The following is a 55,563-nucleotide window of genomic DNA, read 5'->3' as shown; positions in this document are numbered from 1 at the left end:
TAATCAGGCAAATGTGCCGATCTATATTTATGACATGTCGGGCGGCCGGGTTTATTCCTGTAAATCTGCCGGTCAGAGAACGGACATTGTAGCAGCTGTTCCATCCGGAAATTATATTATACATATACGTCTGCATTCGGGTAAGGTATATACGCAAAAACTTATTGTAAAATAACATTTAAATCAGGAAATCATGAATAAAATATATTATCTGTTAGTTGCCATATCGGTAATGGCATTTACTGCTACCGCACAAGAAGGTGGTTCTTATATTTCGGTGACCGGCAATGTCGGTAGTTCTTCTTTAAATTATAAATTGAAAGGCATTGACGGGAACCGCGATTCGAAAGTGGGTTATGGAATGAATCTGGAATACAGTTATTTCTTTGATGAACACTGGGGAGTCGCGTCCGGTCTGGGCTTTACCCATTTTAAAACGATGGTTTATACAAATGGAACCATATCGAAAGATGACTATTTCAGTCTGGGAATGCAGATAGACAATGATGATATATCCGGCAATCCGAAGGATTATGACTTGAGAGCCCGCTTGGCAAACTGGGACGAGAAACAATATGGTTATTTTCTGGATATTCCGGTTCAGGGAAAGTATCAGACGCGGTTTGGGGAAACTCAACGATGGGGAATGTACGCCGGACTTGGTGTTAAACTGCAATTCCCGGTCCGGGCTAAATATTCATTTCTGGATAACAAAGAAACCAGGCTGAATGTATCAGGATATTATGCTCATATTCCTGAAGATGTAGGTGCACCGGGATTACAGCCGGTTCCGCAACATGGCTTCGGTACAACCGAAACTCCGGAAAATGTATTGAATGGGAAAGGGAATGCAAAATTACAGATGAGCGTGACTGGTTCATTGGAATTAGGCTTTATGGTTGACTTGGGCCAAAATATGGATTTGCTGTTAGGTGGTTATTTTGATTATGGATTTAATGATTTGAAGAAAAAGAAAAGTAAATCTTTATTGACGGCTCCTGAAAACTATCATCCGGATGCAGATAACAATGTAGGGAAAGGTATTTCTTATGATGGTTTGCTAAATACTCATTTTACGAATAAAGTAAACCTTGTTTCTTTTGGGGCCAAGATTGGTTTGCGCTTTAAACTATAACTCAATAATTGACGCAATTTAGTAAGCCTTTCTCAATTAGCGGTCGTTTCCTTTTGGAGGCGGCCGCTTCCCTTTAATACGGTGGATAAACTTTGCCGTTTGTTTATTTGTTTTTATAATAAAAAGAAATATTATCATGAGTAATATAAAAGAACAATACTGGCAATACTCACTTATTACGATTATTCTTGTTCTGGGCATTATCTTGTTTTTGAAAATAACGCCTTTTCTTGGCGGATTACTTGGTGCGGTTACAATTTATATTCTGGTTCGGAAGCAGATGTTGTATTTGACGGAAAAAAGGCGTTTTCGCCATAGTTTGGTAGCTCTGCTGATGTTGGGAGAAGCCGTGCTTTGCTTTCTTATTCCAATCTCACTGGCTGTGTGGCTGTTGATAAATAAAATACAATATATCAACTTGGATACGAGTGCATTGATAAGTAATGCACAACATGTAATTGATCTGATTCAGCAGAAAACCGGGTTTAATGTATTGGATAAAGAGAACCTGATGTCGGTAGCCGGAATACTTCCTAAGATAGGACAAGCGCTGATGGGAAGTATCAGCAGTTTTGTGGTAAATATTGTTGTATTGCTTTTTGTCCTGTATTTCATGTTGATAGGAGGACGTAAAATGGAAAGCTATATATATGATATATTGCCTTTTAACCCGAAGAATAAATCAAGCATACTGAGTGAAATCAATATGATAGTAACTTCCAATGCCATAGGCATTCCTTTGTTGGCAATTATTCAGGGATTAGTGGCATTGATTGGCTATTTTATATTCAAGACATCTGATCCTGTCCTGTTTGGTTTTCTCACGTGCATAGCAACTATCATCCCTATTGTGGGAACAGCATTGGTTTGGTTCCCTTTGGTTGTTTATATGGCTTTGACAGGCGATTGGATTAATGCAATCGGGCTGACAATCTATGCACTTGTAGTAATTACGAATGTAGATAATCTGATCCGCTTTATTCTACAGAAGAAAATGGCGGACACACATCCGTTGATTACTATATTTGGTGTAGTTATCGGGCTATCTTTATTCGGATTTATGGGTATTATTTTTGGTCCGTTACTATTGTCGATATTCTTTTTATGTGTCGATCTCTTTAAAAAAGAATATCTCGATAATAAGCAAAGTTCATAATCCGGACTCTAAAAAACTTTGTAATATACGTGCATGATTATGCACAGGTTCTTCATATACCCATTTGATCTTAACCTGTGTCATTGTTTTGCCTTTTTTTGTATGTTATAAAACCAGGAGAGTATTGCTAAAAGGGCTAATCACGTATACCCATAAATTTGAAAGGTTGGGCCGGTTTGAACTCCTTGGCGGCATTACCGTGGTAAGTTTCGCCGTTGGCAATAGACAATTTGAGCACCGGAGCACCTGCTGATAAGTCTAAATCCCGTAGCTTTACCCAGAAAGTATTGGGGGTTAAGCTTGATTCAAAAAAGTAAATAAGATTCTTACTTTCAGAGACTGTTCTCCATTGTGTAGTGGATATCTCTGGACTTTGGGGGGTGGATATGCCGTAAGGCACAGAGGCGTTGCGTATAACACTGAATATGCTGGCGATAACTATTTTCTCATCGTCCGTTTTAGGTAGTGCATCTATATAAAAGCTGGCTCTTGCAAAGCGGTCGGATGCACGATTCGTACCCGGTAAAAAGCTAAGTCCTCCGATTGATTTCCAATATTCGTTAAGAGCCAGCTGCTTATTATATGTTGGCGAGTTGGTCATCACTTTATATTCTTTACTGTGGTAAACGGTTAGTTTTCCATCTATATACTCGAATATGGCACAGTCGCTTGTTGCATCCGAAACAGACAGATGTAGTGTGGCCAAGCGGGAACCATCCGGCATCATATCCGATACTACCTGAAATGTGTCTTCCTTGATAAAAGAAACCGCTTCTTCCACAGTTGCAAAATTATCCAGCATATATTGTACCCATGCCGTTATGGTAAGCCCCGGTTTGTTTTTATCTCTGACCGGATATTTGGTTTCGGGCAACCAGAGTAAGTTGGCAACCAGCCCTTTCTCGTTCATTCCATCCGTGCTTGCTATTTCGAAAGCTGAAGTTACCACACTGCCATATCTGGAAGTCCACTTCAGGGAATTAGCTCCAGCCTCTCCGTTACGCTCCATTCCTTTGGGGAATACCCAGAGATTGCTATGCATTTCTGTCTTCCAATCCATTGTCCGGCCGGTTGCTACCATCCCGTTTGTTCCTGAATAAACTACTCTTGTACACATAATTTTGAACTATTACTATTTTCCGTGAATCTTTTATTAGTGTATTAACAATGGAAAATCAGTAAAGTTTAATCTGGGTACATGGAGTAGGGAAGTGCTGTTTCCGGTAACTCGCCCGGAGCCCTCCTGTTGCAGTTATACCTGTTATTGTTTCTTGTTTAAGAAACGTTTTGTCAGATATTTCCGAACAGGCTCATCATAGAGTTTCAGGCATAAATATGCTATCAGTATATTCCATGCGTAAACGCACAAAGCGACTTGCCAGGTCTGACCGAAAGTGAAAAGCTGATTTTTGATCAACCACGCATAGAATAAATACATAAAAGGATAATGTATCACATAGAGCGGATAAGATATATCACCCAGGAACTTACATATCTTTGCAGATTTCTTGTCTGTCGTACTTCCGGATGCTCCTAGCCAGACGAGGATGGGAAAAGCTATAATTATACAAAATGCTTCATAAATACCGTTTGTACAAACCGTTCCTTTTCCTCCCAGATAAGGCACCGAGAACAAGGTTATCAATATAATTGTGCAAATCCAGAACGCTCCTCTCAACTTAAAAGGCTTGAAATTGCGCGACAGGAGCATACCCATAGAGAACGGGAAAAGCATCCTTAATAATCCGCCCACAAAGTTTACGCCGTCCAATGTCCAACCCACTCCTATGTTTCCATAACCGGAGACATCAAAAATGGCGAATGATGCCAATGCCACTCCCGACAATACAACAAGTACGGTCAGCACCTTGTTTGACAAGCGACGGATAAATAAGGCATAAAGGATATTGCCTATATATTCAAAAAACAACGACCAGCAAGGTCCGTTCAACGGGAACATTTCGCCATTTCCACGGACTTCGTAACCTACCCCCGGCATTGCAGGAATAAAAAATATCGTACAAAGTAGAGATAACATTATCATCGATATGGCGACATGCGTTCCGTCCCATTGCACACTGCCTTGAAGGCAGAATGTAATAACGCCCAGGACAGCTCCCATAATTACCATAGGATGAAGACGTATCAAACGACGTTTAAAGAAATTTTTCATTGTAAGATTCTTGCCCCAGCGATCATCATAAGCGTAACCGATAACAAAACCTGAAAGGATAAAGAAAAAATCTACGGCTAAATATCCGTGGTTGAAGCTCTCGATCATAGTACCTCCGGCAAAAGCGTAGCCTTCAAAGATATGATACCATATGACCATAAGAGCCGCCACGCCACGAAATCCGTCAAGAAGGTCATAATGCGCTTTGGTGTCTGCAAAAGCTGCAGAAGAAATGTTCGACATTTGTTTTTTGTTATTTAATTAATATTTCCAGACGGCAAAGATACGGCTTGCAAAACGAAATTTTTTTGCTCAAAAGCAAAAAAAGGCCGGCAAATATCTATTTTTTAGCCCGTATGTACCCTTTACCGGGGATCATGGCATTATAAAATAAATGCCAAGTGTTGATTGGCGGCAAGCCGAAGCCTTCCAGTCGTCATCGGCAAGCAACTCGGTCTTCCATTGTTCGCATTGCGTGGCAAAATTTTCAGGCTCATTTGCCATTGCGACATTTTCAATTTCTCGCGCGCGTTTACTCTCTCTCATTATTTCCTTTCCTTTGTGTACTTAAAACATTATTTTGTGGGGTTTTGTCAGTAATAATCGGGGTTATTGCAGGATTAATTATTTTCATTTTTTGCGATTGACTGATTTATAGTACGTTCCTATTTTGTCAAAACAAAGCGTTTTTGAATGGTTTTAGAGGTGAGAATGTGCTTGGATGAGAATATCCCTTGATGAAAAAGGTCTATTTCAAGCATAAAAAGAAGGTATTCCGGCGTTTATTTTTGTCTATATCCAATTCTCGGATAAATCGAACAGATAATCGTCCATAACTTCTATGTAATAATTGTTGGCATAAATGTCGCAGAGTAACGTGATATAAAGCATAACCCCATCCGCACCGTATTTCCTTCCCACGATTTATCCACCGATAATATGCTTGAAACGGCTATTTTCTGCTATCTGCCAGAAAAAAGCAAATCCCTGATAATTTCTGATTATCAGGGATTTGCTTGATTCTTCTTATTGTTTCAGTGATCCGCCTGGGTAACCATCTGCAAATCATTAACTTCTAATTATCAAAGAGATAACTCAAAGATAAATAGTGAGGTTACACACGGGTTATGACTTAGTGTCGCAAGGGTATCCAAGAGGGTAAAAAAGGCTCAAAATTTCGTTCACACTATTTCAAAGAGCAATCAGTCAAGTGTTTCTATCTGTAACTATGACACTGCAAAGATAAACATAAAACTCCACGTTTCGGCAGAAAATCTGCTCTTTCTGAGGCTGTTATCTTCATTTGTGATGCTTGTAGGAACACACTTAAGAACACCCAATTGTGCATCTAAAACAGTGAACCTTAAAGTTATAATTCGATGCAGGAACACCAAGGTTATTTTCGTGGTTACGGGGATGGTTACGAGTGGTAAATTTTTCGTCCCACATTGCCGTAACCATACAAAAAACGACCATTTTTTCGAGAGGTTTGTATGGCGAAAGGGGATGCCCTAAGTTTGCATTCAAATTAAAAAACGCCAGTATGAAAATAACTATGAGTTCCCTGGAGGCAAAGCGAATTGCCGATGCCTACTTACAACGTAACACCCCTTATGAGGAGGTTAAGTTTGTGGATGTCCGAAATAGCGATTGCACCTATAAATTCCTCTACAAAGCAGCGGACACTTTCGACCGAGTAGTTGACATCTATATCGAGATTGATTTTATCTTCAATGACATCACGGCTCAGATTGTGGTAGCCAAGTCTCCGTTGATGCGATTTGTGGCTACTTTACCACAAGATACTTAAGGGAAGTGATGCTGTAGTCATTCTCAATTATACCGAATTCGATACAATTAAATTCGGCGCAGTGGTTGATATTTGTCAATATAGAGAGCATAATCACCGAATATTTGCTCTCTATATTGACAAAATCGCTAAAATATCAGAGGATGATTTTGCCGCAAAACACTCGTAAAGCAAAAACGCTAAGATAATTCAGCGATTTTTGATAATAACGCTACTTTTATTCAGCGTTTTTGAGATTTGATTCTTCATAAAAGGATATTCTGTCTTGATTGGTTTGATAATTGAGAAACTTTGATTAACTTTGTAAGTGCTCACATATTAGCATTAAGCATATAAAATGAATATAACTGACAATATATTATCACTTATAGGCAAAACGCCCGACTCATTGATGTCTGGTATTGCAGACCGTGTTAAGCAGAGACGGTTGGAAAAAGGATGGACGCAAAAGATGCTGGCTGCAAAGGCCGGACTCTCGTTACCGTCTTATAGGCGTTTTGAGTCGTTGGGAGAGATACCATTGCGTTCATTGGTGATGCTTGCATTTGCATTGGATATGACGGATGAGTTTGAAACTCTTTTCAACAGCAGGACTTATCACAGCATTGACGATATATTAAAAGCAGAGCAACCAAAACAAAGAAAGAGAGGGCATAAAAATGAATAGTATTTCAATCGTAGAGGTTTTTATATCGGATAGACGTGTAGGACGAATTGCTCTTACGCCCGAAGGGTTGTGCGGTTTTGAATACGATGTGGATTGGATACAACGCGGATTTTCGATATCTCCATTTTATCTGCCGTTGAAGCCAGGTCTGATAATGGCCAAGCGAGATACTTTCGCAGGAAACTTTGGCGTGTTCGACGATAGTTTGCCGGATGGTTGGGGTAATCTTTTGCTCGATCGTTATTTGCAGGAGAAAGGAATTGATCCGTACAAATTGAATATCTTAGAGCGGTTGTCGCTGATTGGTTCTACGGGGCGTGGTGCATTGGAGTATCGACCGGACAAAAGCATTGCTACGGATGATGAGTTTTTTGACTTTGACCGTTTGGCAAAAGAGGCAGAGAAGATACTTGAAAGTAAAGAAAGTACGGGTTCTGTCGATTTACTCTATAAATATGGTGGCTCGTCAGGTGGAGCCCGCCCGAAGGTATTCGCCAAGATTGACGGTCGAGAGTGGTTAGTGAAATTTAAGGCAATGAGCGACCCTGCAAATGTTGGGGAGATAGAATACAACTATTCGCTGCTTGCCAAAGAGTGCGGAATCCGAATGGCGGAAACCCGTCTGTTCAATGGTAGCTATTTCGGTGTGGAACGATTTGACAGAACTCCTCAGGGTAAAATTCATACTGTCAGTGCCGCAGGACTGCTCCATGCCAATTATCGGATTCCAAGCCTCGACTACTCTTTGCTATTGAAACTGACGCTGAGTCTTACCAAAGATATGGAGCAGGTGGCTGAAATGTTCCGTCTGATGGTGTTTAATATATTAATTTCAAACAGGGACGACCATGCTAAAAACTTCTCGTTTCAGTGGTTTGATGGTGAATGGAAACTTTCGCCTGCTTATGATCTTTTGCCAAGTAGTGGGTTTAACGGCTACCATACTACAACCATAAACGGTAAAGGAGAGCCAACGCTTGCCGATGTGATTGCATTAGCAACTGAAATAGGACTATCTAAACAGTCAGCGACTCAAATAATCCAAGAACTGACAGATAAATGTGCCACCAGAAAGATGGCTAAATTCAAACTAAGATAACTGCTGATATTGAGATGAATATAAATAATCCAGTGCTAACGAACAGTGGATTTCCCATGAACTTCCCATGAGCAAATGGGGCAATATTGAATGGTGAAAATTTATATAACAAAATGTATCTTATGGCGGAACCTTTTAAAAATATGTACAACGAGCAGTTTTTGGAACGATTTTCCAAAGACCTGATGGTTGTCATTCCCGATTTTGACGCTCTCGAGTTTGCCAGCCAAGTAATGGACAATGAATGGGAGAACAGAGAATTAAAAGAACGCTGTAAACATATTACAACCGTTCTGAAAAAATTTCTGCCTGCCGATTACAAAGAGGCAATCGCTAAGATACTCTGCCTGTTGGATTATGTAGAGAGCTCTCGGCCTGATTTTTCGCAAATAGACGATACGAAATTTGGTTTGACATTGGAGTACGGGTGGATTTTGGATAACTATGTAGAGCAATATGGACTCGATGACTACGAAACCTCTGTTAGAGCAATAGAGAAAATCACTCAGTTTACAAGTTGTGAATTTGTTACCCATCCTTTTATTGTAAAATATCCCGAAAAAATGATGGCGCAAATGTTGGTTTGGTCAAAGCATGAGCATTGGGGAGTGAGAAGGCTTGCATCGGAAGGTTGCCGTCCGCGGCTTCCTTGGGCTATGGCTTTACCGAGTTTGAAAGAGAATCCCGAACCAATCATTCCGATTCTGGAAAATCTCAAGAATGATCCTGCGAGATTTGTTCGATTAAGTGTTGCCAATAATTTGAACGATATTGCAAAAGATAATCCCCAAACGGTGATTAACCTGGTGAAAAAATGGCAGGGAGAGTCCCAAGAGGTGGATTGGATTATCAAGCACGGTTGTCGAACACTCCTAAAACAAGGGAATTCTGAGGTGATGGAGTTATTTGGCTTTGGCTCTACGGGAAAAAATATCCACATTGAGGACTTTCAAATTTCAACACCTGAGGTCAAAGTCGGTAATTCATTGGCGTTTAGCTTTAAACTATTGAATAATAATGATAATAGAACCAAAATACGGCTTGAATACGGAGTTTACTATCAAAAAGCAAATGGCACGTTGGCCAAGAAGGTTCACAAGATCAGCGAAAAGGAATACGCCGGAAATTCTGTGACGAACATTACAAGAAAACACTCTTTTCGTGTGGTAACAACAAGGAAATTGCACCTCGGACTTCACCAAGTTGCTGTAATAATAAACGGGAATGAGTTTGAAAAATATGATTTTGAACTGATTGAATAAATTTTCGAGAATGAAATATAGACTTCGATACCGGAATTATAATTTCTCTAAATCTTCAATCCTATTCCTTAACGCTTGTCGCTCAATGTGTAGTTTGGCAATGTCATACGGGGATTCTTGTCCGGTCAGTGCATATTCGTAAGACTTGATAACTTGATAGTCTGTGGAGGTTAGTTCGGACTTGAGGCGATCTATCTCTGCAGCTATGCGTTCAGGGCTGTTGTCGATTATTTCGTAGTATCCGACAATCTGAAAGCCCTCGTCTCGGTAGCGTAGTTCTTGGGATTGGAATTCGGATAGTCGCACTGCTTGTGGTTGCTCCTCTACATAAATCTTAAATCCATCGGCAACCATCTGATTGATTATCTCTCGGTCTTCGTTGTCGGCATAGGTGGTGATGAGGTGTCCGTTTTCTATTTTGGCAAGTTGCATACTTAGAAGAATTTGGAGATTAGAAAGACGATAAAAGTAAACCCACAGTCGTTCGGCGAAGCATCATCAGCCACATAAACATCGAAATAAGACGATGTTCGTGCCATCGTACAGGCATAGGCTCCCACGTTGGAGTTGGCTGTATTGGGCCCGTCGGGGAAGAACATCACGGCATAGTCGGAAGCTCCGTAGAGGTAGCTTGTGTTTGAAAAAGATATTCGGTATCGTCCCTGTGATTGTCTGTAAGATGAGAGATAGCCGCCCATATATGAAATTACCCAGCTACTGAGCAATGATCCGGAGGAAGATACTCGTCCGGCACAAGTGAGTCCGCAAAACACGTTGTTGGATCTAAATGCCGGGGCATCTCCCTGTAGAAACATTCCGGCTGTTGCGAATATCGAATTAAACTTATCCGTACCACTGCTGGTGCTTTGCGAGGCAGAGATGTCAATGTATAGTCCTGTTTTGTATTTGCCCGTATAGCTATTGGAGTACGATTGATAGATGTAGTTCTGTGCGATGGTTTCGGGCTGACTCCAGGGCAGTATGGGTACGAATATGCCTGCTCCCTCTGAACCTTGCTGAACAATACCGTTGTAAATAGAAATGTTGGAAGTCGGATGCTTGACCATCACACCCGAACCCTGTCCCATATAGATACCATCTGATGTCGTTTTGATTTCTACAACGGGGTAAGATTGTTTGCCATCATAAAACGCCAACGCATTGTTGTACTGCGTAATCTCTACCCGCTGTCCCGAAGTGGCGGTTCGCAGATTCTTAACGCCTAAGTTCTCTATATAGGCAAGTTCGGCCAACAGAATGCCTGTGGCCACACTATGAAACTCTCCTCCGAACGACTCCCAATTGGCAGCATTCCACGCTCCGGCAACACCGTTTGTCCCCTTGTAGATATAGTAACTCGAACCGTACTTGACCACATTGCGTTGGTTGGCAGTGTTGAAATAGGTGGTGGTTGGCGAGAACACTCCCCGATAGGTCAGCGTCTTTGCGGCATTGGAGATGGCAGCATCGTACTTTTCGGTGTCATTCATATCATAAACCGTTGACGATGCCACATACCACGTTACTGGAGCAACACCTCCCGAAAGGTAGTAATGGTTGATACTCGAAAATGTTCCCGTAGCACCACAGACCACCCGCCAGAGATAGATTTCATATTTACCTGTGCCTGCCATCGGAGTCAGCGCAACCGTTGTTCCTCCGTTGCCATAAGCGTTGTGTGCGTTGCTCATTGTATAGCCGACAGGAATTTTGGCTATGATTCGGGAAACAAATACTCCGTTGGCACGAGTTTGAACCGACTGAACGTATCCTCCGTGATTAGGCGATGCTACGCCGTTTGTGGTAATCTGTAGACAGTATCCCGATGTACTTGGGCAATCGGAAGGGCTGGCAATACGTGTAACGGTAACATTTCCATTGCCTGTATTATTGTAGATACCGCAGTTATTAGGCCCGACCAAGAATTCAGGATCACGAAAAATCATCCGTCCGGTAATGGAATCGCCAATATCGCCCTTATTTCCTGTATTGCCTTTCTCTCCGCTGATCCGTACAGCTCCGCTCCACGAAGCAGGTGCGGTGGCAGGTGGAACGACCGTTCCGGTTCGCATCCACAGGTATTCTCCCGTTGCGAGTGCCGGAGGCGTTGCCGACCAACCCGATGTCGGAGCAGTTGTGGCTGAACTGTTTTTGGCAAAGTTATAGACGGTGTATTGTCCGTCCTTGCCGTTTGAGCCATTCGATCCGTTATTGCCATTTGTCCCGTCAATTCCCGTGATTCGCACGGGAACACTCCATGCACCTGCCACTCCGGTTGCACCGTTTATGGTGGCTTTCGACATCCACCACACGCCAGTAGCTGTCGGAGCATCTACCCAACCCGATGGCAAAGGAGCCGTACCCGTTGGCTTGGCAGGTTGAGTAGTCGAGGATTTGAATACATACGATGTCCAATTCCCCGTTGCTCCCGGATCGCCCTTTTCGGCTATATGAACCGTTATTTGTCCTCGTGCGATTACTGCCATGATTATTTCTCTATTTCTACGGTGAAAGTTGCCGCTACACTTATTTCATCACGGGTTACGGTAATGCTACGCCCTGTTTTGATGCCAGATGTTCCCCATGCGATATCCTGAACCCCAAGTTTGTTGAATTTTCGCCATTTGCAGGTGGCTCCGGTAAAGAAAGAATCCGGCAGTAATGCTCCGTTCTGCCAACAGTTGACCGTAAGGGCCGTTGACGTTAATCCGCTGGTAAGCGTCGTGCCGGAGGGGGCAACAATCTCCACCTGGTACGGGTCGCTCATATCTGCAAAGGAGATAATATCCGAAACAGAGGTGTTGTACGTTCCACTGGCGGCATCGGTGTCCTTGATTTCGCATTTGAACGACTCGAAGTTTAGCACCGCCGCTTCGGGAATGGTGATTTCATTGGTGGTGTATCCCGTGATACCTCCTGCATTTGCCGAGGTGATCTCAGCCCACGTTCCACTGCCGAGCTTGAACCATTTATAGGTCACATTGGTGTTGTCGATGGTCGAGCCTCGCCACATATCGCAGTGAGCTTTCAAACTTGCTGCCGATCCGTTTTTGAATACCGTGCCAAGCGGTGCATAGGCAATAGCGCATATGAGTTGCCCTGCATTGGTGGTTTTCGTGTAGGTAATGAAGGTTTTAGCCTTGGTCTCAGCGGTTGTGTCGGGATCAACATAGATTACCTCGCACTCTACCTGCAACTGATTGACCGTAGTCATATTGTTTTTGATGGTCAAAGCATAGGGGGAAGCGGTCGCTGCCGTTGCCCCGTAAGTTGAAAGCGTGGTCGATCCGTTGATTTTCCATACGGGCACGCCCTTCAAACGGCTTACCTGGTTGGTCGCTACTCCGGTTACATAGACTTCGGGAGTAATTACCAAAAAAGGCGATGTCGTCCAATTCGGGACATAACTCGAATTTTCCTTGTTGAAAATCTGCGTGGTAGCTACATTGCTACCCAAATAGAGATTGATGGATTTTCCGTCCGATAAGTCCACAATCGTAATCTGACCTCTTGAAATGACCGCCATAATTAATCCAGATTAAAAGTTTGTTTGATTCTCTCCACCATATCCAATCGTTCCCAACCGAAAAACTCAATGCCGTCAACTGTGTAGGGTTTTCTGCCGAAGTGTCCATACGATGCGGTCGGCAGATAGATCGGGCTCTTGAGTCCGAATCGCTCGACAATAGCTGCAGGACGCAGATCGAATAGCTCCGAAACCACCTCAGCAATCTCGGTATCGGTCAACTCCACTCTGGCAGTCCCGAATGTGTTCACCGAGATGCTCACAGGCTCTGCCACCCCAATGGCATACGCCAACTGCACCTGCACTTCATCGGCTACACCTGCCGCCACAAGGTTCTTGGCTATGTGTCGGGCCGTATAAGCCGCCGAGCGATCCACTTTTGAGGAATCCTTGCCCGAAAACGCCCCTCCACCGTGAGCTGCACGACCGCCGCAGGTATCCACAATAATCTTGCGACCCGTAAGTCCCGTATCACCTGCCGGGCCACCGATCACGAATCGTCCAGTTGGGTTGACCAATAGGCGGTAGTCGTCTTGGAATAGTTCGGCCAGTTGCGGATCTTTTGCCTGAACCCTCGGAATCAGATGTTCGGTGATATCATTTAGAATATCGTATGCCGAAACGGTATCATCGTGCTGTGTGGAAATCACAATCGTATCGACTCGAAGCGGTTTGCCAAGCTCGTTGTACTCAATGGTTACCTGGCTTTTGGCATCGGGGCGCAGATAAGTCATCACTTTACCCTCTTTGCGAATGGCATCCAACTCCTGCAACAGTAGATGCGACAGAGCAAGTGTAGCAGGCATAAACTCGGTTGTCTCGTTTACGGCATAGCCGAACATGATTCCTTGGTCGCCTGCACCCTGCTCATCTTGATCTACACCCTGTCGAATATCGGGCGATTGCTCGTGAATCGCCGAAAGGACTCCGCAAGAATTTGCCTCAAAACCATACTCGGCATTGATATAGCCAATATCGGCAATAATACTTCGGACTGTCTGCTGAATATCCACATAGGCGTTGGACTTAACCTCTCCGGCAACAACTACCAAACCTGTGGTGCACAATGCTTCGCAAGCCACTTTCGAGTTAGGGTCTTGACGCAGGAACTCATCAAGTATAGCATCGGAGATTTGATCGGCTATTTTATCGGGGTGTCCTGCCGATACGGACTCAGAGGTAAAAAGGTAATTTCTCATTCTGTGTTATTATTATCGTTTATATTGACTTCGCACTCAAAAGTGGCTCTGCGGTAAACATCCTCATTACTAATCACAACCGATTTGCCTGCGCCTTCGTGTCGCTGACTCCACACGGCATCGCCTTCTGGATTATCCGACACCCGAAACCAGTTGAAGGCGTTATCAGGGAACGTGTCGGTAATATCTTTTGCCCCTTTGAATACCTTTGCCCGAAGCATCGTGGCAATGTCGCCATTGATAAAGTTCGAGCCGTTGCTCGAATAGATCTGCACCGAATAGGCATCTTCGCCATCGTAGAGTTTGGTGATGGTGATAATGTCGTAATAAACTCCGCAGGCGAGGTAGCGCAAAGTGAGCGTGCGTTTTTCTCCCCATAGTTCCGAATCAGGAGATAGCTCAAAGGTGAGTGAACCGCTATCGGGAATGGTAATCCACTCCGAACCGTTTTTGTATTGCCACTCCCGTGCATCCTCCGGCGATGTGATGCCGAGTTCGGTGGCGGCCAGTGTTATGGTGGCAGGTTCGGGGATGTTGTCTTTGTAACGGAACACCTGCTCGCCCTGCACCGAAACTGCTCCCACAATCCAATCCTCACCCGTGTCGGGGTTGCGTTGCACCAAGCGTCCGCAGATGTAGGCATTTTCGAGCAAAGCTCCGTAGCCCTCAAGTTGCCCGAACACGGGATGGTTGATTTCCGAAAGGTCGCCAAGCTGCACTTTGATATTGCGTTGTTCGATCTTATCATCCGTCACCTTGTCGATGATACGGATAAACTTATGCAGCCCATCGAGGTAGATTGAACCTTGTCGGTTGGGATTGGTTTTGTTGCCCTGACGAGCCAAGGTCATAAACCGTTCGGGAAGAACGCCATTGAGTGAAATACAGTCAAAATGAACATCGTCAATGATTCCCGTTACTTCAAAGTAGGCGGTTTTGAATCCGGTAGGTTTGCCGTTCTCGTCCTGCGTGTAGAAAATACCTCGCAGAATATCCTTGTACTGAAAGTTGATCGTTACCTCGCCGGGCTTCTCTTTGAGGGTAATGAGAAAAATACCATCGTCATCATCCAATACATCGTCAATTACTCCGGCATCAGTTACCCAAAACTCGTTTCCGGTGGCGGTGATGCGGTTGTATTTGAGTTCGGGAACTTCGAGATACTCCTCAATGCTAAGGTTCTTCATTCGGGTATTGCCCGTCACACGCATATCGCCCGTGATTGCGCCGCCTGCCTTGTCGAATTTCTTTTCCAACTCCCCCGGCAGACCATCCACCTCCTCCAACGGATGAATGTGCTTCTCCGTTCCGATCGCCTTTTTCAGTTCCGCACCCGATACCTTGAGTGTAGCATCGGGATCGGGCGAATCCACCACAAACTCAAACAGATCGAACCCTTGCTCAATCACCGACTTGGCACTTTGTAGGTCTTTTATGCGTACTCCACTCATTCTTTATCAATTAGATGCGTGAAAGTACAGGCAGATTCATTAACTTTGTGGAAACTTTGTCACACTTGTATATAGGATTGCAGAGATAGTCGAACGGCAAAGGAGTTTGATAACATTATCTCTAAATAAAAATCCAATACATAGATCATATCAGTATGGCGTTAATTAATAAAATACTTCATCCGACGTTGAAACTCATTGACTCATTCAAAAGGATGAGGACAGGGCATGTAACAGGACTCTCTTTTGGATCAGATGCTGTAACGCTGATTTCAAAATCAGAGAATAGCATTAAATTGAAATTTGTAATTCCTATTACAGATTACTCTGCTGTAGACAATGCAAAACAGTCTAATCTACCAGAATTTCATTTCACGCATAACCACAAAAAATGGATAATACCTGCAAATGTGTCCAGGATTGAAAACATTCGTGATAATGTGCTTTGTGGTGGCTCTAATGATTTCTCATTAGCTTTAGATTCGCAGGCAATTTATGACGCAAAAATAGATATCAATCGCAAATACTTTTTTCGATATATAGTCCCGATCCCTAACCGTGCGTGGCATGATGACTATGATAGATACCATTATGAGAGTCATGGGAAGAATATTGATGGTTTGATTAAGATCACATGCCCTACAGATCAAATCCATTTATTTCAATTCGAATATAAAAAGCAATACTACCTCGTAATCGAATCAGGTGAAAAATATGAACTTGATCAGTTTGAAAAGGTGGCTTTTAATACACTTCTTACTCTTGGTTTTTTAAGTGGAACTTTGCATTTGAACGAAGTATTTATCGTTGCTGCCAATAGAAAAAGTTTCAATGTACCTGTTGGAATATATTTCAAAACATTGCGAAAATCCATTAAAGGTCAATACTCTATATTCACAACTAATGCTTATTCTGTTCTTATGCCATTGTCAGCAAAAATGACGGCTAAGGATGCCAAAGAAAGAATGTTGACGCTTATAGAAAGGCATTGGAAGTTCAGAATAGATAGGATTTCTATGGAAGTATTCTCAAATATGGTAACTCTTTTCAATGACCATGATTCAATAGCAAGAGCGGCATTAATGACTTTGTCTGCATCATGGTTGGAGCACGAAGTGCAGTCTGGGGTATATTGTATAGCATTCGAAACGCTTTGTAGTAAAATATATAAAACACATAGTCTCATTGCTCCTCGTGCTATCAGCGAGTGTAGCTGGAATTCATTAAAACCTGTATTTTCGGATGTAGTTACAAATACTACTTGTCTATCTGAAGACGAAATAAAGTTTATCAAGAATAAGCTGGAAAATTTAAATCAACCGACTAATGCAAGTAAGTTAAGACTGCCTTTTGAAGTTTTAGGATATAATTTGTCTCAAGCAGAAATTAAGGCTATTAACGATCGCAACAAATTTTTGCACGGTCATTTGAATATTGATAAGGGAGACAAAGAAATTGACAAGCTATTTTATACAAGTTTAATGTTTCATAAATTATGCTGTGTATTAATCCTTAAATTGAGTGGCTTTGAGGGGTATATCATAAATAATATTCCACTTCATGCACCATTCGTTAATTACGCCATACGCGAGTGGGGATTCAAAAGAATATAAGAACAAAAAATGTATAATTACTTATTTTCGGCTTATTCCATCATTTCCATATGCCGAACGATTAGCTTGAAAATAATTTGGCTCCATATAATATATATGACTACCCTCCCAACACATCAATCTTAAAATTCTCTTTACCGAGCACATATACCAAATCCCTGCCCTTGGCTGTCAGTTGACCGCTGAGGGCAATTTGTATATTCTGGGAGCCTCTGCCGCCGGACATCATTCCCTGTAGTTTGGATAGCGGAGCGATTACCTCCGGGTCAATTCGTGCATTGGGGTTATCACCCACCATTGCATAGGTTGGCCCGTAGGCAAGTCCACCCTTGGCAAGTTTCGGAGCGTTCTTCTGGGCATTTTTGTTGATGAGTGCCGTCATCACGGCTGCCGCCGCAACCATTGCCGCACCAATGGCAATCGCCGCCCAAGGGTTGGCAAGCACCGATTTGAGAGCCATCTTGAACGCAATAATCATCACGCCGAACTCGATCAACTGCGCCCCGATCTGCTTGAGAAAACTCGCCAACTGCAATAGAATCGCCTTCATCAATCCGTCAAAACCAAAATCCCCGGAGATAATCTGCCCGATGGCTTCTGCAGCGGCCTCGATACTTCCGGCGATAAAATTACTCAGCGATTCATCAAACCCCTTCATTACCTCGCTCACCTTATCCGACACAAAGGTCAGAGCCTCCGAGAACTTCCACCCTTTGGCAACCAGAGCCTCGGTGTATTTGCCGACAATGGCTTCGGTCTCCATAATGGAAGATTGTAGCCCCGAACTTGTCACCTCCGCCCAACCATAGATCCCCTCGGTTACGGTCTTGCGGATCTCCATCATCTGTTGTTGCGCCTTGGTGATAATGGGTTTCAGATCAGGTAATTTCACCTCAAGGGCAGGCATAATGGGTTTTACGGTTGCTGGCAGTATCGGTTCGAGTGGTTTTCGGTTGAGTTGTTCGGGCGTGATGTTTTGCAGGCGGTTTAACTCCTCTTTGAGTTTGGCAATCTCGGCATTGGCGGCGGCAATATCCTCTACGGTGGCATTGGGCAGTAACTTTTTCTTCTCCAACACCTCAATCTTGGTGGTCAAGTCATTGATCAACCCACTGCCACGAGTGGTTTCGGTATTGACACCCTTGAGAGCATTTGCCATATCATCGGCGATCTTTTTTGATTCTGCCTCGACACGTTGCCGCTCCTCGTAGGCTTGGGTGTTTCTGCGGATCGCCTCAGTCAGGGCTTCCTCCTCCATTTTGAGGTTGTCCCGCCGTTTGCCTTTGTTCAGGGCGTAGGTCAGTTTGGAGTAAGGAGAGTTTCCCTGCCAAGGAGACTCCCGTTCGTTGACCTCCTGCAGACGCTTGTTCTCTTTGAGTCGCTTTTCGAGTGTGCCGAGCGACAGTCCCTCGAACTGTGTAGTCATATCCTCCTGCAACTCCTTCTTGCGTTGGTAAGCATAGAAGAATGCAGCACCCAACGCCAATACAGCGGCAACGATCAACCCGACCGGAGAGAGCAGAGCCGTAAATCCGGCAGAGAGCATCGGCAGCATTCGGATAATACCACCCACGCCCATTGCCAATGGCCCGATAGCGGCAGCAATACCCGCTACGATAACGATCACCTCACGCATCTGAGGATTTATATTTTGAAGCACCGCCACTACTTGCGACAACGCTCCGACAATCTTGTTCACCACAGGCATCAGAGTTGCCCCTATCTGTTCCAAGAAATCACCCCATGAGTTTTTGAGTTGTTGCAATGCGCCGAGTCCCACTTTGGCTGCCGCTTCTGCCTGACCGCCGTATTGTCGTTCCAATTCCTCCAAGATCAATCCTTGAGCTTCGGCCAGACGATTAGTCTCGGCAAGGTGCTTGATAGTGGCAGTCTGCTCCTTGGAGAACTGAATCCCTGCACGGGAGAGGGCCGTCAGATTCTTGACCGGATCATTGAGTGCCTTACCCAGCTGTATGGATGCGGACTTCAGATCACCGTCTAAGACGGTCGCCAGGTCGAGAGCCACCGCCTGCGTCCGTTTGAAATTCTCGCCTGCGATATTAGTAAAAGTGAGTAGTTGAGCGGTGGAGTCATTGAGTATCTTCTCATCCCCGAAGATGGTTTTGCCTTGTAGTTCGGAGGCAAAGCGTTTGAGTTGGTCGAAGTTGAGTTTAGCTGCACCGCCTGTCGATTTGATTGCCTGCTGTACCTTGGCTTCGGCTTTCGCCTGTGTATCGGCCAACGAAAGAGATACCGCACCCAAAGCGACAAGGGGAGCTGTCACTTTGAGCGACATCTCCTTACCGACTTTGTCCAACCGTTTGGTCAGCGCGTCCAATCCTTTCTCTACCTGCTTGGCTTTTTGCTGAAACTCATACGAGTCCGCACCAATTTTTATCAGCAGGTCGGCTATTCTTCGACTCATAGACGACTACTTCTATGGTTTGTGTTTCATAAACAGCTTCCACCCTTGCCGAACCTGCTCCGGTACGGCAGATACACCATTCTCCATCTGACTCATGGCCGAAACCACCGGAATCATCTCGGCGGGATCGTTGGTATCCAACTCCACATCGGCAAAGATGCCGGAACGTTCGGAAACAAACTTGATATAGTTCTCTGTATGGTTTTCAATGGGCGGAGCATACCTCGAAATCATCTGCCGGATGGTCTTGTAGCCGTTTTTGCTGTAAGTATGCAGCAATACGAACATCGCCCGATAGCCGTAAGCCATCGACTCGAATTGTTTGAACGCTTTGTCTTTGGACGGAGTAATCTCTCCGAGATACTTCACTTTGGAAATTCGAATATTTCCGGGGTTACAATTAGAAATACCTCTACTCATAACTGGCCTCCCTCCTGCGTTTTTCCACCTCGGCATACTTGATTAATACAGGGCATTTGTCGTTTGCCACCTCACATTTGTAGGCCTGGCGGATGATGGTCTGCTTGCGGTCAATCTCAAAATCTTTCTTTTCGATAATGATTTCGAGTTTATCGACCTTCTCTTCCAACTTCTCGACTCGTCCGTCCAAACGGATGATGTGTTCCGCCTGAATCTTGACCACCTGCTCGGTGTTGCTGATTTCGGCAGAGTCTGCCTGAGCCACCTCCTGGCGGCGTTTGGCTCGAAAAAAGAGCAGCGTTCCCAAAAGTCCGCTTGCCAATAGAAAATTTAGAATAATGCTTACTGTCTCCATATTAGGGTATGTATTTAATGAGTGATTTTTCTCGGAGGATGTATAGCTCACCGTTGATGTAGTAGAGTCCTTTGATGGCCGAACTGCCGCCCGCCAAGTTCTTGACCGAACGGGTGGTGTTGGTGCGATATACCCATACTTTGATTGCGCCGTTTTGTGAAAAAGCCACCTCGCCCAAGGTGTGGTCGGCAAAGTCGGCACGCCCCGAATAGCTCTTGATCATTGTGCTATCCAAAAGAGAGTTGCGGCGGTAGATCTTAAACTGCGTGGTGGAGTTCTGGCAGATAAAGTAGTCGGAGATGCTTTTCACCTCCGCGCCATCTTCCAATCCTGTCATCAGCAAATCCATATTGACCCGGCAATCGTGCAGATAGGCTTTGGTGGTGGTGTTGATGGCAATGGTGGAGAATGACTTTTCGATGCCTGTAATATCTCCGGCAATGGTGGTGTAATCAAATCCGTATCCTCGGCGGTAGGTCGTGTAGGTATATTTATACTCCGGTCGGGATAACCCTTTGGTGGTTACCCGACCACCGTATGAGGCTATAATATAGATATACTTATTCATAAAGGTGGCCATATCCGAATAGTCTCGATTGAGTTGTCTGATGACTACACCTCGATAATCCACCACCCGAATCGAACTGCCGTCCACAATGGTAAAGGCATTATCTGCCGGATAGATCTTGACAGGCTTGGAAAAAGCAAAGAGCCGAGTGATGTATCCCGATACTGTATCATAGGTATAGATAGCGTTATCGGTGGAGAGCATCACAATCTGATTGATGCAACGGATACTTTTGGCTATGGTAAACGGCAGGTCGCACAGTTTGATACAATCGTCCCCAACGGGTGGAGACTCTTTGCGGAGCAGTCCCGGCATCTCGACCAATTCGGAGTTATAGCTATCCTGTAGGCAATTTAACTCAATAGAGTTTACATAGAATCCCGACCGCAGGTACTTATCGTCCTGCATAACCGTATTCATATCAATGTGCTTTCCGGTAAACATCTCGCCTCCGATCCGTTTGCCGGGCAACTGTTTGTAGCGCAGGGCACACGCCACGATATGGTTTACAAGTGAGTTGTAGTCATTACCGCCTTTGCTACGCCACATTCGGGTGGGTTTTCCGTAGTAGTCGGTAAAGTAGAGTGAGTAGATTAACTGGTCGTTGGGGATATTCGGGATATCGGCAATCGGTAGCGATACGCTCATATCGACATTATTAGCAGGATTGGAAAAGACCTCGTACTTGAGCGAGTTCTCGTAATCATCGCCCGTATCAATCTCCATTTTGATATCGGAGATGTAGAACGACTCGAAGTAGGCGTTGCGTCCGGAACTATACCCTTTGAGGTTCTGTTTGATGACCATCACAAACTGTCCGCTCATCGGAAATCCTTTGACTTCGATCTTTTTGTTGACATCCACCGAGAGTTTGATTTTGTCCTCCAACAGCTCCTCCCTTGAAGTCCAGGTTCCATCATCCATCAGCCAATAGGTAACAGTTGCACCCACCAACTTAAAGCCATACTCCACGATCAGCTCCATATCGGCAGGGCGACTACTGCTGAATCTCTCGTAACGACTAATGCCGATTTTAAGGTTGTATTCCAGTGTAAGCGTGTAGGAGCATTGCTGAACGGGATAGCCTTTAAAGTTGATGATCCACCCTTGCCTGTCGGAGTCGCCAGTAAAGCGGAGAGTATTTTCATTCTGAAGTACCAAGAACTCTTCAGGATCGTACCAATTATCCATATTGTAGAGTCCCATCTGCGAGATGATGTTGGTCATCATCTTGTTTTTCACTCCCACCGAGACTTTGCGGATAGCCGGAACGATATCCATCACCGACTCGCCCTGCACGTTGATATCGTTCTCCCACATACTCTCGATTCGTTCACGGGTGGACTCCGTAATAATCGGCTCTCCGGTATGTGTTTCGAGATGCTGTCCGTTTGCCGTAATAATCCAACCCACCGGAAACTCCTTACCGACCGAGTAGAAACTCATCGGACGGGTGTCGTTGTAGAGGCTGACGGTTCTGCGGATATGTAGCGCACCATTGCTCTGAAAGATTTGTCCGGCAAAAGGACGCAGGCAGAGTTCCAATACATCCCGATAGGTGGGATCGGAATAGACGGCATAGAACCGCTCCATATCAATATAGACCTGCCGCAGCGGAGAGATGCTCTCGTTCATCCCCTCGGCATAGAGATCCATCCAGTCGGCGACATTGACTTCCAATTCCAGCAGGTCGATGCAGCTTGCAATTAATTCCCAAGCCGACTTGCGACCCGTAATGGGTGTGTTGTCTAAGTTCTTAAATGGAATGCTCGACAGCAAATTGAATCCGTCCACCGCCTTGATGGATACCTGATAAGGCGGTGCGGTAAAGTTCTCGGAGTAGAGATCGGCCACGACATATCCTCGCCAATAGAGTTTGGTGTTGCGATAGACCGACACCCTAAACTTGCGAGGGTCGGAAGTAAAGAGGTTGATGTAGTGAAAATTGCGTTGGCATAGAATATTGACGGTCGCCTCGGATGCCTTAACAGGAATAAAGAACTCATCGCCACGTTTCTCCCAGGTGATGGATAGCGGACTGCCGCCATCGAAAGCCATCTCCTCCGACTTGCCCACGAATCCTCTCTCGGTGATCTCCACTCGCCAAAAGACCTCCTTGTATTTGCTGCGAAGTTCTGCGTAATATCTGAGTCCGAATGCCATACCTTTACTTTGTTAATCGGGGTAAAGGTAGAGGCGGCGGAAAACGCTTTCTGGAAACTTTGTCTCAGGTTACTATTAATTGAGGAATTTTGAATATCACTGTTTTTCTTTGATCCAACTTCAGATAATGTCTCTTTTTTCCAAGCGTGTTGCCACTTAATGGATTAACTTTGCACTCGATGGAACGTTTCAATATCATACAGCCCTCCGCCGTGCTTGCACCTTATATCAAGCACTATTGGTTATTGGAGAGTGATGATGTGATAAACTCGCAACGGGTTATTCCTACTGGAAATATCGAATTGCTGTTTCATCGAAGTTGTCAGATGAAGTGTAAGGATCAAATAATTCCGAGGACTTCGCTGTCGGGGCAATCTATTTCGTTTTCTGATTTGACACCGACCGGAGTTGTTAATATGATTGCGGTTGTGTTTCATCCTTTCGGAGCAAAGGCCTTTTTTGAGTTGCCTATTTATGAACTCTCTAACTTAATTGTTTCGGCAGATGATTTGAGTTTAAACTCTCTCAAAGAGTTGGAAGATAAGATTCTCTATACGACGAGCGATGATGAATGTATCCGATTAATTGAGTCCTTTTTAATTAATCGTTTGAATCCGTTCAAGGAGTACAACTACAAACGAATGGCGGCGGCGGTGGGGACTATCAATTTGTGTAGCGATGAACTTTCGGTGTCGAAACTTGCAGAAACGGTTTGCCTAAGTAAAAAGCAGTTTCAACGAATTTTCAGTGAATACATAGGCATAACTCCCAAGGAATTTATGCGGATTGTAAGATTTCATAAAACACTCTACACTTTGCAGAACAACCCTGAAATGAATTTTACGACTCTGGCCTACGAGTGTGGATTTTACGACCAAGCACATTTGACTCGTGAGTTCAAGCTCTTTTCGGGCTACACACCTGGGCAATATGTTGCGATTTGTAGGCCTTATTCCGACTACTTTTCTACATAAGTCTCTTTTTTACAAGCTCATGGATTCTTAACTACTTACCTTTGCACTGTCAATAAGACGCAAAATATCAAAAGGTAAAGACAATGAAAAATTTGATTGAATTTATTGAGATTCCGGCAATAGACTTTAATCGTGCTGTAAAATTCTACGAAACGGCATTGGATCTCAAACTAACGGTTTGCGACAGTTGTGAGAGTGAAAAGATGGCTTTCTTTCCAGAAACTCCCACGAAACCGAACGTGGCGATCTCGTGGGCTTCCGATTTTCAACCATCGAAAGATGGTGTATTGATTCATTTCTCGGTTGAGAGCATCGAAACAGCTTTGGCTCTGGCTAATGCCAACGGAGGTAAAACTGTTCGCCCGAAAACCAAAATTGAAGTGGCCGGCATGGGCTACTTCGCCCAGTTCTCTGACAGCGAGGGTAACACACTCGGATTATACGCTGAGAAGTAATCGTAATCTAAACCAGATGCTCCCTGCTTTTTTGAAAGTGGGGAGTGTTTTTCGTTACTAATTGCTAATAAACCTTTTATATCTGATTTTCGCTTTTTCTATCAGTTCTTTGGGGAATCTGTGTTTTGGGTCGAAAAGGGAAAATTCCATCACGACCTCGCCCTTCTTAACTGTTTTGCTCCAGTTGCCTACAATTTTCCCATTATGCAGGATTACCGGATAGAACGTACCGAATCGGTTGAAAGCCTTGGGGTGATGTTCCAAATCAAGCACGGCTGTTCGATCTTTGTAGCTGATAAGATATTCGTCGAAGGATGGTAACAGATGTAAAATATCGCTCTGCAAAGGCATAATCTCCTTGTATGATTCATGGACAAAGAGATTGTCAGAGTCCTCGATAAGTTCCGACTTAATAAGCCCGACGGCTTGCCGAGCCTCGGTAATCGAAAGCCCCGACCACCAAGCGAAATCGGCAAGAGTGGCTGGTGAATGACTTTGAAAATATCGGCTCGCCAATCGTGCCAACGCCTCTTCTTTGTGCATTTCGGCTATCTGCGGTGCTCGCTCGTCAAGTAGTGCGTAGGTCGGTTTATTACCTTTATCTACACCGCTACAAATCACACCCTCAATTTCGGAGTTTCCGATAAGTCGTTCAATGAGCCGCTCTTCTGTTTTTAGACCTCTTTGATTTACTTCCGCCTCAATCTCTTGTTTGGTCAGACTTTTATTGCCTTCCAGTATTTTTACGATTAAATCATTGAACTGACCGTATTCTTTTTCGGTGATATCCGACTTCAACATTTTAGCATACGAGGCGTAAGCCGACTTAATGCGCTGTTCAGAAAGCTTTAGCATCCAGCGAATATCTTCCGCAGCGACAAAATGCCACGTAGGACGTAATACGTGAGTACGCAGTATCTCACCTCGTTTTAAGGCTTCATCTACCGTTTGCAAACTGCCTGATGGCAATCTGGAGCCCACAGCCCATTTCGACATCGGATAATCCTGTGCCTGAATCGCTCCCATCCACGAGACAAGAGCTTTCGGATCTTCAAACTTGGGTGATGCCAATTGCTGGCTATGCATTCGAATGTTTTTTATCATAATGAGTTGCCTTTATCTGCTTGATTACAAATATACTACTCTTTTATTGAAATCTGCTTGAAGCACGAGACATTTGGATTAACTTTGTACTATGATGCACATATAGCTATAAATGGCTATTTCAGGTTAGCGATATTGCCACTAATTTTGCGTGCTAAAAAAGTTGAAGATGAAACAAATAGAGGAAACGGCTGTGAAAAATCAGCAGAAGGCATGGGAGATTATTCGGGATACGAATGTCATAGGTATTTGGCAAGAGGCAGGGGCAACCATTAATCTGGTTGGCTCGCTCAAAACAGGCTTGTTGGTTAAGCATCGGGATATTGATTTTCATATCTATTCCGAGCGTGTGTCGATTCCCTATAGCTTTGCGGTCATCTCTAAATTGGCCGAACATCCACGAATTAAACAGGTTCAATATGTTAATTTGCTCGATACGGAGGAAAAATGTCTTGAGTGGCACGCTTGGTATGAGGATGACTGCGGAAAACTGTGGCAATTGGATATGATTCATATTATCAAGGGCTCTACTTACGACGGCTATTTCGAGCGAGTTGCCGAGCGCATTTCGCAGGTGCTGACCGATGAAACCCGGCAGGCGATTCTCCGCCTGAAATACGAAACCCCCGAAACTGAAAAAATCATGGGGATACTCTACTATCGAGCGGTGCTCGAAGGAGGAGTTCGTACATACGCAGAATTTACCCAATGGATGGCGAACAATCCGACCGATGGGGTCATTGAGTGGATGCCCTAACGATGGATACATCCTATAAAAACATCTGCCGAATAACATTTCCGGTACTTATGAGCCTGTTGGTCGAGCAGGTTATCGGCATTACAGATACTGCCTTTCTCGGTCATGTCGGCGAAACAGAATTAGCAGCTTCGGCAATAGCCGGAGTTTGCTATCTTATTCTGTTTGTGATTGGTTCGGGCTTTGGCGTGGGGTTGCAGGTGCTTATCGCACGGCTCAATGGGGAGAAAAAGCATCAAGAGCTAACGGCGACCTTCTCGACAGGGCTCTACTTTCTTTCGATATTGGCAGTATTCATTATTGCCGTGTCGAAATTCCTGTTACCGTTGATGCTCAAAGAGGCGATTGCCTCTGAAGCGATCTACGAGGCGACTATCCACTATCTGGACTGGCGCATTTATGGGCTACTCTTTGCATTTGTGATCACTGCCTTTCGATCCTACTATGTGGGTATTACCCAGACCCGTTTTCTGACCATCAACTCCATCGCAATGGTGGCGGTAAATGTTGTCTGCAATTATGCCTTGGTGTTTGGCAATTGGGGACTTCCTACATTGGGCATTGCAGGGGCGGCCATTGGTTCTTGTATTGCCGAGGCTGTGGCAGCTATCTTATTTTTTGTACATTATGGAAAAATGCTCCCTAAAATCGGGGAGCTGAAAAGTCAATGGCACAATCTCAAACGGATACTCAACCTTTCGGTGTGGACGATGATTCAGTCGTTTGTTTCACTCAGCACGTGGCTGCTCTTTTTTATTGTCATTGAGCGTATCGGCGAAGAGCCATTAGCCATATCGAATATCGTGAGGAGTATATGCACCATACCGTTTATCTTTACGCAAGCATTTGCATTAACGGGAAGTGCACTCGTAAGCAATCTCATCGGCGAGGGCAAATCGTCATTGGTTATGGGGCTGTGCCGAAAGATTATTGTTATTAGCTACGCATTTTGCCTGCCGCTACTATTGGTGGCTGTGATGATGCCCGAACAGCTACTGCAACTATACACAAGCAACACAGCAATGGCAGCAAAGGCTGTTGCTCCGTTTATGGTGATGCTCTCCTCCTATTTTCTGACCGTTCCGGCATCTGTTTATTACTGTGCCATAGCAGGAACAGGAAATACCCGAATGACGTTGCTCATTGGGATGTCGGCTCTCATGCTTTACGGAGCGTATATTCTCTTCGTCGGAACAACACAGCCAAGCGTAGCCCTGATGTGGAGTTCGGAGCATATCTATGCCACAGCCATACTGACCCTGTCGACCATCTATATGGTGCGTGGAAAATGGAAACAAAAGAGGATTTAGATAATTAAACCCGTTTTTCGACCGATATTAATCGCCTCGATGGAGTTTTGAACACCCAATTTGCGGAGCAGATTCTTTCGGTGAATATTTACCGTGTGGATGCTAATACCCAACCGATAGGCGATCTCTTTGCTCAATAGACCTTGTTTTATCAGATGTAGAATTTCAACCTCTCTTGCGGTAATTACAGCCGTCGGGGGCGTTAAACTATGGGATGAGAATAATTCGCCAGTTTTCAGATTCAACACCGTGCACTCCACCCCGTTCAAAGGTCTTTGGTCGGGGGCAATATCTATTTCGCCCACGATTAACCACGCTTTGCCGTCGGCCGAAGTCTTCAAGACCTGCTGCTTGCTCGTAACATTAACATATTGTTTTCGGGCGTTGAGTATGCGGTAACTGAAAATGTTTTTGTAGTTGTTTCTCTCCTCAAATGGTTGGCTATATATGAACTTGGAGAGGTCAATCTGCATCGTTTTGATTTGCTTCAAATCGTCGGGGTGAATCCGTGATTCGGGATAGTCGTCATCATATTGCTCAATCGTTGCGAGTTTGCGAGAGTCATACCCCAGCAGGTCGGCAAAATTCGACGATGCAAAGGTGTATCGACATTTAAATACATCCACAACAAAAGTGCAGCTATGATTTATTTTTGCCATTTGTTGCAACATGATTTTATCTCTCTCCCACAGGGCATAATCAATCTGGGAAGGCAAAAGTGACTGCTTGGCCCACATCTTTTCTCTGGTTATATTTAATGTTCCCATAATCTATATAGCTATATATGGCTATTTCGGATTTTACATCCAGTAACTACCTTTGTACAAAGGTAATACTTCACAGCCAAATAATTATGTGATTTGTGTTGTTTATCCAAACAAAGTGATTACTTTTGCATACCGTACTATATGGTATGGTTTTAGATTATGAAGAAAGTAGATAAAGAACAATGGTTTATAGTGGGTCTTGATGTTTTGGCGAACGATGGTTTTGCAAGAATCACGATAGATAACCTATGCGGATTACTGCAAATTACCAAAGGTGCATTTTACCACCATTTCAAAAACATTGATGGTTACATTGATGCTTTGATGAAATATTGGTTGGAGGTAAATACGATTCAAGTCATTGAAGATGCGGATAAATTACCATCAGCAAACGAACGAATAGAATTTATTGGTAATACAGTAATTCAGGGGTCACATAAAAGTGAGCAGGTGATACGTGCTTGGGGTTTTTCTAATCCTATTGTCCAAAAGTATGTTCAGCAGGCAGATGATTTCCGGATTGAGTATTCAACCAAGCAGAGAGTGCTGTTAGGTATGCTGGAAGATGAAGCTAAAAACACCACTCTTTTGGAATATGCAATCTTTGTCGGAGGGAAACAGTTATTTCCTGATATGGATAAAAAAGAGTTGGAGCGGATTTATCTGTTCTATTATCAAAAACTTAAATCAAACGAATTGAAATGATAATATGAATAAGGTTAAAATAGACAAAGGCAGTTTGATTGATAATTACCTTCCTGCCGATTACATAGATTCTTTCTCGAAAGAGGTTGAGACTAAAGAGGGTATCACTCCTGATGCTTTCTTTGATATGGCATTTAACCAATTTCCAACTTGGATAGATTGGTTGTTAAAGCTAAGAAATGCTATTGTCAAACCTTTGGGATTGGACACCACAAGTCGTTTTTCTGATTCTATATGCGAAAGAAGCGGCAATGAAATTATATGGGGAATGCCTGATAAGCATTTGACGTTTCATGTTTCAATGTGGTGCGGAGAATATAGGGATGGCAAACAGGAGCTTCGGATTACCACTGTTGTGAAATATAATAATTGGCTCGGACGAGCGTATTTCTTTGTTATTCGACCATTTCATAGGATTATCATATTGTCTTTACTAAAAAGCATAAAAAAGAGAAAGAATAAATTCAGCAACGGATGATCAAAGTCCTTTTTATACAATAAAAGTAGAGTAAGCAAGAAGTATCTTTGCACGTAAAAACACTGTAATAATGGAATTTAGAATCATATACCCATCTTCGAATCTTGCCCCGTTTGTGAAATACTACTGGGTGTTTGAACGGAACTATCTTGCTCGAACCACCGAGCGAGCTGTTCCGATCGGGTGTATGCAACTGGTATTCCACCGAAAGAACCGTGTATTCTCAACAGTAATCAACGACTTTCAGCCCCAAGCGTTTATTGAGGGGCAAATATCTACCTATTGGGATTTGCACTATGAGGGTGCGAATGAAACAATAGCCGTAACATTTACCCCACAAGGAGTACAGGCGTTTTTTAATGCTCCGATGGCAGAATTTTACAATAAGAACATTCCGATAGAGTGCCTTGGTGACAGGCAGTTTGTTGATTTGCAGCAAGCGGTATTGGATGTCGATGATAAAATGGAGTGTATTGGAATTATCGAGCGATATTTGTTGAAGCGATTGGCACAGTTGAATCCTAAGGTAGCAGATAATGAATATGCAATCAGGCAAATGGAGCTGAAAAGCAATATATCCATACAACTTCTATCAAGCGCATCGAACGTTTGCTACAAGCAGTTCAATCGCAGATTTGTCAATAATATCGGGATTAGCCCAAAAGTATTGACACGAATTATACGTTTTCAGAAAACATTATCAGCCTTGCAGGGTGGTTTTAGTAGTAATCTTACGGAATTGGCTTTTCGGTGCGGATACTATGATGCTTCACATATTAGCAGGGAGTTTAAAGAGTTTTCGGGTTATACTCTGAACGAATATATAAATACTTACAATCCTTTTTCTGACTACTTCTTGCAGAAAGAGTTAATTCAAAATAGAGTTTATGATACGACACGCATTGATTGACGAAAAGCGAAAAACATACGAATGGATGTGTTTATCAGATACTGCCCTTGCCCATATGGGAGGTGCAGAGTTTTCAGAGAATCCAATTCCGACGTGGGATGAGTTTCAAGAAGCATTTGAGGATTTTTATTACACCGAAAGCGGCAGGAAATCAGGTTCGGTCATGATTATTACCAATGAAGATAAAGAGATAGGCTGCACCTGCTACGCCTGTTTTCATTTGCACGACCAAATGGCTGAATTGGATATTTGGCTTAAATCGGAATCAGAATGTGGTAAGGGCATCGGAACACAAGCCCTAAAAGACACCATTGACTACCTAAACAAAGAATTTGGGATCAATAAGTTTTTGATCCGACCCTCTGAAAAGAATACCAGAGCTGTCAAGTCGTATCAAAAGGCTGGATTTATTTATCGTCCTGATAAAGAGGGCATTTTGCGAAAATACTACAAATCGGAGTGTTTCGACACCTATAGGGATGGAGATTATGGATTTGAGAACACGGCTGTAATGACATTGGAGTTATAAATTTCTATGAGAGAATACATCGACAAAATATTACAAGAGATAGATTCGGAGATTGAACGCTTCGATATCTATGGTTATGATATTATCGAGAACTCTCTTAAAATGATCGATCTGATTCAAGCGTATATTGATGAGTTGCGAGAAAAGGTGATTGCATATGAGTTTAGTTCTCAGGAGGAGGAGATTGTCTTTTTCAAAGAACTTAAGCCGCAATTATTATCAAAGCAACTCTACTTCAATAAGATATATTGTATTGAATCGAAATTTCCTACAGGTAGTAATGAAGCGGCCAAGCGGTATCTGAACGATCAGTTGCATAGTATGGAGTATTACTTCAACCGCTATCTTGATTTTCACCAATACTATCGCTCCGGTTCTACTGTCTATGATAAATACTATTTTGTTCGGGGAAATGTAGATCCCAAATTATGTAACGACAGTTCTCGTTTCAATAGCGATTTGAAGTTTTCAACGGTCTATGATTTCAAGGTCGCTAAAATCATTGCGAATGAGATGTTGAGAATTTATCTCAACAGAAGGCTCAAGATGATTGAAGACCCGACTCTGTTTGTAGAGACTAAAAAGAGTCGCCGGACTTGGACGGGTCAGAAAAACGCACTCATTGAATTGGGTTACTCCTTATACGCTTCGGGAGATATTGATCACGGGAACATTGATGTAAAAGAGGTTATGGATACACTTGGCGAGGCATTTAATGTGGATTTGGGCGAGTATTACAGAACCTATATAGCTTTGCGAAGCAGGAAAAAGGATCGCACGGCATATTTAAACTCCTTGATAGAGAAATTAACCAAGAAAATGGATGAAGATGATTTAAAATAACCAACAAAGCTATCGGGAATACCTCGATAGCTTTTTGATTTGAGAGAAATAATAGATTAGATAACAATAAAATGATTACTTTTGTAGTAGAATAGAAGAATATAGGCTCCAAGGAGCTTTAAATATAACATAGCGTTCGCAGAACGTCTCAATACGAAAACTGGTAATTTTCAAGATTTAAGGAGACCCACTGTGCAATGGCTGTGCTATACAACTGTATAGCGTGGTCTTGCCTGTCTCCTTAAAGGGTATGCCAGTACCTCGTATTGAAACAGCGTGAGTACCACGCTTCTTTTTGAGTCCTGGCGAGTGTTTTGAAAAGGTAGAAATATTAAAAGACAGCCTTATGAGACGGATCATACTTTACATCGCAACATCCATAGATGGATATATCGCCACTCCCGACGGGGGCGTTGAGTGGCTTGACGAAATTCCCAATCCCAACAAAACAGATCTCGGATATAATGCCTTGATGGATTCTATTGATACAGTATTGATGGGTGGTCGCACCTATCACGAGATTATCGGATTCGGAGTTGAGTGGCCATACAAAAGCAAAGTCACCTATGTCGTTTCTCGGCGCAACAGCAATGTAACCCCGAATGAGGATGTTCATTTTATCACCGAAGATATTGTTTCTAAAACTTCCGAACTCAAAAACGAGGCAGGCAAAGATATATGGCTTATTGGAGGTGGAGAATTGACAACCATACTTCTCAACGCTAATCTGATTGATGAAATGCGACTTTGCATTGCTCCGATAATATTAGGACAGGGCATACCGCTGTTTCCCAATAAACCTAAAGAATCGTCCTGGACTTTGACAGACAGTAAAGCATACGATACCGGAATAGTGCTCTCGACTTATAGGAGAAAATAGATGCGATTATTCATAGCAAAACGACCAACTAATGACCAAGTTGGTCGTTTTTGTTTTTTATGGGTTTCGCATCGGTTTTAGCTCTATCTCAATGGTAATAATTTATCGAAAATCACTTTTAACCCTCATTTTCCTGCCAATAAATATTTCAACCAAGGTGGTTGCAGGTTGTCTGTTTTAATAAGGCAAAGTCGAGAACTTTGTGCCTGAATCATAAACACCTGCGGTATGGAAAGAGTGAGGCATACACGGTTCTTTAGGTACATTGTGTCCGGAGAGAACCAAAATATAGGTTATAGTGAAATTCTCGATGCTTTCGATGAGTTTACCTTGGTAGTTGCCTCAATCGTAGACGATAGTACGCTGGGCTACAAACAGCATTACCGGATTCTGTCTTATATACATTCCATGCTTTTGGCCCGGAAGTCCGGTGGCAATCACTCTGCATACACAACGGCTGGCATCCATTTTATTCAATCCGAATTAGAATTACTCAAAGAGGCTCGGATTCAATCACCTAAACAACCTTCCCGTCAAGCATCTCATTTTCATTGGTCGGAAAAACTGACTAAGCGGGATCTGATAGAATTGCTAACGGCCCTGGATCAGACGGAGGCCATTGTTGATGCAAGCGGCAAGAAGATAAGTTATTCTTCGTTAGTCGAAATTTTTGAACACCTCTTCAATCTCAATCTCTCAAAATCCTACAATATCCGCACGGAGGTTCTCTCCCGTAAAATCAAATGCACCGACTTTTTGAATCGTCTGACCAAAGCAGTGGTTGAAAAAAGTCAAAAATAGCATCACTGTAAATCAATAGATTACAAACAAAATCACAGGTGCTACCCCCGGTACTACTTGCATTTACCTCCCACCTTCTTCGGAACTTTGTAGCAACAAAAACATCAAAGTTATGATTGCTGCAAAAGATATGATTCAGGAGGATAAGGTTGAAATGATACTTTCAACTGTCGAGTCTCCGCTGATGCAAAAGCGCATACTCTCTTACGGAGATCTTATTCCCAAAAAGTTGGTGACCTTGATTTGTCGTACTTCCGACCGTACACTCGAACGGTGGGCGTATCGCTACAATATTCAGCGGATCAAATTAGAAAACGGAACGGTCTTCTACCACATAGACGAAATCGTCCGGATGCTCTTGCTGCGTGGTGATGGTCAGAGAATGCCTCGTGTTGAGTTGATGTACGGTTATACCGCCATCGATCTGATTGGTCGTGCCACATCGCAACTCTCTCAAATCCGATGAACTATATGACAGAGATAAAATTATTCTACGATTGGCTTGAGACGCATCCGTTAACGCCTGCCTCAATAGCACTATGGCACGGATTGATGTTTATTGCTAATCGTTCAGGATGGCAGCGAGAATTGAATATACCGATTTCAAGACTCGAAGCCAACACCAATATGCCTCGTTCATCCATATACCGGGAACGGGAAAAACTGAAACAAGCAGGCAGAATTGACTATCAATCTCGAGGAGGCAGGGCAAGCAGTGTTTATGTGATTCACTCTTTGGAGACCGTATTTGTGTCCTTGGGTGAGACACAACAACTGTTCGCTTCGCATTTTGTATCCCATACAGACACACAAAGTGAGACACAAGAATCCGTAGTATCACACTTTGTGTCCCAAATAGAGCCACAAAGTGAGAACATATATAAACTAAACTATACAGAAAGCAATAAAGAAAAATCAGAAAAAGAAAGTTTTGAAAGGATGGAGGTCGGAGCTGATGCTCCTCCGAGTTTATCCCCCGAAGATAAAAAAGAAAGAAAAAGTTGCGCCAAAAAGAAAGACAAAAGAGAAGCACCCCAACTGGACACCGATGCTATCCTGCAAACCATCGAACCGCCTTGGCACGAACTGATGCACACCTGGTTGGAGTACAAACGGCTTCGTAAGGAGAGCTATCGAAGTGAAATAGGCATCCGCAAATGTTTGACGATGCTCCGCAACCTGTCGGGCAACAATCCGAAAACCGCAGCGGCGATCATAGACCAGAGCATAGCCAACAACTGGGCGGGGCTGTTCGAACTCAAACGGCAGGCATACACGCCACGAGGTCAGCCACTACCTGCCACCGGACAACATATCGGGCAGATCAAACAGCCCGAAACGGAGGAGTATAAGAATCGCATCCTTGAAAAATTCGGAAAACCTAAAAAATAGTCATATGCAAACATTATCACAAATTATCTCACAGATGGTCAAGGAGAAACGCCTTGACATCCGAGAACCTAACCCGATGTCGTGGGGCAACCACGAGCAGTGCCGTCGAGGGTTCGTCACCATCTTTTGCGAGGTGGATACCACGTTCAACAATTATCAACACCTGCCCGAATACGATGAGGTGATTGACTGGATGACCGACACCAAAGACCAAGGTCTACTCCTGATGGGCGACTGCGGTAGAGGCAAAAGCATCATCATTTCGGGTGTAATACCTGTGTTGCTGAGATTGAAAAACAGATGGATTCGAGTCGTTCACAGTCAGGAACTCACCAAACCGACTCCATCGGCACAGGTCTACTACTACGGTCAACGGCCCGAAACCAATCTGGACTATCTGCTCAAGACACCGTTTCCAATCATTGACGAATTGGGCGTAGAGAGCCTGGTGAATGACTACGGCGAAAAGAGCGAGGGTTTTAACCTGATTATGAATGCCGCCGAAAGATATCACCGTCCCATATTCGCCACCACCAATCTGACAAAGAAAGAGTTGTTGGAACGCTATGGTGAACGCACTCTCGACCGTTTGGGACATCTGTGTCGTATTATCGAATTTAAGGGAGAAAGTTTACGCTAAAATAATGTACACAATGAAATATCAACGAGTAATCCATCTGTTGGAGGATGGCCGCCGGAAATACTCCACGCACAATGGCGAGATTGAGAAGTGGCACGAGTACGAGATCGAATCGCTCCGCAGGAATCGGGAACAGTATGGCGACTCGGCTTATACCGCCGACTTCGCCAAATACGATGTGGTGGCCGCCAACCTCCGTAAACGCTATCCTAATGCGAAAATTCTTCGGGTTGTTGGTTTTGATACAGAAGACCACGACCTGCCTGTACGAACCGATGTAATCTTCTGACCTATGCCAAACATTAAGAAATCGTGTCACCGTCCGTGGATGGCGGAGCGTAAAGCTCAAGAGGGCCGCAAGTATAGCAACACGAAGTTCTATCAATCGACTGCCTGGCGTAAGCTACGAAAGGTGAAATTGGAGAAAGATCCGCTTTGTGAGGAGTGTTTGAAGAAAGACATCCATACTCCCGCCAAAGTTGCCGACCACATTGTACCGATCAACCAAGGCGGAGTGGCTCTCAACATTACCAACCTGCAAAGTCTATGTAGCACCTGTCATAACAAGAAATCGGCTAAGGAGAGCCATGCCCGATGAGAACAACACTAAAATTGAATCAGATAGTCGATGAGTGGATCATTGAAACCGATGTCTCGTTGGAGACTCAGAAGGACTATCGTCGTAAGATAGAGTTGTGGTTTAGGTGGCTTTCGGCACAGGGTATTGATCCCCGAACTCCACTCCGAGAACATATCCTGCAGTACAAACACCACCTGCAAGGTCAAGGCAAGAGTAAGTTCACCTACTTCAGCTATGTGACGGTGGTAAAGTTGTTCTACCGATACTGTGCGGGCCAGAACTATTACGACAATATCGGCTCCGGTATCCACGCCAGCATTAAGCATCGGGAACATTACAAGAACCCGTTGTCCTCTGCCGATGCCTACCGACTGATAGACTCCATCGACACGAGTAACATAGTCGGCAAGCGGGACAAACTGATCATAGCTTTGATGCTTACCAATGGACTACGCACCTGCGAGGTGCAACGGATCAATATCCGGGACTTCGAAAAGATGGGTGAACGAACGGTGTTACACATTCAACGCAAAGGGAGATTGGATAAGAACGACATCCTCGCCGTGCCGGAGATCATCGAAGAGTTGTTCGAGGAGTATATCTCCTGCCGGAGCTTTAGCATGGACGATCCGTTGGTGCTCAACCACCGCAAAGGACAGAAGGCAACCCGACTATCCAAGCAGGCCATCTCTCAAATCATTAAGGAACGGCTTCGGGTAATCGGCATCGATGATCCAAAGATCACGGCACACTCCCTACGGCACACCTGCGGTAGCCTATTGGTTGAGCAGGGATTAGACATCGAGATGATCAAGGACTTGTTGGGTCATACCAATACGGCTACCACAAGGATTTACATCGAACAAGCACAGCGGCGAAGACTGATTGAACAGAATCCGGGAGCGATTATAGCTGAGTTAATCTCGAAACCAAAGAAAAAGTGAACTCTTTGAATTACAGAGGAATGAAAGCATGATTAATTAATCCATCCGAGATTTGAGTGTTAAAGAGTTAGCGAAAGAGAATTCACCCCGAAACTCGCTCGTAACTCTTTGATAATGGATCGAAAAACGGTCGAATTAACTACCGGGAGGGGGTCGAAATTCCTTCCGAGGTTTCAAAAAGTAATCGCACCCTTAATCTTCTACACGCACGTGCAGTTTTGGAAAAATAGGAACAAATGAGCAAAGGACGAAAAAAGCTACCCAATGAGTTGAAAGCCCTGAGAGGCACGGATCAGCCTTGTAGGATGACCGAGCAGACCGAAGTAAACGGTATCACTGCTTTGCCTCGCAGCGGACTCAAGGGTACGGCGAAAAAGATATTTGAGTTGGTCGGCACGGAGTTGATCCACAAGAACCTGTTGGAACTTGTAGGTCTGGACTTAGTGGTTGCCTACTCACGGGAGATGGGACTCTACCACGATATGATGCACGAGGTGGAGAAAGAGGGAACAACCATCGAGGTCGAGACTAAGAACGGTACAACCACGATTATCAACCCCAAACGCAAGGTGGCGGAGTCGGCACTTGCCAATGCCAAAGCGATTGCGGTGGAGTTTGGATTTACTCCTGCGAGTCGCAGTCGGGTGTCGGGACTTTTGAATGCCGATACTCCGAAAGATGATTTTGCAGAGTTTGAGGAGGTGAAATAATTGGGAACACAGAAAAAACATACAGCAGAGCTATATGCCGAGCAGGTTTTGAGTGGAGAGATACTCACTTGCGAGTTAGTGCAGTTGGCAGTCAAACGATACTATGCCGACTTCGAGGTAGTTTTGGAGAAGGGATGGTACTTTGATCGCAAAGCTGCGGCACGAGCAATTAAGTTTATCGAATCACTCAAGCACACCAAAGGCGAATGGGCAGGTCGGAAGTTTATCCTCGAACCTTGGCAACAGTTTGTGGTGTGGAACATCTTCGGTTGGAAATTAGCTGACGGTACTCGCCGCTTTCGATATGTTTATATCGAGATTGCCCGAAAGAACGGCAAAACGGCATTGAGCGCAGGCATTGGACTCTATATGCTCTTTGCCGATGGTGAGTCTCGCCCCGAAGTCTACTCGGCAGCAACGGTGAAAGATCAGGCGAAGATATGCTTTGCCGATGCGGTGGAGATAGTGAAAGCCACTGATCTGAAGAACTATATCACCCCATACCGCAATTCGATTGTCTACGAACTCAAAGGTGGTCAGTTCAAACCGTTGTCTTCCGATTATGGAACGCACGATGGTCTAAACCCAAGTTGCGGAATCATTGATGAATTCCACGCCCACAAGGATAGCGGAATGTTCGATGTGATCAAATCGGCATTTGGGGCCAGACGGCAACCGTTGATGTTCATTATTACCACTGCAGGCTTCAACAAAGCCGGAGCGTGTTATGCCTATCGGGATAATGTGATTAAGGTGCTACGTGGAGTCAATCAAGACGATACCTTGTTCGGAATGATCTACACCCTCGACTCCAACGAGGAGTGGGACAACCCAAAGATGTGGATTAAATCTAACCCCAATCTTGGGGTATCGCTATCGGTCGATTACCTCGCAGGCGAAATCAAAGATGCCAAGAACCGCCCCGAAGCTGTCCGCAATGTGATGACCAAGAATGTAAACTTGTGGGTAGATGCGGAGAAGATCTGGATTTTAGATGAAGTTTGGCAAAAGTGTGATGGTGCAACAATAATCGCCGATCTGCAAGGCTGCGACTGCTGGGGAGGACTCGACCTCTCGAATGTATCCGACATCACCGCCTTTGTATTGCTATTCAACGAGAACAACCGCTTTCAACTCCTGCCGTTCTTCTGGATTCCCGAAGAGAAGATGCTCGAAAAGATTCGCAAGGAGAATATTAATTACGACCATTGGGTGCGCCAAGGTTTCGTCAAGGTCACGCCTGGTAACATCACCGACTACGATTTTGTCAAAGCCAGTATCTTGAAAATCGCAGCCGACTACAATCTGAAGTCAACTGCCTACGACCGTTGGAACTCATCGCAAACGATCATCGATCTCTCCAACGAAGGATTGACCTTCAACCCATTCGGACAGGGCTATGGCTCTATGTCGGCCCCAACAAAACAGTTCGAGGCATTGGTGCTATCGGAGCAGGTCGAGCATTTCGGGAATCCGGTTTTGCGATGGATGCTATCGTCTACGCTTGTTAAGACCGATCCGGCAGGCAATATTAAACCCGACAAAGAGAAATCGACTCAAAAAATAGACGGCATCGTGGCTTCCATTATGGCTCTCGGTGAATGGATGACCGACCAAGCGAACGATGATTCCAACCCTTACAACGACCGAGGATTATTAACACTTTAAAATTCAGCGTATGACAAAGCATAGAAAAAAGTTCTCCGACCGCCAGTTGTCGGAACGAGCAAAGATCGAATCGGAATTATCAACCATCCCGCCACTGCATCCTGCAATCCGCAAAATCACCTCCGCCGAGGGTTTTGCCGACTACTACCTCCGTATGCGAGACTTGTATGACACCCAACTCGAAGCCTACGAACGCCTCGAAGATTTCCACATCGCCATCACTGGCAAACGTAGGTACTCGGAGTTTGATTCGTTTAGGAGGGTATTATGCACTAACCTCAAGAAATAAAAAAGTAAATTAATTATGGCTCTATCAATTATTTATGCCTACCTTTGCAAAGTATATATATTCGTTCAAATGATGGCGAAAAAAAAGCAAACTCAAGTAGAAACTCTTTTTGATGATCGATTTTTAGAATCATATATTGGGACTAATATCATCAAAGATTACAAGGTAGCCATAATGGAACTTATTGCTAATGCGTGGGATGCGGGAGCAACGGAAGTAAGAATTCAATGGCCTATGAAAGACGGTGATAATTTTTATATCATCGATAATGGACATGGAATGACTGAAAGTCAATTCATGACTCGATATGCAAAATTTGCATATAATAGATCTAAAGAACTTGGTAAGTTTGCAATAATTCCTTCAGACAATCAACAATATATAAAATCCAACAGACCTGCTTTTGGGCGAAATGGGAAAGGTCGATTCGGAGCTCTTGCATTTGGAGAACCATATTTCATTAAAACGTGGTGTAATAACAAAGAAATTACCTATCAATCCAAAATTGACATAAAAAGCAATCTTCCGTCATTTACAAAAGTTAAAGAAGCAACGAAAGATGGACATGGTACAGAAATTTTTGTTGAAAAAGTTATCAAACCAAATATTGGAAATTTAGAAATTAGGCAAGAAATAGGTATGCGATTCCTTGTTGACCCTAATTTTAAAGTATATATAAATAACGAAATAGTAACATTTAGTGATGTCCCTGACTCTTGTATTGATACTATAAATGTTGATATAGAAAATTTGGGAACTATTTTGGTTAAGGTAATTGATACGCAGGACACTGATAAAACTACCCAATTACACGGAATTGCGTGGAACGTTAATAATCGTATGGTTGGGGAGTGTACATGGAAGTATCCTGGCTTATCGGATTTTATTGATGGGAGGCGTGAGTATGCCAAAAGATATGTTTTTATAATTCAGGCAGATTGCTTGTCTGAGTCGATAACTGCGGACTGGACATCTTTTCTTCCCTATGATAAAAAGTATATCAAAGCAGAGGATGAAGTAATTAAATCTATAAAATCATATATCATAGGATTATCCAAAAATAATAGGCAAAAAACGTTTAAAGAAATAGAAAGCAGTAATCAACGGATCTTAAATAAAATTAGCTATGTTAGTCGAGAGAAATGGGAAACATTCATTCAAACAGTTCAAGAAGAGTGTCCATCTATTTCTGAAAAAGATCTTGATAAATTAGGAAATATTTTAGTCAATTTAGAGCAAAGTCAATCGAAATATTCCTTGCTAAAATACTTGTCCGAAGCATCTACTTAAGAATTGGACGATTTGACGAACATAATGAGTAAATGGGATATCGATATTGCAAAAATAGTTTTGGATGAGGTAGAATACCGAATGACACTTCTTGAAAAACTGCAGCAAAGGATTCTAACTGAAAAAACGGATGAGGTACATGATCTGCAACCTCTATTTCATAGGGGGCTTTGGATCTTTGGGCCTGAATATGAAACAATAGAATATACCTCAAATCAAGGGATGACAACTGTTATTCAAGAATTATTTGGAGCTAAAAGCGTTGCTGGATCAAAAAACAGACCGGATTTTGCGGTGTTAACCGATGGTACGGTAGGCTTTTACGGGTATGATCGATATGATGATAACGGAGGAGAAATTGGAATAGATCGTTTGACTATTGTAGAGTTGAAAAAGCCTAAACTTCCTATAGGAGATGAGCAGCGAGATCAAGCATGGAAGTATGTTAAAGAACTTAAGCAAAAAGGACTAATCAAGTCATTTACTAAAGTTATGTGCTACGTTCTTGGAACTGAAGTTGAAGACTATATCGGAGAACGCACTGAAGATAATGGGAATGTTGTTATTCGACCTTTAGATTATGATACGATAATAAGAAGAGCTAATTCGCGCTTGCTGAAACTTTATGAGAAGATAAAAGCAGCTCCATTTTTAAAAGAAACGAGGATTAATGAATATTTAAAATCTAAGCCTAAAGAACTATTTTAGCATACATCTCTCTTTTTGAGACAAAGTTTCCACAAAGCATAATGCCACCTCATTAAGTTTGCTCGAAAATGAGTAACTGATGAGGTGGTTTCCTTTTAATATATTTCGTAGCGAAGAACGAATCGTGTCTGCTGAATTTGAGAATGCCGTAAACAAGGCTCTCACAGCAGATACAGTTGCTGATGCGACTCGCAAGCCTTATATCACCGAGGAGGGAGCATTGAACCTCTCGGCTGTATGGGCATGTGTTCGTATACTTTCGGATACCGTTGGTACAATGCCTATCCACCTCTATAAGCGTACCGACAAAGGTCGGGAACGACAATACACTCACGCTTGCCATAAGCTACTCCAACTCCCTAACTCTTTCTCCAATCGGTTCGATCTAATGCACCACTTGATGATTTCGTGTGCATTGTGGGGTAATGGGTATGCCCGAATACACCGAGGCAAAGATTTTCGCCCGACACGACTTCAACTGATTCATCCGGCAAAAGTAGAACCGATCCTCAATGCTAATGAGGAGTTATTTTACCGATTGGATAATGGAGAACTGCTCCCCAATGATGAATTAATCCATCTGCGAGGTCTGTCTACCAACGGTATCAAGGGCAAAAGTCCGATTGCAGTTCATCGGGACAATTTGTCCCTGACAATGGCGGCACAGGAGTATGGCGAACGGTTCTTTAACCAAGGTGGCAATATGTCTGGGGTGTTCAAATACCCATCTACCCTTAAGCCCGAAGCATATCAACGACTAAAGAAAGATTTAGTGGCGCAATCTGTCGGACTGCATAATGCTCATATTCCGTTGCTATTAGAAGGTGGTATGACCTACGAACGCATTTCAATCCCTCCCGAAGATGCTCAGTTTATCGCCACTCGTAAGTTCCAAAAGACAGAGATTGCCACCATTTACGGTATTCCGCCCCACATGATAGCTGACTTGGAACGTGCCACCAATAACAATATTGAGCACCAAGGAATGGAGTTCGTCACTTACTGCCTGATGCCATACCTTGTCCGACTTGAAGAGGAGTTTAATCGCAAATTGCTCCGTTACGATGAATTCGATGAGTATTACTTCTTATTCGGACTCAACGGACTCCTTCGTGGCGATGCCAAAACTCGCTCCGAGTATTATAAAAATATGAATTTCGTTGGTGCGATGAACGCTAACGAGATCCGCTCACTCGAAGATATGAATGCCTACGAGGGTGGTGATGAGTATTTCGTGCAAATGAATATGCAAACCGTTAAAAACGCAATAAATGGAGAACCAAAGAATTCAACCGCAGGAAATCGAGATTAGATGCCTCATTTCCGATTTACATATTGAACAACGAGAAATTGGCACGGCCAGTCGTACCATTGCAGGCTATGCTGCCAAGTTCGAATCATTGAGTGAACCGATTATGGGTTGGTTTCGGGAGAAAATCGCTCGGTTGGCTTTTGAGGAGTGTGACCTCTCGGATGTGATTATGTGCTTCAATCACAATGTGGATGATATTTTGGCCCGGACGATCAGTGGCACTCTGAACCTATCCGTTGACGATATTGGTCTCAAGTTCTCTTTCGAAGCTCCGAATACGACTCGTGGCAACGATATGTTGGAACTCATCCACAGAGGCGACATCAACAAATGTTCATTCAAATTTATCGTTCAGGCAGACGAGTGGCTCTATGCCGATGAGAAAAACGGACTCGAATACGATGAGCGCACCATCCTCAAATTCTCCAGACTGATCGATGTTGCTCTTGTGGTCTTTCCTGCTTACAAAGATACCGAAGCTTCTGTCCGTCATCTGGAACAACGCAAAACCGAGTTTCTGCAAATCGGTCTACCGGAGCAAAAAGAAACCAACCGTTCCGCTACTGAAAGTCAGTCAAGGGAACGGTTGGTGCAACTTCTGCATAGAAAGATAATTTAGATAAGAATCCCATGTTCTATTCCATTTTCAACACCACCTTGCCAATCTGTTAATAAGTGGTTTCTAACAGTGTTGTAAAGGTGGGTGACAACATCTTCGTAAATTGGATTTTTTACATAATCTGGCAGATATCTAAATTCCCTGTCTGTATTTTTTTGTTTTCTTAAAACATAAATTTGATCTACTTTGTATTTCTTTAAGTTCACTTTATCCGTTAATTTTAACCACTCAGCAACTACAATGTAGATAGCATTAGGATTCATCGTTAGTAGCTGTGCAGCAGCAGTGGATGAACCTTCAAGCATTGTCTTGTCCAAATAGGTCTTACATTCTATCGCAACGGCAGGAATCTGAAGTATTTCTTTCTGTTCTGAGGGACTACCAGAACATTTTAAAGTTGTTTCCACGTTAACCCCAATGACAAAATCGTGATCCTTAATTTCTATTTTAACACAGGGATTTTGCACCATTTCTTTGAAATTCGGTGCTTGAAAGAATATATCCTTAAAAGCATGGGCTTTCCCTAATAATGCTGTTTGAGAGAACTCGGTTACCAAGTCTCGAAATAAATAATATATAAACTCCTCCAAGACACTCGAATGAAGGTTCGAACGAGAATCAAACTTTTCAGCATATTTCTGTTCATCAATAAAATTCTTGTACTCATTGAATAATCGAACACGTTCATTCAATATATTACCATCGTTATCACTTATGGCAATGAAGGGGCCCTTTAAAGCCTCATTATCACTTTTCCATTGATTGTATTTTTCTCTAATTTCAGCCAAATATGTTTTCGATAGTTGATCTTGATATTTGGTTGTGTGATTTTCTTTTTGAAGTAAATTATCTCCGTGTACAAGCATATCTTTTATTTATTAAGTTCATTATGTAAATTGTCAGCTATCGCTTTTGCTAAGAATGGAGGAACTGCATTACCTATCTGGTTATATTGCCCCAGATGTTTTTCGTCAACTCTCTCCTCCCTTTGAAGTAATTTTTGACTTACAACAGTAGGCTTCCCTTTGAATACATATGTATCTGGAAATGTCTGTATTCTGGCTCCTTCTCGTGGAGTGAAATTTCTATTTTTGTATGGATGTACAAAATTAGCGTAAAATGATGCTGCTATGGTATGGCATGGCTTGAAAGGATACATACGCCTATTATTTTGATCATATGTGGTTTCTGATTTCTCCCCATTCCCATTGCGTTTTAATGGTCTTAGATGTTCTGGAACATCTGAAGAAGAATCACCCCACGACATAGATTCAAATCTCTCAATCATTCGCTTAGAATGTTGCATTGAGGTGTGGTTATAAACCTTGGTTGAACCTAATCTCAATGTTTGTTGAAATTCATTTTGGGCATTTTTTGTATAATCCATTTCAAAGTCCCCTTCTCTCGCTTCGATATCAGGTAGATCTGAGATTGCATCCCATAATGTCGGGCATGGCAAGAGATTGTCTTCCATAGCTAACTCTTCAGTGCATATTACCTTATGAGTAGGTTTCGGAAACCAATTTCCAAGTTTTTTTTTCGACGCGATCACAATCAAGCGTTTCCTTATTTGAGGTACACCATAATCAGTTGCAGTTAATATATCCCATTTGACAAAATACCCTAAGTCCTCCAGTTCTTTTTGTATTATATTTATAACCAATTCCTTATTGGATGTTTTTGCTTTAATTAGATTAGGGACATTCTCCATAATCATAACTTCAGGATTCAAGAGTTTGCCAATCCGAATGAACTCTTCAAACAAACTATTCCTCGGATCCTTATCATCTCCTGCATTCCTATTGGCGATAGAAAACCCTTGGCAAGGTGGACCTCCAAGTATTATATCGGGTTTATTGCTTCCAAAGCAATTAACAATTTCGTCATCAGTCATCAGACATATGTCTTTAACTATTACGTTAACATTTGGGTTGTTAAACTTATATGTTTCTGCGGCCCATTTATCTATCTCAATTGCCCCGATAATCTCATACAGCCCTGTCATATGAAATCCCAAGCTAAAACCTCCAGCTCCAGCAAATGTGTCTAATATCTTTTTTTTCATTAATCAAATTATCTTTTTGCATTATATGCAAACGCTTCATATATAAGCAACTTACAAAGGTAGCAAATATTTCGAATACTTATTTGGGTTTTATAGCTATTTTTTAATACGACATACCTTTTCGAGACAAAGTTTCAGTAAAGCATAGTCGCATCAGGGTAAGTTTGCCACAAAACAATCAAAAATCCGATTAGAAAATGAGCAAACTAAAAGAACTCCGAGAGAAACGAGCAACCGTCTACACCGCCATTGATGAACTCCGCAAGAGTGCCGATGGGCGCGAGATGACCGCCGAGGAGCAGACCCGATGGGACACACTGCTGTCCGACTACGAAAAGGCAGACAAATTGGTCGAGCAGGAGGAGCGATTCCAGGAGGTGGAGCGTCGCCAAGCGGAACAGATCTACGAGAGTCGCCACAAACCACAAGGCAAAGAGACTCCCAACCAACCCTCTGACGAGGAGTACCGCACCGCCTTTATGGAGTACCTGATGCGTGGCGGCAACGAAATCACTCCCGAAAGCCGCTCCATCTTCGAAAAGCGTGCAGGTATCACCGGATTGTCGGGCGGTGTAATCGTTCCCAAGACGCTTGCCGACAACATCGAAATCGCTCTTAAGGCGTATGGCGGTATGTTTGAAGCCGGAACAATTCTAACCACCTCGACCGGAGGCGATCTGATTATGCCTACCATCAACGACACGACTTCCAAAGCTACGGTGGTTGCCGAGTACAACCAATCGACCAAGAAAGCACCAAGCTTCGGTTCGGAAACGCTTAAAGCTTATACCTACCGCACTCCGATTGTCCCTGTGTCGCAGGAACTTTTACAGGATAGCAACTTCGACTTGGAGTCGCTACTCAGCGGACTGCTTGCCGAGAGTTTTGGGCGTGGTATCAACGAGGACTTGACCGTTGGAAACGGAACAGGCAAGCCGAAAGGTATTGTCAATTGGGCAACCGCATCAGATGCTGCTCCCGTGGCTGCAGCCATTAAGTTGGACGATATTATCGACCTGCTCAAGTCGGTAGACTCGGCATACGCCCGTAACGGACGATTTATGTTCAACCGAGAAACGCTGTGGTCGCTCGTGAAAATCAAAGATACCACAGGACGCTACATCTGGCAAGAGGGAGCGAAAGACGGTACGCCTCCGACACTCTTTGGCAAGAGCTACATTCTCAATGACGATGTGGCTAATATCGGTGCAGGCAATGCTTCGATGTTGTTCGGCGACTTCTCCAAGTACAAAATCCGTATGGTGAAGAATTTCCGTGTGATTCGCCTAAACGAACTCTTGGCAGAGTATCTCTCTATCGGATTGTTCGGATTTGCTCGTGTGGACGGTATTCTGTTGGATGCCGGAACGCACCCTGTCAAGAAGTTGGTTCATGCTAATGCATAATGGCAGAGTTACCTATCTCTTTGGAGTTGGCGAAGGCTCATCTTCGTGTGGGGGACTCCTTGCGCGATGATGAACTGATAGCCGAAAAGTTGGAGATGGCGTTTGGCATTGCCGAGGATATGACCAATCGGGATATTCGAGCTGAATACACTGCCGAAACCATTCCGCCTGCTATCAAGGCTGCGGTACTGCTGATTCTCGGAACGCTCTACGATAATGAGTCGGACAATATTGTGGGCCGTTCTGTTTCAGAACTCTCGCTCACCGTAGAAAAGCTCTTGCTCCCCTGGCGGGTAACACCTTACGGCGATGTTTGACACCCGAATTGAAATAATGGCTTACAGCCAAGAACGAGATGACTACAACGAACGGACGATGGAACTTGTACCGATAGGCACGTTCTACGCCCAGAAAACCGAGAGTGGCGGTCGTGAGAATCTCTATGCCAGTCGCATTGTCCACGAAAATGAGGTGGTTTTCACGATTCGATACTCCGACAAAATCAAATCGGGAATGTTTGTCCGACTCGATGGTCGGGATATGAAAATCACCTCTGTCCACGAGGAGGGTCGCAGAAAGTATCTACACCTTAAAACCATCAAGTCCGATGCTGAAAATCAAAGTTGAGGGATACAAAGAGGCCAAAGCGATATTGGACGAACTACCGAATAATATGCAGAAGCGAATGCTCCTTACTGCATTGAAAGGTTCTGCCAAACCAATGCTGCAATCAGCAGAGGGGAAAGTGCCGATCAAAAGTGGCAAACTCAAAAAGATGCTTCGGGTGGTACGGTTCAAAGATCGCAAAGCATCCAAATCGGAGGTGTCAGTAGCAGTAAAGCCTGTATTTGAGCGCACCAAGAAAAAGGGTGCAATCAATCAATACTACGGTAAGTTTATCCACGAGGGTACGTCCGATGTCCGCAAATCCCGAAAGGGTAAGATGCTCGTCTTTGTGAATCAGCAAGGCGAAAAGGTATTTGTCAAAAGTGTCAAGGGTATAAGAGCCAATCCATTCTTGGAGCAGGCCTATCGTGAGAGCAACGAACGGACGGTAACCATCTTCGGAGATGAACTCGCCTCGGCAGTAGAAAAGTTTGTAACAAAGAATTTTAAACCAGTCAAATGATGACCGATTTCAAAAAAGAGCTGATTGCTAAACTGGAGGCGGCAATCCCCGAACTCCGAGATAAGATACAAGCCGGAGCAATCGATGCAGAAACGCCAGTGCCTTATGCGGCATATTCAACACCGGAGGAGACTCCTGTGCGAACGATTCACGGCATTGCCGGATACAACACGCTGTTTGATTTGTCGGTCTACCACTCCAAGATGTCGGAGGTGGAGAAGTTGAAGCATCAGGTGATTCATGCCCTGGAGGGAGAAACGATTGCCGACAAACGGTGCTACTATAAGGCTTCGGAGTATGGTTTTTACCCGGATTATAATATTCACGGCTATATACTCACATTCAGAATCATATAAAAATGGAAAAGAAAGTAATACAAGGCGAGGATATTATCCTCTTGGTGGATGAGAAAGCCACGCTCCACGCCACCACGCATACATTGAAAGTGGACTTGGAACTCAAAGAACTGCGAACCAAAGATACCAATGGCAAAGAGAAATCTCCGGGCGACATATCTTGGTCGGTGGATGGTGACGGATTGGTGGTAATTGACGATTCGGTGGAGAACGCTCATACCTCCGAGGATATTCTCGGTATCGTACTGAGTAAGAAGATTGTTGATGTGGTGATCAAATCGCCGATGGCAGGACTGACCAAAACCTATTCGGGCAAGGCATTTATCACCTCATTCTCGCTTGGCGCACCTGCTGGCGACAATGCTACTTACAGCTACTCGCTTACCGGAAGCGGCAACCTAAGCCCAACCCCTAAAACTCCTCAAGCATGAAAGAGATTATCGTAAACGGCAAAGCCCTGCCGATCCATTTCGGACTCAAGGCGATCAATGAGTTCACCAAACTTCAAAATGGAGATTTCCACGATACGGTAACTACCACCGATTCGCTGGGTAGTCTGGACTCCATCGTAGCACTAACCGTTTCGGGACTGAACGAGGGAGCGAGAAAGTCGAAATCCGAAGTGCGGTATACTGAAGATGAGGTATGGGATCTCTTTGATGAGAACCCGAAACTGATCCTCGAAGTATCGGAAATCTTTATGGAGGCGGTGATTCCGCTGACCGATAAACTCGGTGCATTGGGAAACGCACAGCCGACAGCGATGGAGGAGAGCCAGAGCGAGTAACCTACGAAAAGTGGTTTGCCGTTGCTGTCGGACAAATGGGTTTGCGGCCCGATGATTTTAATGCACTGACTCCTGCCGAATTTATCTACGCATGGATCGGCTGGAGTGAACTGGAGCAGAATCGCACCAAGCAGGCGTGGGAACGGGAACGATGGTCAGTATGGGTTGCCACTTGCATTCAACTTGACAAAAAGGATCGACAACCAATGACTCAGATGTTTCCTCTGCCTTGGGAGGGGGCAGAGACCCTTTTAGACAAACCGCTCACAATGGATGAGCGCAAGGAACGAATAAATAAAATACTCAATCGGAAATGAGATGGATATTACTTTTTATAGTGTTGTTGTCTGCTTGTTCGCCGCTGAAACGAATTCAGCGGAGCGAAAAGAAGGACAGCGTGGTGATTGACAAAACGGTCACGGAATTAGTCAGAAACGAGGTTGAAAAACAGATCGGCTCGTTGTCTCAAACGGTCGTGGAGTTCTATCCTCCGCAAGAGCTACCTACTATTAACATTCCAAGCCCCAAGGTTCAGAGTGATTCAGTAAATCCCAAAGTTGTAGCTCCCATCAAACGCATCGTCCGTACCGAAATAAACACCCAATCCGATAAGTCGACCGTAACCGATAGCACTGTTCATCAGAACATTCAGGCGCAAGTCAAAACGGATGTTGTCGAACAAATTGCCGAAAAACCTCCGGCAGTTGTGTCGTGGATGAAGTGGGCGGCCATCGCTCTGATCGTTATTCTAATCATATTAATAGTCATCAAATTATGGTAAAATCCTTACTTAAAACACCGATATCCTATTACGGAGGTAAGCTACCGCTCCTCAAACATATCCTGCCGTTAATTCCCAAGCATACGCTTTTTACAGAGGCATTTTGTGGAGGCTGTGCTGTGTTCTTTGCCAAAGAGCCAGTCGAATGTGAGGTAATCAACGATATGAATCGGGAGCTAATCAACTTCTATCGTATCGCCCAAACTCGCTATCCGGAACTCAAGGCACAACTTGACGGAACGCTCCACAGCCGTGACTCACACGCTCACGCTCGACACATTAATGCTTACCCTGAGTTCTTTACCGAGATAGAACGAGCTTGGTCGGTATGGGTATGTAGTAAGATGGGGTTTGCCTCGATGTTGGATGGCACATTTGGTTACGACCGCAGCGGAACAACGGCCCTAAAACTCTTTAACGCCAAGGACAGCTTCACCGAAATGCTGTGCAACCGGCTCAAGAAAGTAACCATTGAAAATGGAGATGGCATCCGAGTCATTACCCGCTATGATTGCGAAACAGCATTCCATTTTGTCGATCCTCCCTATGTCGGTAGCGATTGCGGTCACTATGCAGGCTCATTCAATGAGGAGAATTTCTCTGAACTCTTGGAAACCCTCGCCCAAATCAAAGGCAAATTTATGCTGACGATGTTTCCGCACGATAAAATCCGAGAGTTTGCAAACCACCACAAATGGAAAATCCACAAGATTGAACGAACCATCTCGGCAAGTAAAACCTCACGCAGGAGACAAGAAGAGTGGATCACTTGTAATTACGAACTAAAATGACACGGACGGAATTACATATCCGGCAACAGTGGAATTTGACACAGAAGATCGATCATTCGCTTGGCGCTCTCGACCAGTTCATCTCTCACACCAACGGGCAATGCTACATTGGGTTCAGTGGTGGCAAGGACAGTACCGTTCTGCTACAACTGGCCCGAATCATCAAACCCAATATCAAAGCCGTTTTCTGCAATACGGGAAACGAATATCCCGATATCGTAAGATTTGTTCGCTCTACTGAGAATTTAGAGATTATCTACCCAAAACTCAAACCGCACGAAGTTATTGAGCAGTATGGTTTTCCACTTATTAGCAAAGAGAGCAGCGAAACACTGCATTATCTGAAGGTCAATCCTCAATCCGTAAAATCACGCAGGGCGTTGCGAGAAATCGAAACAAATTATCGTGGTTTGATCGCACGAAAGTATCTCCATCTGAAAGATGCTCCATACGAGATATCCTCCTCCTGTTGCTCCATCCTCAAAAAGCGACCGTTTCTGATTTACGAAAGAGAACACAAAGTCAGCCCCATCTTGGGAATCATGGCATCGGAGAGCAGTATGCGGAAAACGCTCTATGTAAAAGCAGGCGGTTGTAATATTCTCTCCGGCAAGCGTCCGGTAAGCAATCCACTCTCAATATGGAACGAACAGGATATTTGGGACTACATCAAAGATCGAAAACTTCCCATCGCCGATATTTACCACAAGGGTGCACAGCGCACAGGCTGTATGTTCTGCGGCTATGGCTGTCAATTCAAGAACGACAACCGCTTGAAGCTGATTTATGAACTCTATCCGAAAATGTATCATCGGTTTATGAGCTACACCAACAACGGCATCCCATACCGTGTCGGACTACGGGAGGTGTTATCAATTAATGGACTCTCCCTTCCCGATGAATAAAACAGCACATCGTATGAATCAGAATAAACTATTAACCCATGGATCGTTGTTTAGTGGCATCGGAGGTTTCGACTTGGCGGCAGAGTGGGCAGGGTTTCAAAATATCTTCCACGCTGATAACAACGACTTTTGCCGTCAAGCACTCGAACATCAATTCCCTAACTCAGACAGCTATGCAGATATCACAACAACCGACTTTTCAAAATACCGAGATAGGATTACCGTACTCACCGGAGGGTTTCCCTGTCAGCCCTTCTCCCTGGCTGGCAAGCGAAAGGGAGCGGCAGACGACCGCTACCTCTGGCCAGCAATGCTTGACATCATTCGACAGGTCAGACCGACTTGGATTATTGGTGAGAATGTTATTGGAATCGCCTCGATGGTACTCCCCGGTACGGTCGTTAAAGTGGAAGACGAAACCAATTTGCTCAGTGAAGATCACCGAGTCGTCGAAACCGAAGAACAGCGATTCGTCATCGACCGAATCTGTGAGGATCTTGAGCAAGCGGGATATTCCGTCCAACCGCTTGTTATTCCGGCTTGCAGCATCGGTGCGCCCCACAAACGAGACCGAGTGTGGTTCGTTGCACGACTTGATGAAACGGGAGCTGCTTCCGACGCCAGTCTCCTCGGATGCCACGATGGGGGCGGTGATCGGGAAAGAGGATACCTTCCGAATCACCTCAACAGGAATGCCACGCAAGGTGAACCGCAACGGTCAGGACGGGAGTGTGGGGTTGGCAAGGTTGGTGAAGTTGTGGGATCTGCTACCCACACCAACTGCGACCGATGCGACTCGTGGCGGGGAGATCGTAACGGGCAACCGCAAGATTCGTCCGAGCGGAACGGAATACAGCCTGACGTTGAACGACCTTGCCAAGAGCGGACTGCTACCGACACCTGTGGCGAGCGACCGCAACGGAGGTTCGACACGGACAGATCCGAATCGGCAGTTCAGTTGTGCGTTGCAGGACTATGTTCACGGAGTGGCACAGCAGAAAGACGAATCGTTGATTGGTCACTCTTCCCAACTCAACCCCCGATTTACCCTGGAGATGATGGGATTCCCCGCCAACTGGCTGGACTGCCCTTATCACACAAAAAGTGGCGAACCGAAGCGGTAAAAGCGTGTGGTAATGCCATCGTTCCGCAGGTGGCTTATGAGATTCTGCGAGCAATTCGAGAAGTCGAGATAAATAGTTGATTTAGAGCGCAGAACCGACGCAGTAAGTGAGAGTAGAGGCAAGCTTGCTTGACTATGCCGAACTACAAGGAGGAAATCGAGCGATAGCGAAGATAAAGATGCGAATTAACTGGCGTGTTCCAAATAAAAGCGCGTACTTAGCAGTATAATAAATAACTAAAATATAGTACGTTATGAATAATACTAATAGTTACGACTGGCAAGCAAAATCAAAGCAGATAAAAGAGGTCTACGGCCTACGCCACCGCCCCGATATTTTAAGCAACCACACATCAGCCTTCGAATGGGCCAACGGTATGAGAAAACTGCACTTCGTGATTCTCGGTGACGATTGCAAATTCTGGGTGGCTTGTCCGGCAGATGCCTCTCGGTTGATTAAGGCAGGTTACGAATACGCTAAATAAGAATAAACACGATTATGACAACGGCAATTATCGGATTTACCAACCCGGACGGCACAATCAAATCCATCATCCTGAATGCAGATGGTTATCCCGACCATGCAGGAGAATTGCTTGTCGAGCATTTTAATACACCAGAATTGGCAAGCCGACTTATCGATGGCGGAAACCTGCGGTCAATTGATACGACTATTGAGGCCTGCGTGTACTACAAAGACCGCCAAGGTGAGGATTGGGAGGACATCAAGCCCGAAATCTACCGCAACTTCGGCCACTATTTAAATAACAAGTCCGGAACCGATTATCTCTACCTCTTTCAAGACGGCAAATGGCATTTAAAAGAATAATAAACAATGAAACTACGGAATTTTATAGCTTGCCTGGATCAAGCAAAGCGCAATCTGCAAAAGCAGTGTGCAGACAACGGCTACGAGGTTTGCCCCATCGAAATTTCAGAAAACGCTGACATCTGTTTGCTGCACGAAAAGTACTTGCAGATTACCTATACCACCGATGATTATCAAACCTATATCATTGCGGAGATGGAGGGCGACAAACTGACTTTTATCGAAGTCGAGTTTCAAGAGTACGAATAATATAATAGTAGAAAGAGAGCTATTCCCCTGCCCGAAAAGTAGGGGAATAGCTCGTAAAACAATCGCATAACTCTCTGTAAATAAGCAAAAAAAGATGCAAATTGTCTGGCGTGTTCGGAAAGATTGTATTACCTTAGATTCAAGATAAACAACTAATGCAAAGCAAATTATGGCAAAGAGAATAACAACCGCAGAGGCAACCGAAATGGCACAATTCTTTCTTAGTAAGAAATACGCAGGTACAATATCAGACTTCAGAGTCCACACCGAGGCAGGCGGTTCAAAAGCCATCGCAACCTGCATGGTGGATTGCAAAATGTGGAATCAACACTTCAAAGTAGAGGTGGTTATGGATGCGGTTTACAACACTATAGAGGCCAGAGAGTACCATCACGAGGACAACCTTTCATTCTACCGCAATCCAGACCTGCAATAACATTCCGAATATCAAACTGTTTACAGGAAATTCACCAATCGGACTCTCTATCAATTTAGATAGAGAGTTTTCTGTTTCCTATGTAAATTCATCGGGTTTGGAATTAATGTTATACCTTTGCCGATAAATACTTTAGACTATGCCCACAGCAAAAATTATATATAGAACCGCCACCGAGAGTGACATTCCTTTTATGAAAGAGATGTTGATAGAATCTTGCGTGGCTTCCGGTGTAACGGAAATCAGTGTTGATAATCTGCACGAACATCCCGATACTGAAATAAATATTAAAGGGTGGAATTGCGAAACTGAGCCCGGAGTTATTGCAGAGACTCAGTCGGGTGAATCTGTCGGTGCTGCTTGGTTAAGGAATTTGCCGGAGTTAGGACATTCTGTTGGAGAGTATCTTCCCGAAATAGCGATAGCTGTATCCACGGAACATAGACGAAAAGGAGTTGCTGAGTGTATGATGAATGAATTATATCGAAAATGCTTTGATCATGGCATCCAGCGTATTTCATTGGGTGTTCACTGCGACAATCTTCCGGCAATCAATCTCTACAAAAAACAGGGTTGGAAGCAAGACGGCGTTTTCAAGGAGTATATCATGATGAGCAGGCAAATAGGCAAAAACCTGCATATTGAATTGGATGTAACCCATCCTGCGAATGCGTGGCTCGAAAAGCAAGCTGATAAAATTGGAGCTAAAGGTCATTTCGGAACTCACATAGATTGTTATACATCTGTTCCAAAGAAGGGTGAATTTTACCTTCCTGTTCATCTAATTGATTGTCAGCAGGAGATGCCAACGCTTGAAGATGTAGCGGCATTACCATCGCTCGGCAATAAAGCATTGATACTGTACACAGGTAATATGTATCGAAATGATTATGGCAGCAAGGCATATTTCGATGAAACGGACACGACCGTACAAAAGGAGGTGCTTTTGAAAATATTGGATAAATCGCCTCAGTTGATTTTGATCGACTCTTATGGAATCGGCAAACACGGCAGCCATC

Annotated in this window: 66 protein-coding genes (2 of these 66 only partly in view); 49 read left to right on the top strand and 17 right to left on the bottom strand. The window is 44.0% G+C overall.

Annotation, left to right across the window (positions count from 1 at the left end):
* From CTY47_RS06320 to CTY47_RS06310, 3 genes are all read left to right on the top strand, one after another.
* Window positions 1-175, top strand: partial view of an InlB B-repeat-containing protein gene (locus tag CTY47_RS06320; protein WP_099463920.1) — the final stretch only. 3,035 nt of this gene lie to the left of the window's left edge; the window shows 175 of its 3,210 coding nt (coding positions 3,036-3,210); the start codon falls outside the window, past its left edge; the stop codon is at window positions 173-175.
* Between the two features lie 18 nt (window positions 176-193).
* Window positions 194-1,135: an outer membrane beta-barrel protein gene (locus CTY47_RS06315; protein WP_099463919.1), complete on the top strand. Its 942-nt coding sequence runs from the start codon at window positions 194-196 to the stop codon at window positions 1,133-1,135.
* A 136-nt stretch (window positions 1,136-1,271) separates the two neighbouring features.
* A complete protein-coding gene (locus tag CTY47_RS06310) occupies window positions 1,272-2,291 on the top strand; it encodes an AI-2E family transporter (protein ID WP_099463918.1) in 1,020 nt (339 codons plus the stop codon).
* Between the two features lie 136 nt (window positions 2,292-2,427).
* Here CTY47_RS06310 and CTY47_RS06305 read toward each other — a convergent pair whose 3' ends face one another.
* The 4 genes from CTY47_RS06305 to CTY47_RS17615 all read right to left on the bottom strand — a co-directional run bounded on the left by CTY47_RS06305 (window position 2,428) and on the right by CTY47_RS17615 (window position 5,385).
* Window positions 2,428-3,408 (bottom strand): linear amide C-N hydrolase, encoded by a 981-nt coding sequence (locus CTY47_RS06305; protein WP_099463917.1) that lies wholly within the window; start codon window positions 3,406-3,408, stop codon window positions 2,428-2,430.
* A gap of 144 nt (window positions 3,409-3,552) precedes the next feature.
* A complete protein-coding gene (locus tag CTY47_RS06300) occupies window positions 3,553-4,707 on the bottom strand; it encodes an acyltransferase family protein (RefSeq protein ID WP_099463916.1) in 1,155 nt (384 codons plus the stop codon).
* Between the two features lie 132 nt (window positions 4,708-4,839).
* On the bottom strand, window positions 4,840-5,010 hold the full coding sequence (locus CTY47_RS17285; protein ID WP_233202097.1) for a hypothetical protein: 171 nt from the start codon (window positions 5,008-5,010) through the stop codon (window positions 4,840-4,842).
* Window positions 5,011-5,256: 246 nt separating this feature from the next.
* Window positions 5,257-5,385 (bottom strand): Lin1244/Lin1753 domain-containing protein, encoded by a 129-nt coding sequence (locus CTY47_RS17615; protein WP_099463915.1) that lies wholly within the window; start codon window positions 5,383-5,385, stop codon window positions 5,257-5,259.
* 622 nt (window positions 5,386-6,007) lie between these two features.
* On the opposite strand from CTY47_RS17615, the gene CTY47_RS06290 reads away from it, so the two are divergent.
* From CTY47_RS06290 to CTY47_RS06275, 4 genes are all read left to right on the top strand, one after another.
* Window positions 6,008-6,274, top strand: coding sequence for a hypothetical protein (locus tag CTY47_RS06290; protein WP_099463914.1), 267 nt, complete (start codon window positions 6,008-6,010; stop codon window positions 6,272-6,274).
* 337 nt (window positions 6,275-6,611) lie between these two features.
* A complete protein-coding gene (locus CTY47_RS06285) occupies window positions 6,612-6,941 on the top strand; it encodes a helix-turn-helix domain-containing protein (protein WP_099463913.1) in 330 nt (109 codons plus the stop codon).
* Window positions 6,934-8,040, top strand: coding sequence for a type II toxin-antitoxin system HipA family toxin (locus tag CTY47_RS06280; protein WP_099463912.1), 1,107 nt, complete (start codon window positions 6,934-6,936; stop codon window positions 8,038-8,040). Before CTY47_RS06285 ends, CTY47_RS06280 begins: the two co-directional genes overlap by 8 nt.
* A 122-nt stretch (window positions 8,041-8,162) precedes the next feature.
* Window positions 8,163-9,302, top strand: coding sequence for a DNA alkylation repair protein (locus CTY47_RS06275; protein ID WP_099463911.1), 1,140 nt, complete (start codon window positions 8,163-8,165; stop codon window positions 9,300-9,302).
* 36 nt (window positions 9,303-9,338) lie between these two features.
* On the opposite strand, the gene CTY47_RS06270 is transcribed toward CTY47_RS06275, so the two are convergent.
* From CTY47_RS06270 to CTY47_RS06250, 5 genes are read right to left on the bottom strand one after another with little or no spacing between them, the layout of a single operon-like run.
* The gene (locus tag CTY47_RS06270) at window positions 9,339-9,734 is read right to left on the bottom strand and encodes a hypothetical protein (RefSeq protein ID WP_099463910.1); all 396 of its coding nucleotides are present in this window, start codon (window positions 9,732-9,734) and stop codon (window positions 9,339-9,341) included.
* A gap of 2 nt (window positions 9,735-9,736) precedes the next feature.
* Window positions 9,737-11,788, bottom strand: coding sequence for a hypothetical protein (locus CTY47_RS06265; RefSeq protein WP_099463909.1), 2,052 nt, complete (start codon window positions 11,786-11,788; stop codon window positions 9,737-9,739).
* A gap of 2 nt (window positions 11,789-11,790) precedes the next feature.
* Window positions 11,791-12,828: a hypothetical protein gene (locus CTY47_RS06260; protein WP_099463908.1), complete on the bottom strand. Its 1,038-nt coding sequence runs from the start codon at window positions 12,826-12,828 to the stop codon at window positions 11,791-11,793.
* A 2-nt stretch (window positions 12,829-12,830) separates the two neighbouring features.
* Window positions 12,831-14,027, bottom strand: coding sequence for a methionine adenosyltransferase (gene metK, locus CTY47_RS06255; RefSeq protein WP_099463907.1), 1,197 nt, complete (start codon window positions 14,025-14,027; stop codon window positions 12,831-12,833).
* Window positions 14,024-15,478 (bottom strand): hypothetical protein, encoded by a 1,455-nt coding sequence (locus CTY47_RS06250; RefSeq protein ID WP_099463906.1) that lies wholly within the window; start codon window positions 15,476-15,478, stop codon window positions 14,024-14,026. The genes metK and CTY47_RS06250 overlap by 4 nt, the downstream gene beginning before the upstream one ends.
* Before the next feature lie 155 nt (window positions 15,479-15,633).
* On the opposite strand from CTY47_RS06250, the gene CTY47_RS06245 reads away from it, so the two are divergent.
* Window positions 15,634-17,091, top strand: a complete 1,458-nt coding sequence (locus CTY47_RS06245; protein ID WP_099463096.1) for a hypothetical protein — start codon at window positions 15,634-15,636, stop codon at window positions 17,089-17,091.
* Between the two features lie 100 nt (window positions 17,092-17,191).
* On the opposite strand, the gene CTY47_RS06240 is transcribed toward CTY47_RS06245, so the two are convergent.
* Genes CTY47_RS06240 through CTY47_RS17070 form a run of 4 tightly spaced genes read right to left on the bottom strand, consistent with a single transcriptional unit; the run spans window position 17,192 to window position 23,022 of the window.
* A complete protein-coding gene (locus CTY47_RS06240) occupies window positions 17,192-19,516 on the bottom strand; it encodes a phage tail tape measure protein (RefSeq protein WP_099463905.1) in 2,325 nt (774 codons plus the stop codon).
* A gap of 12 nt (window positions 19,517-19,528) precedes the next feature.
* The gene (locus tag CTY47_RS06235; RefSeq protein ID WP_099463904.1) at window positions 19,529-19,936 is read right to left on the bottom strand and encodes a structural protein P5; all 408 of its coding nucleotides are present in this window, start codon (window positions 19,934-19,936) and stop codon (window positions 19,529-19,531) included.
* Window positions 19,929-20,291, bottom strand: coding sequence for a hypothetical protein (locus CTY47_RS06230; RefSeq protein WP_099463903.1), 363 nt, complete (start codon window positions 20,289-20,291; stop codon window positions 19,929-19,931). Before CTY47_RS06230 ends, CTY47_RS06235 begins: the two co-directional genes overlap by 8 nt.
* Before the next feature lies 1 nt (window position 20,292).
* Complete coding sequence (locus CTY47_RS17070; RefSeq protein WP_199163395.1) at window positions 20,293-23,022, bottom strand: hypothetical protein; 2,730 nt, start codon at window positions 23,020-23,022, stop codon at window positions 20,293-20,295.
* Window positions 23,023-23,201: 179 nt separating this feature from the next.
* Between CTY47_RS17070 and CTY47_RS06215 the strand changes: the two genes are divergently transcribed.
* Both CTY47_RS06215 and CTY47_RS06210 read left to right on the top strand, forming a co-directional pair.
* Entirely contained in the window at window positions 23,202-23,996 is a 795-nt protein-coding gene (locus CTY47_RS06215; protein WP_099463902.1) for a helix-turn-helix domain-containing protein, read from the top strand.
* A gap of 83 nt (window positions 23,997-24,079) precedes the next feature.
* Window positions 24,080-24,451, top strand: coding sequence for a VOC family protein (locus tag CTY47_RS06210; RefSeq protein WP_099463901.1), 372 nt, complete (start codon window positions 24,080-24,082; stop codon window positions 24,449-24,451).
* A gap of 57 nt (window positions 24,452-24,508) precedes the next feature.
* Here the strand turns inward: CTY47_RS06210 and CTY47_RS06205 are convergent, their stop codons facing one another.
* Window positions 24,509-25,555, bottom strand: coding sequence for a winged helix DNA-binding domain-containing protein (locus CTY47_RS06205; protein WP_099463900.1), 1,047 nt, complete (start codon window positions 25,553-25,555; stop codon window positions 24,509-24,511).
* A 169-nt stretch (window positions 25,556-25,724) separates the two neighbouring features.
* On the opposite strand from CTY47_RS06205, the gene CTY47_RS06200 reads away from it, so the two are divergent.
* Together CTY47_RS06200 and CTY47_RS06195 are read left to right on the top strand one after the other, a co-directional pair.
* Window positions 25,725-26,312: a hypothetical protein gene (locus tag CTY47_RS06200; RefSeq protein WP_099463899.1), complete on the top strand. Its 588-nt coding sequence runs from the start codon at window positions 25,725-25,727 to the stop codon at window positions 26,310-26,312.
* A 50-nt stretch (window positions 26,313-26,362) separates the two neighbouring features.
* A complete protein-coding gene (locus CTY47_RS06195) occupies window positions 26,363-27,622 on the top strand; it encodes an MATE family efflux transporter (protein ID WP_233202096.1) in 1,260 nt (419 codons plus the stop codon).
* Here CTY47_RS06195 and CTY47_RS06190 read toward each other — a convergent pair.
* Window positions 27,619-28,389, bottom strand: a complete 771-nt coding sequence (locus tag CTY47_RS06190) for a LuxR C-terminal-related transcriptional regulator (RefSeq protein ID WP_199163394.1) — start codon at window positions 28,387-28,389, stop codon at window positions 27,619-27,621. The two genes, CTY47_RS06195 and CTY47_RS06190, sit on opposite strands and share 4 nt — an antisense overlap.
* 159 nt (window positions 28,390-28,548) lie before the next feature.
* Here CTY47_RS06190 and CTY47_RS06185 point away from each other — a divergent pair, with 159 nt between their 5' ends.
* The 20 genes from CTY47_RS06185 to CTY47_RS06095 all read left to right on the top strand — a co-directional run bounded on the left by CTY47_RS06185 (window position 28,549) and on the right by CTY47_RS06095 (window position 43,687).
* A complete protein-coding gene (locus CTY47_RS06185) occupies window positions 28,549-29,094 on the top strand; it encodes a TetR/AcrR family transcriptional regulator (protein ID WP_099463897.1) in 546 nt (181 codons plus the stop codon).
* 4 nt (window positions 29,095-29,098) lie between these two features.
* Window positions 29,099-29,572: a DUF2867 domain-containing protein gene (locus CTY47_RS06180; protein ID WP_099463896.1), complete on the top strand. Its 474-nt coding sequence runs from the start codon at window positions 29,099-29,101 to the stop codon at window positions 29,570-29,572.
* 70 nt (window positions 29,573-29,642) lie between these two features.
* Window positions 29,643-30,482: a helix-turn-helix domain-containing protein gene (locus tag CTY47_RS06175; protein WP_099463895.1), complete on the top strand. Its 840-nt coding sequence runs from the start codon at window positions 29,643-29,645 to the stop codon at window positions 30,480-30,482.
* Entirely contained in the window at window positions 30,460-31,011 is a 552-nt protein-coding gene (locus tag CTY47_RS06170; protein WP_099463894.1) for a GNAT family N-acetyltransferase, read from the top strand. Before CTY47_RS06175 ends, CTY47_RS06170 begins: the two co-directional genes overlap by 23 nt.
* A gap of 6 nt (window positions 31,012-31,017) precedes the next feature.
* Complete coding sequence (locus CTY47_RS06165) at window positions 31,018-31,854, top strand: RteC domain-containing protein (RefSeq protein WP_099463893.1); 837 nt, start codon at window positions 31,018-31,020, stop codon at window positions 31,852-31,854.
* Between the two features lie 346 nt (window positions 31,855-32,200).
* The gene (locus tag CTY47_RS06160; protein ID WP_099463892.1) at window positions 32,201-32,734 is read left to right on the top strand and encodes a dihydrofolate reductase family protein; all 534 of its coding nucleotides are present in this window, start codon (window positions 32,201-32,203) and stop codon (window positions 32,732-32,734) included.
* Between the two features lie 228 nt (window positions 32,735-32,962).
* On the top strand, window positions 32,963-33,535 hold the full coding sequence (locus CTY47_RS06155) for an RteC domain-containing protein (RefSeq protein ID WP_099463891.1): 573 nt from the start codon (window positions 32,963-32,965) through the stop codon (window positions 33,533-33,535).
* Between the two features lie 112 nt (window positions 33,536-33,647).
* Entirely contained in the window at window positions 33,648-34,001 is a 354-nt protein-coding gene (locus CTY47_RS06150) for a hypothetical protein (protein WP_099463890.1), read from the top strand.
* A gap of 5 nt (window positions 34,002-34,006) precedes the next feature.
* Complete coding sequence (locus tag CTY47_RS06145; RefSeq protein WP_143813348.1) at window positions 34,007-34,927, top strand: hypothetical protein; 921 nt, start codon at window positions 34,007-34,009, stop codon at window positions 34,925-34,927.
* A 4-nt stretch (window positions 34,928-34,931) separates the two neighbouring features.
* On the top strand, window positions 34,932-35,567 hold the full coding sequence (locus CTY47_RS06140) for an ATP-binding protein (RefSeq protein ID WP_158228508.1): 636 nt from the start codon (window positions 34,932-34,934) through the stop codon (window positions 35,565-35,567).
* Window positions 35,494-35,856, top strand: coding sequence for a hypothetical protein (locus CTY47_RS06135; protein WP_143813346.1), 363 nt, complete (start codon window positions 35,494-35,496; stop codon window positions 35,854-35,856). Before CTY47_RS06140 ends, CTY47_RS06135 begins: the two co-directional genes overlap by 74 nt.
* 3 nt (window positions 35,857-35,859) lie before the next feature.
* On the top strand, window positions 35,860-36,165 hold the full coding sequence (locus CTY47_RS17610; RefSeq protein ID WP_099463887.1) for an HNH endonuclease: 306 nt from the start codon (window positions 35,860-35,862) through the stop codon (window positions 36,163-36,165).
* Window positions 36,162-37,091: a tyrosine-type recombinase/integrase gene (locus CTY47_RS06125; protein ID WP_099463886.1), complete on the top strand. Its 930-nt coding sequence runs from the start codon at window positions 36,162-36,164 to the stop codon at window positions 37,089-37,091. The genes CTY47_RS17610 and CTY47_RS06125 overlap by 4 nt, the downstream gene beginning before the upstream one ends.
* 236 nt (window positions 37,092-37,327) lie before the next feature.
* Window positions 37,328-37,801, top strand: a complete 474-nt coding sequence (locus CTY47_RS06120) for a phage terminase small subunit P27 family (RefSeq protein ID WP_099463885.1) — start codon at window positions 37,328-37,330, stop codon at window positions 37,799-37,801.
* Window positions 37,802-39,469, top strand: coding sequence for a terminase large subunit (locus CTY47_RS06115; RefSeq protein ID WP_099463884.1), 1,668 nt, complete (start codon window positions 37,802-37,804; stop codon window positions 39,467-39,469).
* Between the two features lie 10 nt (window positions 39,470-39,479).
* Window positions 39,480-39,758, top strand: a complete 279-nt coding sequence (locus CTY47_RS16765; protein WP_143813345.1) for a hypothetical protein — start codon at window positions 39,480-39,482, stop codon at window positions 39,756-39,758.
* 15 nt (window positions 39,759-39,773) lie between these two features.
* The gene (locus tag CTY47_RS06110; protein ID WP_099463883.1) at window positions 39,774-41,048 is read left to right on the top strand and encodes an ATP-binding protein; all 1,275 of its coding nucleotides are present in this window, start codon (window positions 39,774-39,776) and stop codon (window positions 41,046-41,048) included.
* A gap of 24 nt (window positions 41,049-41,072) precedes the next feature.
* Window positions 41,073-41,756, top strand: a complete 684-nt coding sequence (locus CTY47_RS06105) for a hypothetical protein (protein ID WP_099463882.1) — start codon at window positions 41,073-41,075, stop codon at window positions 41,754-41,756.
* A 79-nt stretch (window positions 41,757-41,835) separates the two neighbouring features.
* Window positions 41,836-43,068 (top strand): phage portal protein, encoded by a 1,233-nt coding sequence (locus tag CTY47_RS06100; protein ID WP_099463881.1) that lies wholly within the window; start codon window positions 41,836-41,838, stop codon window positions 43,066-43,068.
* Entirely contained in the window at window positions 43,028-43,687 is a 660-nt protein-coding gene (locus CTY47_RS06095) for an HK97 family phage prohead protease (RefSeq protein WP_099463880.1), read from the top strand. Before CTY47_RS06100 ends, CTY47_RS06095 begins: the two co-directional genes overlap by 41 nt.
* Here the strand turns inward: CTY47_RS06095 and CTY47_RS06090 are convergent.
* Together CTY47_RS06090 and CTY47_RS06085 are read right to left on the bottom strand one after the other, a co-directional pair.
* On the bottom strand, window positions 43,684-44,553 hold the full coding sequence (locus CTY47_RS06090) for a Bpu10I family restriction endonuclease (RefSeq protein ID WP_099463879.1): 870 nt from the start codon (window positions 44,551-44,553) through the stop codon (window positions 43,684-43,686). The genes CTY47_RS06095 and CTY47_RS06090 overlap by 4 nt on opposite strands.
* 5 nt (window positions 44,554-44,558) lie before the next feature.
* Window positions 44,559-45,752 carry a DNA cytosine methyltransferase gene (locus CTY47_RS06085; protein WP_099463878.1) on the bottom strand — a complete coding sequence of 398 codons (1,194 nt, stop codon included), beginning with the start codon at window positions 45,750-45,752 and terminating at the stop codon, window positions 44,559-44,561.
* Between the two features lie 197 nt (window positions 45,753-45,949).
* On the opposite strand from CTY47_RS06085, the gene CTY47_RS06080 reads away from it, so the two are divergent.
* The 17 genes from CTY47_RS06080 to CTY47_RS06000 all read left to right on the top strand — a co-directional run.
* Window positions 45,950-47,158: a phage major capsid protein gene (locus CTY47_RS06080; RefSeq protein WP_099463877.1), complete on the top strand. Its 1,209-nt coding sequence runs from the start codon at window positions 45,950-45,952 to the stop codon at window positions 47,156-47,158.
* On the top strand, window positions 47,158-47,475 hold the full coding sequence (locus CTY47_RS06075; protein WP_099463876.1) for a head-tail connector protein: 318 nt from the start codon (window positions 47,158-47,160) through the stop codon (window positions 47,473-47,475). The genes CTY47_RS06080 and CTY47_RS06075 overlap by 1 nt, the downstream gene beginning before the upstream one ends.
* The gene (locus CTY47_RS06070) at window positions 47,468-47,785 is read left to right on the top strand and encodes a phage head closure protein (protein WP_099463875.1); all 318 of its coding nucleotides are present in this window, start codon (window positions 47,468-47,470) and stop codon (window positions 47,783-47,785) included. Before CTY47_RS06075 ends, CTY47_RS06070 begins: the two co-directional genes overlap by 8 nt.
* The gene (locus CTY47_RS06065; protein ID WP_099463874.1) at window positions 47,766-48,287 is read left to right on the top strand and encodes a hypothetical protein; all 522 of its coding nucleotides are present in this window, start codon (window positions 47,766-47,768) and stop codon (window positions 48,285-48,287) included. Before CTY47_RS06070 ends, CTY47_RS06065 begins: the two co-directional genes overlap by 20 nt.
* A complete protein-coding gene (locus tag CTY47_RS06060) occupies window positions 48,284-48,643 on the top strand; it encodes a hypothetical protein (protein ID WP_143813344.1) in 360 nt (119 codons plus the stop codon). Before CTY47_RS06065 ends, CTY47_RS06060 begins: the two co-directional genes overlap by 4 nt.
* Before the next feature lie 2 nt (window positions 48,644-48,645).
* Window positions 48,646-49,074, top strand: coding sequence for a phage major tail protein, TP901-1 family (locus CTY47_RS06055; protein WP_099463872.1), 429 nt, complete (start codon window positions 48,646-48,648; stop codon window positions 49,072-49,074).
* Window positions 49,071-49,430 (top strand): hypothetical protein, encoded by a 360-nt coding sequence (locus CTY47_RS06050; RefSeq protein ID WP_099463871.1) that lies wholly within the window; start codon window positions 49,071-49,073, stop codon window positions 49,428-49,430. Before CTY47_RS06055 ends, CTY47_RS06050 begins: the two co-directional genes overlap by 4 nt.
* A 35-nt stretch (window positions 49,431-49,465) precedes the next feature.
* Complete coding sequence (locus CTY47_RS06045) at window positions 49,466-49,747, top strand: hypothetical protein (protein ID WP_099463870.1); 282 nt, start codon at window positions 49,466-49,468, stop codon at window positions 49,745-49,747.
* Window positions 49,744-50,211 (top strand): hypothetical protein, encoded by a 468-nt coding sequence (locus tag CTY47_RS06040; protein WP_143813343.1) that lies wholly within the window; start codon window positions 49,744-49,746, stop codon window positions 50,209-50,211. The genes CTY47_RS06045 and CTY47_RS06040 overlap by 4 nt, the downstream gene beginning before the upstream one ends.
* Window positions 50,205-51,002 (top strand): DNA adenine methylase, encoded by a 798-nt coding sequence (locus CTY47_RS06035; protein ID WP_099463868.1) that lies wholly within the window; start codon window positions 50,205-50,207, stop codon window positions 51,000-51,002. The genes CTY47_RS06040 and CTY47_RS06035 overlap by 7 nt, the downstream gene beginning before the upstream one ends.
* Window positions 50,999-51,907, top strand: coding sequence for a phosphoadenosine phosphosulfate reductase family protein (locus CTY47_RS06030; RefSeq protein ID WP_099463867.1), 909 nt, complete (start codon window positions 50,999-51,001; stop codon window positions 51,905-51,907). The genes CTY47_RS06035 and CTY47_RS06030 overlap by 4 nt, the downstream gene beginning before the upstream one ends.
* Window positions 51,882-53,111: a DNA cytosine methyltransferase gene (locus CTY47_RS17280; protein WP_317044045.1), complete on the top strand. Its 1,230-nt coding sequence runs from the start codon at window positions 51,882-51,884 to the stop codon at window positions 53,109-53,111. Before CTY47_RS06030 ends, CTY47_RS17280 begins: the two co-directional genes overlap by 26 nt.
* Window positions 53,112-53,284: 173 nt before the next feature.
* Window positions 53,285-53,515 (top strand): hypothetical protein, encoded by a 231-nt coding sequence (locus CTY47_RS06020; protein WP_099463866.1) that lies wholly within the window; start codon window positions 53,285-53,287, stop codon window positions 53,513-53,515.
* Between the two features lie 14 nt (window positions 53,516-53,529).
* Entirely contained in the window at window positions 53,530-53,859 is a 330-nt protein-coding gene (locus CTY47_RS06015; RefSeq protein ID WP_099463865.1) for a hypothetical protein, read from the top strand.
* A 6-nt stretch (window positions 53,860-53,865) separates the two neighbouring features.
* Window positions 53,866-54,108 (top strand): PH domain-containing protein, encoded by a 243-nt coding sequence (locus CTY47_RS06010; RefSeq protein WP_099463864.1) that lies wholly within the window; start codon window positions 53,866-53,868, stop codon window positions 54,106-54,108.
* Window positions 54,109-54,277: 169 nt separating this feature from the next.
* Window positions 54,278-54,544: a hypothetical protein gene (locus CTY47_RS06005; protein ID WP_099463863.1), complete on the top strand. Its 267-nt coding sequence runs from the start codon at window positions 54,278-54,280 to the stop codon at window positions 54,542-54,544.
* A gap of 139 nt (window positions 54,545-54,683) precedes the next feature.
* Window positions 54,684-55,563, top strand: partial view of a GNAT family N-acetyltransferase gene (locus tag CTY47_RS06000; protein WP_099463862.1) — the 5' portion only. Its footprint extends 155 nt past the window's final position; the window shows 880 of its 1,035 coding nt (coding positions 1-880); it begins with the start codon at window positions 54,684-54,686; the stop codon falls past the right edge of the window.

This window comes from Parabacteroides provencensis, from assembly GCF_900232875.1.
Taxonomy (GTDB): Bacteria; Bacteroidota; Bacteroidia; order Bacteroidales; family Tannerellaceae; genus Parabacteroides; species Parabacteroides chinchillae.
The sequence above is the reverse complement of the archived record's forward strand: the minus strand, read 5'-3'. Positions and strand labels throughout refer to the sequence as shown.

What these genes read in the sequence shown, in the direction of transcription:
- CTY47_RS06035 (WP_099463868.1), top strand. Translation starts at nt 50,205, where the DNA reads ATGGTAAAATCCTTACTTAAAACACCGATATCCTATTACGGAGGTAAG.
- CTY47_RS06175 (WP_099463895.1), top strand. Translation starts at nt 29,643, where the DNA reads ATGGAATTTAGAATCATATACCCATCTTCGAATCTTGCCCCGTTTGTG.
- CTY47_RS06165 (WP_099463893.1), top strand. Translation starts at nt 31,018, where the DNA reads ATGAGAGAATACATCGACAAAATATTACAAGAGATAGATTCGGAGATT.
- CTY47_RS06250 (WP_099463906.1), bottom strand. Translation starts at nt 15,478, where the DNA reads ATGAGTGGAGTACGCATAAAAGACCTACAAAGTGCCAAGTCGGTGATT.
- CTY47_RS06185 (WP_099463897.1), top strand. Translation starts at nt 28,549, where the DNA reads ATGAAGAAAGTAGATAAAGAACAATGGTTTATAGTGGGTCTTGATGTT.
- CTY47_RS06010 (WP_099463864.1), top strand. Translation starts at nt 53,866, where the DNA reads ATGAAACTACGGAATTTTATAGCTTGCCTGGATCAAGCAAAGCGCAAT.
- CTY47_RS06155 (WP_099463891.1), top strand. Translation starts at nt 32,963, where the DNA reads ATGGAAAGAGTGAGGCATACACGGTTCTTTAGGTACATTGTGTCCGGA.
- CTY47_RS06300 (WP_099463916.1), bottom strand. Translation starts at nt 4,707, where the DNA reads ATGTCGAACATTTCTTCTGCAGCTTTTGCAGACACCAAAGCGCATTAT.
- CTY47_RS06200 (WP_099463899.1), top strand. Translation starts at nt 25,725, where the DNA reads ATGAAACAAATAGAGGAAACGGCTGTGAAAAATCAGCAGAAGGCATGG.
- CTY47_RS06015 (WP_099463865.1), top strand. Translation starts at nt 53,530, where the DNA reads ATGACAACGGCAATTATCGGATTTACCAACCCGGACGGCACAATCAAA.
- CTY47_RS06140 (WP_158228508.1), top strand. Translation starts at nt 34,932, where the DNA reads ATGCAAACATTATCACAAATTATCTCACAGATGGTCAAGGAGAAACGC.
- CTY47_RS06055 (WP_099463872.1), top strand. Translation starts at nt 48,646, where the DNA reads ATGGAAAAGAAAGTAATACAAGGCGAGGATATTATCCTCTTGGTGGAT.
- CTY47_RS06105 (WP_099463882.1), top strand. Translation starts at nt 41,073, where the DNA reads ATGAGTAAATGGGATATCGATATTGCAAAAATAGTTTTGGATGAGGTA.
- CTY47_RS06210 (WP_099463901.1), top strand. Translation starts at nt 24,080, where the DNA reads ATGAAAAATTTGATTGAATTTATTGAGATTCCGGCAATAGACTTTAAT.
- CTY47_RS06090 (WP_099463879.1), bottom strand. Translation starts at nt 44,553, where the DNA reads ATGCTTGTACACGGAGATAATTTACTTCAAAAAGAAAATCACACAACC.
- CTY47_RS06310 (WP_099463918.1), top strand. Translation starts at nt 1,272, where the DNA reads ATGAGTAATATAAAAGAACAATACTGGCAATACTCACTTATTACGATT.
- CTY47_RS06075 (WP_099463876.1), top strand. Translation starts at nt 47,158, where the DNA reads ATGGCAGAGTTACCTATCTCTTTGGAGTTGGCGAAGGCTCATCTTCGT.
- CTY47_RS06065 (WP_099463874.1), top strand. Translation starts at nt 47,766, where the DNA reads ATGCTGAAAATCAAAGTTGAGGGATACAAAGAGGCCAAAGCGATATTG.
- CTY47_RS06145 (WP_143813348.1), top strand. Translation starts at nt 34,007, where the DNA reads ATGACAGAGATAAAATTATTCTACGATTGGCTTGAGACGCATCCGTTA.
- CTY47_RS06100 (WP_099463881.1), top strand. Translation starts at nt 41,836, where the DNA reads ATGAGGTGGTTTCCTTTTAATATATTTCGTAGCGAAGAACGAATCGTG.
- CTY47_RS06040 (WP_143813343.1), top strand. Translation starts at nt 49,744, where the DNA reads ATGAGATGGATATTACTTTTTATAGTGTTGTTGTCTGCTTGTTCGCCG.
- CTY47_RS06230 (WP_099463903.1), bottom strand. Translation starts at nt 20,291, where the DNA reads ATGGAGACAGTAAGCATTATTCTAAATTTTCTATTGGCAAGCGGACTT.
- CTY47_RS06205 (WP_099463900.1), bottom strand. Translation starts at nt 25,555, where the DNA reads ATGATAAAAAACATTCGAATGCATAGCCAGCAATTGGCATCACCCAAG.
- CTY47_RS06275 (WP_099463911.1), top strand. Translation starts at nt 8,163, where the DNA reads ATGGCGGAACCTTTTAAAAATATGTACAACGAGCAGTTTTTGGAACGA.
- CTY47_RS06260 (WP_099463908.1), bottom strand. Translation starts at nt 12,828, where the DNA reads ATGGCGGTCATTTCAAGAGGTCAGATTACGATTGTGGACTTATCGGAC.
- CTY47_RS06050 (WP_099463871.1), top strand. Translation starts at nt 49,071, where the DNA reads ATGAAAGAGATTATCGTAAACGGCAAAGCCCTGCCGATCCATTTCGGA.
- CTY47_RS06190 (WP_199163394.1), bottom strand. Translation starts at nt 28,389, where the DNA reads ATGGGAACATTAAATATAACCAGAGAAAAGATGTGGGCCAAGCAGTCA.
- CTY47_RS06005 (WP_099463863.1), top strand. Translation starts at nt 54,278, where the DNA reads ATGGCAAAGAGAATAACAACCGCAGAGGCAACCGAAATGGCACAATTC.
- CTY47_RS06285 (WP_099463913.1), top strand. Translation starts at nt 6,612, where the DNA reads ATGAATATAACTGACAATATATTATCACTTATAGGCAAAACGCCCGAC.
- CTY47_RS06245 (WP_099463096.1), top strand. Translation starts at nt 15,634, where the DNA reads ATGGCGTTAATTAATAAAATACTTCATCCGACGTTGAAACTCATTGAC.
- CTY47_RS06160 (WP_099463892.1), top strand. Translation starts at nt 32,201, where the DNA reads ATGAGACGGATCATACTTTACATCGCAACATCCATAGATGGATATATC.
- CTY47_RS06180 (WP_099463896.1), top strand. Translation starts at nt 29,099, where the DNA reads ATGAATAAGGTTAAAATAGACAAAGGCAGTTTGATTGATAATTACCTT.
- CTY47_RS06080 (WP_099463877.1), top strand. Translation starts at nt 45,950, where the DNA reads ATGAGCAAACTAAAAGAACTCCGAGAGAAACGAGCAACCGTCTACACC.
- CTY47_RS06240 (WP_099463905.1), bottom strand. Translation starts at nt 19,516, where the DNA reads ATGAGTCGAAGAATAGCCGACCTGCTGATAAAAATTGGTGCGGACTCG.
- CTY47_RS06265 (WP_099463909.1), bottom strand. Translation starts at nt 11,788, where the DNA reads ATGGCAGTAATCGCACGAGGACAAATAACGGTTCATATAGCCGAAAAG.
- CTY47_RS06215 (WP_099463902.1), top strand. Translation starts at nt 23,202, where the DNA reads ATGGAACGTTTCAATATCATACAGCCCTCCGCCGTGCTTGCACCTTAT.
- CTY47_RS06235 (WP_099463904.1), bottom strand. Translation starts at nt 19,936, where the DNA reads ATGAGTAGAGGTATTTCTAATTGTAACCCCGGAAATATTCGAATTTCC.
- CTY47_RS06290 (WP_099463914.1), top strand. Translation starts at nt 6,008, where the DNA reads ATGAAAATAACTATGAGTTCCCTGGAGGCAAAGCGAATTGCCGATGCC.
- CTY47_RS06045 (WP_099463870.1), top strand. Translation starts at nt 49,466, where the DNA reads ATGGGTTTGCGGCCCGATGATTTTAATGCACTGACTCCTGCCGAATTT.
- CTY47_RS06150 (WP_099463890.1), top strand. Translation starts at nt 33,648, where the DNA reads ATGATTGCTGCAAAAGATATGATTCAGGAGGATAAGGTTGAAATGATA.
- CTY47_RS17280 (WP_317044045.1), top strand. Translation starts at nt 51,882, where the DNA reads ATGGACTCTCCCTTCCCGATGAATAAAACAGCACATCGTATGAATCAG.
- metK (WP_099463907.1), bottom strand. Translation starts at nt 14,027, where the DNA reads ATGAGAAATTACCTTTTTACCTCTGAGTCCGTATCGGCAGGACACCCC.
- CTY47_RS06270 (WP_099463910.1), bottom strand. Translation starts at nt 9,734, where the DNA reads ATGCAACTTGCCAAAATAGAAAACGGACACCTCATCACCACCTATGCC.
- CTY47_RS06070 (WP_099463875.1), top strand. Translation starts at nt 47,468, where the DNA reads ATGTTTGACACCCGAATTGAAATAATGGCTTACAGCCAAGAACGAGAT.
- CTY47_RS06315 (WP_099463919.1), top strand. Translation starts at nt 194, where the DNA reads ATGAATAAAATATATTATCTGTTAGTTGCCATATCGGTAATGGCATTT.
- CTY47_RS06120 (WP_099463885.1), top strand. Translation starts at nt 37,328, where the DNA reads ATGAGCAAAGGACGAAAAAAGCTACCCAATGAGTTGAAAGCCCTGAGA.
- CTY47_RS06085 (WP_099463878.1), bottom strand. Translation starts at nt 45,752, where the DNA reads ATGAAAAAAAAGATATTAGACACATTTGCTGGAGCTGGAGGTTTTAGC.
- CTY47_RS06110 (WP_099463883.1), top strand. Translation starts at nt 39,774, where the DNA reads ATGGCTCTATCAATTATTTATGCCTACCTTTGCAAAGTATATATATTC.
- CTY47_RS06020 (WP_099463866.1), top strand. Translation starts at nt 53,285, where the DNA reads ATGAATAATACTAATAGTTACGACTGGCAAGCAAAATCAAAGCAGATA.
- CTY47_RS06135 (WP_143813346.1), top strand. Translation starts at nt 35,494, where the DNA reads ATGGTGAACGCACTCTCGACCGTTTGGGACATCTGTGTCGTATTATCG.
- CTY47_RS06305 (WP_099463917.1), bottom strand. Translation starts at nt 3,408, where the DNA reads ATGTGTACAAGAGTAGTTTATTCAGGAACAAACGGGATGGTAGCAACC.
- CTY47_RS17070 (WP_199163395.1), bottom strand. Translation starts at nt 23,022, where the DNA reads ATGGCATTCGGACTCAGATATTACGCAGAACTTCGCAGCAAATACAAG.
- CTY47_RS06060 (WP_143813344.1), top strand. Translation starts at nt 48,284, where the DNA reads ATGATGACCGATTTCAAAAAAGAGCTGATTGCTAAACTGGAGGCGGCA.
- CTY47_RS06125 (WP_099463886.1), top strand. Translation starts at nt 36,162, where the DNA reads ATGAGAACAACACTAAAATTGAATCAGATAGTCGATGAGTGGATCATT.
- CTY47_RS06195 (WP_233202096.1), top strand. Translation starts at nt 26,363, where the DNA reads ATGAGCCTGTTGGTCGAGCAGGTTATCGGCATTACAGATACTGCCTTT.
- CTY47_RS17285 (WP_233202097.1), bottom strand. Translation starts at nt 5,010, where the DNA reads ATGAGAGAGAGTAAACGCGCGCGAGAAATTGAAAATGTCGCAATGGCA.
- CTY47_RS06280 (WP_099463912.1), top strand. Translation starts at nt 6,934, where the DNA reads ATGAATAGTATTTCAATCGTAGAGGTTTTTATATCGGATAGACGTGTA.
- CTY47_RS17610 (WP_099463887.1), top strand. Translation starts at nt 35,860, where the DNA reads ATGCCAAACATTAAGAAATCGTGTCACCGTCCGTGGATGGCGGAGCGT.
- CTY47_RS06030 (WP_099463867.1), top strand. Translation starts at nt 50,999, where the DNA reads ATGACACGGACGGAATTACATATCCGGCAACAGTGGAATTTGACACAG.
- CTY47_RS06095 (WP_099463880.1), top strand. Translation starts at nt 43,028, where the DNA reads ATGGAGAACCAAAGAATTCAACCGCAGGAAATCGAGATTAGATGCCTC.
- CTY47_RS06170 (WP_099463894.1), top strand. Translation starts at nt 30,460, where the DNA reads ATGATACGACACGCATTGATTGACGAAAAGCGAAAAACATACGAATGG.
- CTY47_RS16765 (WP_143813345.1), top strand. Translation starts at nt 39,480, where the DNA reads ATGACAAAGCATAGAAAAAAGTTCTCCGACCGCCAGTTGTCGGAACGA.